Annotated in this window: 49 protein-coding genes (1 of these 49 running past the window's edge); 27 read left to right on the top strand and 22 right to left on the bottom strand. The window is 59.2% G+C overall.

What is annotated here, in order from left to right; translation table 11 throughout:
- Window positions 1-517: the 5' portion of a YebC/PmpR family DNA-binding transcriptional regulator gene (locus AD665_RS07030; protein ID WP_047703746.1), read on the bottom strand. The gene continues 188 nt to the left of window position 1, outside the view; only the first 517 of its 705 coding nucleotides appear in the window; it begins with the start codon at window positions 515-517; its stop codon lies off the left edge, out of view.
- 218 nt (window positions 518-735) lie between these two features.
- On the opposite strand from AD665_RS07030, the gene AD665_RS07025 reads away from it, so the two are divergent.
- Both AD665_RS07025 and AD665_RS07020 read left to right on the top strand, forming a co-directional pair.
- Window positions 736-2142, top strand: a complete 1407-nt coding sequence (locus tag AD665_RS07025) for a type VI secretion system Vgr family protein (RefSeq protein WP_024778316.1) — start codon at window positions 736-738, stop codon at window positions 2140-2142.
- Window positions 2143-2310: 168 nt separating this feature from the next.
- Window positions 2311-2859, top strand: a complete 549-nt coding sequence (locus AD665_RS07020) for a cytochrome b (protein ID WP_053191500.1) — start codon at window positions 2311-2313, stop codon at window positions 2857-2859.
- A 6-nt stretch (window positions 2860-2865) separates the two neighbouring features.
- Here the strand turns inward: AD665_RS07020 and AD665_RS07015 are convergent, their stop codons facing one another.
- Entirely contained in the window at window positions 2866-3774 is a 909-nt protein-coding gene (locus AD665_RS07015; protein WP_053191498.1) for a 1-aminocyclopropane-1-carboxylate deaminase/D-cysteine desulfhydrase, read from the bottom strand.
- A gap of 198 nt (window positions 3775-3972) precedes the next feature.
- Window positions 3973-6012 (bottom strand): oxidoreductase, encoded by a 2040-nt coding sequence (locus AD665_RS07010; RefSeq protein WP_024778313.1) that lies wholly within the window; start codon window positions 6010-6012, stop codon window positions 3973-3975.
- A 251-nt stretch (window positions 6013-6263) separates the two neighbouring features.
- Between AD665_RS07010 and AD665_RS07005 the strand changes: the two genes are divergently transcribed.
- The 3 genes from AD665_RS07005 (at window position 6264) to AD665_RS06995 (ending at window position 9856) form a co-directional block, all read left to right on the top strand.
- Complete coding sequence (locus AD665_RS07005; RefSeq protein WP_053191496.1) at window positions 6264-7481, top strand: DUF3422 domain-containing protein; 1218 nt, start codon at window positions 6264-6266, stop codon at window positions 7479-7481.
- A gap of 204 nt (window positions 7482-7685) precedes the next feature.
- Window positions 7686-8816, top strand: a complete 1131-nt coding sequence (locus tag AD665_RS07000; protein WP_024778311.1) for a carbon-nitrogen hydrolase family protein — start codon at window positions 7686-7688, stop codon at window positions 8814-8816.
- 2 nt (window positions 8817-8818) lie between these two features.
- Window positions 8819-9856 carry an AraC family transcriptional regulator gene (locus tag AD665_RS06995; protein ID WP_053191495.1) on the top strand — a complete coding sequence of 346 codons (1038 nt, stop codon included), beginning with the start codon at window positions 8819-8821 and terminating at the stop codon, window positions 9854-9856.
- A 284-nt stretch (window positions 9857-10140) separates the two neighbouring features.
- On the opposite strand, the gene AD665_RS06990 is transcribed toward AD665_RS06995, so the two are convergent.
- The 8 genes from AD665_RS06990 to ltrA all read right to left on the bottom strand — a co-directional run bounded on the left by AD665_RS06990 (window position 10141) and on the right by ltrA (window position 21723).
- Window positions 10141-10998 carry a DUF2242 domain-containing protein gene (locus tag AD665_RS06990; RefSeq protein ID WP_053191493.1) on the bottom strand — a complete coding sequence of 286 codons (858 nt, stop codon included), beginning with the start codon at window positions 10996-10998 and terminating at the stop codon, window positions 10141-10143.
- Window positions 10999-11222: 224 nt separating this feature from the next.
- Window positions 11223-13094, bottom strand: coding sequence for a SurA N-terminal domain-containing protein (locus AD665_RS06985; RefSeq protein WP_024778308.1), 1872 nt, complete (start codon window positions 13092-13094; stop codon window positions 11223-11225).
- 223 nt (window positions 13095-13317) lie between these two features.
- Window positions 13318-13590: an HU family DNA-binding protein gene (locus AD665_RS06980; protein WP_024778307.1), complete on the bottom strand. Its 273-nt coding sequence runs from the start codon at window positions 13588-13590 to the stop codon at window positions 13318-13320.
- A 148-nt stretch (window positions 13591-13738) separates the two neighbouring features.
- On the bottom strand, window positions 13739-16135 hold the full coding sequence (lon, locus tag AD665_RS06975) for an endopeptidase La (RefSeq protein WP_024778306.1): 2397 nt from the start codon (window positions 16133-16135) through the stop codon (window positions 13739-13741).
- A gap of 318 nt (window positions 16136-16453) precedes the next feature.
- Window positions 16454-17737 carry an ATP-dependent Clp protease ATP-binding subunit ClpX gene (clpX, locus tag AD665_RS06970; protein ID WP_024778305.1) on the bottom strand — a complete coding sequence of 428 codons (1284 nt, stop codon included), beginning with the start codon at window positions 17735-17737 and terminating at the stop codon, window positions 16454-16456.
- A gap of 107 nt (window positions 17738-17844) precedes the next feature.
- Complete coding sequence (gene clpP / locus AD665_RS06965; protein ID WP_003183177.1) at window positions 17845-18486, bottom strand: ATP-dependent Clp endopeptidase proteolytic subunit ClpP; 642 nt, start codon at window positions 18484-18486, stop codon at window positions 17845-17847.
- Between the two features lie 92 nt (window positions 18487-18578).
- Entirely contained in the window at window positions 18579-19889 is a 1311-nt protein-coding gene (tig, locus tag AD665_RS06960) for a trigger factor (RefSeq protein WP_024778304.1), read from the bottom strand.
- Between the two features lie 124 nt (window positions 19890-20013).
- Window positions 20014-21723 carry a group II intron reverse transcriptase/maturase gene (ltrA, locus tag AD665_RS06955; RefSeq protein ID WP_053191491.1) on the bottom strand — a complete coding sequence of 570 codons (1710 nt, stop codon included), beginning with the start codon at window positions 21721-21723 and terminating at the stop codon, window positions 20014-20016.
- A 1119-nt stretch (window positions 21724-22842) separates the two neighbouring features.
- Here ltrA and AD665_RS06950 point away from each other — a divergent pair.
- From AD665_RS06950 to AD665_RS06940, 3 genes are read left to right on the top strand one after another with little or no spacing between them, the layout of a single operon-like run.
- Window positions 22843-23868 (top strand): aminoglycoside phosphotransferase family protein, encoded by a 1026-nt coding sequence (locus AD665_RS06950; protein WP_024777416.1) that lies wholly within the window; start codon window positions 22843-22845, stop codon window positions 23866-23868.
- Window positions 23865-24536, top strand: a complete 672-nt coding sequence (gene murU, locus AD665_RS06945; RefSeq protein WP_053191489.1) for an N-acetylmuramate alpha-1-phosphate uridylyltransferase MurU — start codon at window positions 23865-23867, stop codon at window positions 24534-24536. Before AD665_RS06950 ends, murU begins: the two co-directional genes overlap by 4 nt.
- Before the next feature lies 1 nt (window position 24537).
- Window positions 24538-25305 (top strand): TerB family tellurite resistance protein, encoded by a 768-nt coding sequence (locus tag AD665_RS06940; RefSeq protein ID WP_024777418.1) that lies wholly within the window; start codon window positions 24538-24540, stop codon window positions 25303-25305.
- A 102-nt stretch (window positions 25306-25407) separates the two neighbouring features.
- Here AD665_RS06940 and AD665_RS06935 read toward each other — a convergent pair whose 3' ends face one another.
- Window positions 25408-26403: an alpha/beta hydrolase family protein gene (locus tag AD665_RS06935; protein ID WP_024777419.1), complete on the bottom strand. Its 996-nt coding sequence runs from the start codon at window positions 26401-26403 to the stop codon at window positions 25408-25410.
- 74 nt (window positions 26404-26477) lie between these two features.
- On the opposite strand from AD665_RS06935, the gene AD665_RS06930 reads away from it, so the two are divergent.
- From AD665_RS06930 to trpE, 10 genes are all read left to right on the top strand, one after another.
- Complete coding sequence (locus AD665_RS06930; protein ID WP_053191487.1) at window positions 26478-28874, top strand: PAS domain-containing sensor histidine kinase; 2397 nt, start codon at window positions 26478-26480, stop codon at window positions 28872-28874.
- 115 nt (window positions 28875-28989) lie between these two features.
- Window positions 28990-29619: a response regulator gene (locus AD665_RS06925; RefSeq protein ID WP_024777421.1), complete on the top strand. Its 630-nt coding sequence runs from the start codon at window positions 28990-28992 to the stop codon at window positions 29617-29619.
- Window positions 29620-29953: 334 nt separating this feature from the next.
- The gene (locus AD665_RS06920; RefSeq protein WP_024777422.1) at window positions 29954-31078 is read left to right on the top strand and encodes an ABC transporter ATP-binding protein; all 1125 of its coding nucleotides are present in this window, start codon (window positions 29954-29956) and stop codon (window positions 31076-31078) included.
- Window positions 31079-31131: 53 nt separating this feature from the next.
- Window positions 31132-32175 (top strand): ABC transporter substrate-binding protein, encoded by a 1044-nt coding sequence (locus tag AD665_RS06915; protein ID WP_024777423.1) that lies wholly within the window; start codon window positions 31132-31134, stop codon window positions 32173-32175.
- A gap of 191 nt (window positions 32176-32366) precedes the next feature.
- On the top strand, window positions 32367-33614 hold the full coding sequence (locus tag AD665_RS06910) for an ABC transporter permease (RefSeq protein ID WP_024777424.1): 1248 nt from the start codon (window positions 32367-32369) through the stop codon (window positions 33612-33614).
- 12 nt (window positions 33615-33626) lie between these two features.
- Window positions 33627-34451 carry an ABC transporter permease gene (locus AD665_RS06905; RefSeq protein WP_024777425.1) on the top strand — a complete coding sequence of 275 codons (825 nt, stop codon included), beginning with the start codon at window positions 33627-33629 and terminating at the stop codon, window positions 34449-34451.
- Window positions 34452-34636: 185 nt separating this feature from the next.
- Window positions 34637-35785, top strand: coding sequence for an iron-containing alcohol dehydrogenase (locus tag AD665_RS06900; protein ID WP_053191486.1), 1149 nt, complete (start codon window positions 34637-34639; stop codon window positions 35783-35785).
- Between the two features lie 78 nt (window positions 35786-35863).
- Entirely contained in the window at window positions 35864-36538 is a 675-nt protein-coding gene (rpe, locus tag AD665_RS06895; RefSeq protein WP_024777427.1) for a ribulose-phosphate 3-epimerase, read from the top strand.
- Window positions 36535-37353: a phosphoglycolate phosphatase gene (locus tag AD665_RS06890; protein WP_024777428.1), complete on the top strand. Its 819-nt coding sequence runs from the start codon at window positions 36535-36537 to the stop codon at window positions 37351-37353. Before rpe ends, AD665_RS06890 begins: the two co-directional genes overlap by 4 nt.
- Before the next feature lie 71 nt (window positions 37354-37424).
- On the top strand, window positions 37425-38906 hold the full coding sequence (gene trpE / locus AD665_RS06885; RefSeq protein ID WP_024777429.1) for an anthranilate synthase component I: 1482 nt from the start codon (window positions 37425-37427) through the stop codon (window positions 38904-38906).
- 131 nt (window positions 38907-39037) lie between these two features.
- Here the strand turns inward: trpE and estP are convergent, their stop codons facing one another.
- The gene (estP, locus tag AD665_RS06880) at window positions 39038-40936 is read right to left on the bottom strand and encodes an esterase EstP (protein ID WP_053191670.1); all 1899 of its coding nucleotides are present in this window, start codon (window positions 40934-40936) and stop codon (window positions 39038-39040) included.
- Window positions 40937-41338: 402 nt separating this feature from the next.
- Here estP and AD665_RS06875 point away from each other — a divergent pair, with 402 nt between their 5' ends.
- The 4 genes from AD665_RS06875 to AD665_RS06860 are packed head-to-tail and all read left to right on the top strand — an operon-like array spanning window position 41339 to window position 44524.
- Window positions 41339-41932 (top strand): aminodeoxychorismate/anthranilate synthase component II, encoded by a 594-nt coding sequence (locus tag AD665_RS06875; protein WP_024777431.1) that lies wholly within the window; start codon window positions 41339-41341, stop codon window positions 41930-41932.
- Between the two features lie 9 nt (window positions 41933-41941).
- Window positions 41942-42991, top strand: a complete 1050-nt coding sequence (gene trpD / locus AD665_RS06870) for an anthranilate phosphoribosyltransferase (protein WP_024777432.1) — start codon at window positions 41942-41944, stop codon at window positions 42989-42991.
- Window positions 42988-43824, top strand: a complete 837-nt coding sequence (gene trpC / locus AD665_RS06865) for an indole-3-glycerol phosphate synthase TrpC (RefSeq protein ID WP_024777433.1) — start codon at window positions 42988-42990, stop codon at window positions 43822-43824. The genes trpD and trpC overlap by 4 nt, the downstream gene beginning before the upstream one ends.
- 4 nt (window positions 43825-43828) lie before the next feature.
- Window positions 43829-44524, top strand: a complete 696-nt coding sequence (locus AD665_RS06860) for a lipoate--protein ligase family protein (protein WP_024777434.1) — start codon at window positions 43829-43831, stop codon at window positions 44522-44524.
- On the opposite strand, the gene crp is transcribed toward AD665_RS06860, so the two are convergent.
- A complete protein-coding gene (gene crp, locus AD665_RS06855; RefSeq protein WP_024777435.1) occupies window positions 44521-45165 on the bottom strand; it encodes a cAMP-activated global transcriptional regulator CRP in 645 nt (214 codons plus the stop codon). The two genes, AD665_RS06860 and crp, sit on opposite strands and share 4 nt — an antisense overlap.
- 237 nt (window positions 45166-45402) lie before the next feature.
- On the opposite strand from crp, the gene AD665_RS06850 reads away from it, so the two are divergent.
- Complete coding sequence (locus AD665_RS06850; protein ID WP_024777436.1) at window positions 45403-45825, top strand: OsmC family protein; 423 nt, start codon at window positions 45403-45405, stop codon at window positions 45823-45825.
- A 239-nt stretch (window positions 45826-46064) separates the two neighbouring features.
- Window positions 46065-46859: an adenosylmethionine decarboxylase gene (gene speD / locus AD665_RS06845; RefSeq protein ID WP_024777437.1), complete on the top strand. Its 795-nt coding sequence runs from the start codon at window positions 46065-46067 to the stop codon at window positions 46857-46859.
- An 87-nt stretch (window positions 46860-46946) separates the two neighbouring features.
- On the opposite strand, the gene coq7 is transcribed toward speD, so the two are convergent.
- The 6 genes from coq7 to hemJ form a co-directional block, all read right to left on the bottom strand.
- Window positions 46947-47594: a 2-polyprenyl-3-methyl-6-methoxy-1,4-benzoquinone monooxygenase gene (gene coq7, locus AD665_RS06840; protein WP_024777438.1), complete on the bottom strand. Its 648-nt coding sequence runs from the start codon at window positions 47592-47594 to the stop codon at window positions 46947-46949.
- A 73-nt stretch (window positions 47595-47667) separates the two neighbouring features.
- Window positions 47668-48006, bottom strand: a complete 339-nt coding sequence (locus AD665_RS06835; protein WP_024777439.1) for a histidine triad nucleotide-binding protein — start codon at window positions 48004-48006, stop codon at window positions 47668-47670.
- Window positions 48007-48086: 80 nt separating this feature from the next.
- Window positions 48087-48875: an SDR family NAD(P)-dependent oxidoreductase gene (locus AD665_RS06830; RefSeq protein ID WP_024777440.1), complete on the bottom strand. Its 789-nt coding sequence runs from the start codon at window positions 48873-48875 to the stop codon at window positions 48087-48089.
- Window positions 48876-48937: 62 nt separating this feature from the next.
- The gene (locus AD665_RS06825) at window positions 48938-49894 is read right to left on the bottom strand and encodes a DUF805 domain-containing protein (protein WP_053191484.1); all 957 of its coding nucleotides are present in this window, start codon (window positions 49892-49894) and stop codon (window positions 48938-48940) included.
- Window positions 49895-49944: 50 nt separating this feature from the next.
- Complete coding sequence (locus AD665_RS06820) at window positions 49945-50913, bottom strand: NAD(P)H-dependent flavin oxidoreductase (protein WP_024777442.1); 969 nt, start codon at window positions 50911-50913, stop codon at window positions 49945-49947.
- A gap of 32 nt (window positions 50914-50945) precedes the next feature.
- A complete protein-coding gene (gene hemJ, locus AD665_RS06815; protein ID WP_024777443.1) occupies window positions 50946-51377 on the bottom strand; it encodes a protoporphyrinogen oxidase HemJ in 432 nt (143 codons plus the stop codon).
- A 133-nt stretch (window positions 51378-51510) separates the two neighbouring features.
- Here hemJ and argC point away from each other — a divergent pair, with 133 nt between their 5' ends.
- The gene (gene argC / locus AD665_RS06810; protein WP_024777444.1) at window positions 51511-52545 is read left to right on the top strand and encodes an N-acetyl-gamma-glutamyl-phosphate reductase; all 1035 of its coding nucleotides are present in this window, start codon (window positions 51511-51513) and stop codon (window positions 52543-52545) included.
- Between the two features lie 155 nt (window positions 52546-52700).
- On the top strand, window positions 52701-53051 hold the full coding sequence (gene erpA / locus AD665_RS06805; RefSeq protein ID WP_003177727.1) for an iron-sulfur cluster insertion protein ErpA: 351 nt from the start codon (window positions 52701-52703) through the stop codon (window positions 53049-53051).
- Window positions 53052-53133: 82 nt separating this feature from the next.
- On the opposite strand, the gene AD665_RS06800 is transcribed toward erpA, so the two are convergent.
- Both AD665_RS06800 and AD665_RS06795 read right to left on the bottom strand, forming a co-directional pair.
- Entirely contained in the window at window positions 53134-54225 is a 1092-nt protein-coding gene (locus AD665_RS06800; protein ID WP_053191482.1) for an anhydro-N-acetylmuramic acid kinase, read from the bottom strand.
- 3 nt (window positions 54226-54228) lie between these two features.
- Window positions 54229-55638, bottom strand: coding sequence for a peptidoglycan DD-metalloendopeptidase family protein (locus tag AD665_RS06795; RefSeq protein WP_053191480.1), 1410 nt, complete (start codon window positions 55636-55638; stop codon window positions 54229-54231).
- A 210-nt stretch (window positions 55639-55848) separates the two neighbouring features.
- Here AD665_RS06795 and tyrS point away from each other — a divergent pair, with 210 nt between their 5' ends.
- Window positions 55849-57048 (top strand): tyrosine--tRNA ligase, encoded by a 1200-nt coding sequence (tyrS, locus tag AD665_RS06790; RefSeq protein WP_053191478.1) that lies wholly within the window; start codon window positions 55849-55851, stop codon window positions 57046-57048.
- Window positions 57049-57671 lie beyond the last annotated feature (623 nt).

Raw genomic sequence — 57671 nt, 5'->3', positions numbered from 1 at the left:
CGGCCGCATCAGTAATGAACAGCGTCGCACCCTCTTCGCCCGGTTCGAAATCCTGGGCGCCGGCCTCGATGGCGGCCATTTCCGGATCGGCGTCCGGGCTGTCCGGGGCGGCTTCGATCATGCCGACATGGTTGAAGTCCCAGGCCACCGACCCCGAAGCGCCCAACTGGCCCTTGCGGAACGCGACGCGGATTTCGGCCACGGTTCGGTTGATGTTGTCGGTCACGCATTCAACGATCAGCGGCACCTGGTGCGGCGCAAACCCTTCGTAGGTCACACGGTGGTACTGCACGGTTTCGCCGAGCTGGCCAGAACCTTTCTTGATCGCGCGCTCCAGGGTCTCGCGGGGCATCGAGGCCTTCTTCGCCTGCTCGACCACCAACCGCAGGTGTGCATTGGTCGCCACATCGGCACCGTTGCGCGCGGCAATGGTGATTTCCTTCACCAGCTTGCCGAAGATCTTGCCCTTGGCGTTGGCAGCCGCCTCTTTGTGTTTGACCTTCCACTGTGCGCCCATCATTCACTCTCTTGTCTGACGCGCCAAGACATCTGCCGGCCGGCGCTGTGGCGCAAGTTTATACGGCCTAAACCGGCTGATCGACCAAAAAATGCGCCCCGGCGAATCGACATTTTCACAACGTGCTGTAGGCAGTTTCCGAAATAGCGATTCGGGAGCACCGTTTCGCCCCGCGGTTTCGTACCCTCGCGGCTTCTTCTCTTCAAGTAAGCACCGCGATGCGCAACGACACGGAAAGCCCCTTCAGCCTGACACTCACGCAAAGCGACTTGCGCCTGCAAGTGCTGCGGTTCAGCGGTAGGGAGGCCCTCAACCAACCGTACCGCTTCGACCTCGAACTGATCGGCCTCACGCCGCCGATCAATCCCGACACGCTGCTGGGGCAACCAGCGTTCCTGCGCCTGGACGGTGATTCCGGCGTACATGGCATTGTCCAAAGTGTCAGCCTGAATGCCCATGCACCAAACCGCACCGGCTATCGCCTGGCACTGGTTCCCCATCTCCAGCGTCTGGAGCATGGCCCGAGACGACGGGTTTTCCATCAGCTCAGCGTCGTACAGATCCTGCAACGGCTGCTGGATGACAATGCGCTGCCCGCTCACAGCTACCGTTTCGAACTGCCCCACGGACAGTACCCATCCCGCCCGTTCTGTATCCAGTACGAGGAAAGCGACCTGGAGTTGCTGCAGCGGCTGTGCGAGCAAGAAGGCATTCATTACCACTTCGAACACTCGCCATCCGGCCATGTCCTGGTATTTGCCGAAGATCCCAAGAGTTTCCCGGCGCGGGCGGTCGAGCTGGCACTGCGCAAGCAAGCCGATGAACAACCGGCACTTGAGCGGCTGTACCAGCGTCACCACCCGACATTGCCTGCCCTGCCCGCCCGCTTCGCCGAGCGGGCAATGGCGCCCGCAGAAACCAGCGCAGCGAATCATGGGCTCAACGGCACCGATCACGAAGCGATGCGAGGCAATCCAGCGTTGGCTCACACCTATCAGATCGGGCGCCGGAACCTGGAACGCCTGCGCTGCCGGCAGCGGGAAATCCACGGCCACAGCAGTCAACCGGCCCTGCGCAGCGGCCACATAGTGCAGATCAGCGATCACCCGGTATCGACGTTCAACGATCAATGGCTGGTCATCGAGGTCCAGCATCGCGGGCGGCAGTTCTCGATCCTTGAAGCGAATCAGTCGCCCGTGTCGTCTGCCCGGGACTATCGAAACAGGTTCTCGGCCATCCCATGGTCCACCGTGTTCAGGCCCGCCCTCAAGCATCCCAGGCCCAGTATTCCCGGCTACCACGTGGCGCATGTACTCGGTCCCACCGGGCAGCCGGCGGTGCCCGATGAGCGAGGTCAGGTCCTTGTCAGTTTGTGGGGCCCGGATGACGAAGGCATTCCCCTGCCCATGTCGCGATCGAGCCCCCACGACAACCTGCCCCTGATGACAGGCAGTGAAGTGTTGGTCAGTTTTCTCGACGGCGATCCCGACCGGCCGGTGCTGTGCCCGGGCGGCATCGATAGCGGCGGCGGGCGCATCATGGCGCAGCCAAAACCGGCACCGGGCAACACCGACGTCAGGCTGCTGTTCGACTGGCTGCTGAACCCTCCCGACACAACGCCGTGACGCATCACCAAATACCTTGATGGGCAGCCCGGCTCGCCAGCGGACGCAAACCGGGTTCCCATGGACAAAACCTGATCTGACTCATGCAAACCCAGCGAAACGGGCTTACAGTAACCCCCCAACGCTGCTCAAGACGGCGCTTTACCCTGATGTCTGGAGATACCCCGCATGCCCTGGAAAAATTCCGAAAGCCGCTACAGTACCGTCACGGTCACCTTGCATTGGTTGATGCTGGTGCTGCTGGCTGTGGTTTATGCCTGCATTGAACTTCGCGGGATCTTCCCCAAGGGCAGCGGCGGCCGAACCCTGATCAAAGAAGCGCATTTCATGCTCGGCCTGACGGTGTTCCTGCTGGTCTGGCTGCGTCTGTTCGCCCGCAGCATCGGCAAGGCGCCGGCCATCTTCCCGGCTTCGCCTGCCTGGCAAACCATCCTTGCACGCCTGATGCACTGGGCGCTGTACCTGTTCATGATCGCCATGCCGCTGCTGGGCTGGCTGATCACCAGCGCCGAAGGGCATCAGGTGATGTTCTACGGTTTCGATCTGCCGCTGCTCATCGATCAGGACAAGGATTTCGCCAAACGGCTGGAAGGCTGGCATGTACTGGGCGGCACTATCGGCTACTGGCTGATCGGCCTGCATGCCCTGGCGGGGCTCTATCACCACTACGTCGTGCGCGATAACACGCTGCTGCGGATGATGCCAAAGCGCGGCTGATGAAGGTCACGCCACCCCCCGGCGGCCTTGCAAACCGCCGGTGTGGACGAAGATCAAGCGCGTGCCTTGGGCAAACCGGCCAGCCTCGACGTGCGACTTGAGCAGCATCAACGCCTTGCCGGTGTAGAGCGGCTCCAGTTCGATGGCACCAGTGGCGTCGATGAAGGCGTTCAGTTGCGCGTCGGCCCGGGCGAAACCGCCACGGCTGCCGTCGAGCAATTCATAACGTGGATCGGCAATGCCTGCCTCTCGCACGACGCCATCGACCTGCTGCGCCACACCATGGTCCTCGGGCACCGCGAGCACACCATGGACCGGATGCGCGCCCGCTTCGGCCAACACCAGCCCCGCCAACGACGTTCCAGTCCCGCAAGCCAGCCACCAGCCGTGATAATCCGTCCAACCCAATGCCTCCAGTTGTTCACGGGCGCTGGTCACCCAGGCCTTGCAGCCCTGCGCGCCCGGCAAACCAGAGCCGCCCTCGGGCACCGGGTGCAGGTGGGGGTACCGCGCCTGCCAGGGTGTCCAGAAATCCGCGGCGTGCCGCTCACGATATCCGCCATACCCCAACCAGTGCAGATGCATGCCGAATGCTTGCAGATCGAGCACCGTCGGCGTTTCCCGGGGATGGCCACGCAGCAGCCCGACCGTTGGAAAGCCAAAGCGCTTGCCTGCGGCGGCCAGTGCATGCAGATGGTTGGAATAGGCACCGCCCAGGCTCATGATCCCCTCGGCACCGGCCTCGTGTGCGGCGCGCACATGGTGAACCAGCTTGAACCACTTGTTGCCGCTGATCAGGGGATCGATCCGGTCCAGGCGCAACACCGCCACTTCGACACCGGCGCGGGTGAGCCAGTCCAGATGAAGGGGTTCGAGTTTAGGGTTGGGGTGCCAGTCAAGGGCAGAAAGAAGCATTGCAAGCAGGCCTGGCGCGAAGAGGCCCGCATTCTAACAGGCGGTCACGGATTACCGCAGATTCAGCCTCACCACATCCCCCTGTGGGAGCGAGCCTGCTCGCGATAGCGGTGGTCCAGTCGACAGAAATGTCGGATGTGCCGCCGTCATCGCGAGCAAGCCCGCTCCCACAGGGGATCTGCGGCAACCCCGGGTGCCTTACAACTGCGCCGCCAACCGCGAACCCTGGTTGATGGCCCGCTTGGCGTCCAGCTCCGCCGCTACGTCGGCACCGCCGATGAGATGGACGCTCTGCCCCGCCGCTTCCAGGCCTTCCTGCAATTCACGCAGCGGATCCTGGCCGGCGCAGATCACGATGTTGTCCACGGCCAGCACCTGCGGCTCGCCGCTGTCACCGATACGGATGTGCAGGCCTTCGTCGTCGATCTTCAGGTACTGAACACCGTTGAGCATCTGCACTTGCTTGTTCTTCAGTCCCGTGCGGTGAATCCAGCCGGTGGTCTTGCCCAGGCCGTCACCGACCTTGGAGGTCTTGCGCTGCAACAGGAATACTTGCCGCGCCGGCGCATGGGGCTCGGCCTTGATCCCGGCCACGCCGCCGCGTGCCTCGAGTCGGGTGTCGATCCCCCACTCCTTCCAGAACGCCTCGCGGTCCTGACTGGTGGCTACGCCCTGGTGCACCAGGAACTCCGACACATCAAAACCGATTCCCCCGGCCCCGATCACCGCCACGCTGCGGCCCACCGGCTTGCGCTGCAGAAGCACGTCCAGGTAGCTCAACACCTTGGCATGTTCCACCCCGGGAATCGCCGGCAACCGAGGCGCGATCCCCGTGGCGAGGATAATCTCGTCGTAACCGCCAGCCACCAGTTGTTCCACATCTACACGGGTGTCGAGACACAGCTCGACATGAGTGGTCTGCAATTTGCGCTTGAAATAACGCAGGGTTTCGAAGAACTCCTCTTTGCCCGGCACTCGTTTAGCGACGTTGAACTGGCCACCGATCTCGCCGGCCGAATCGAACAGCGTCACCTGGTGCCCGCGCTCGGCCGCCACCGTGGCCGCGGACAACCCGGCCGGACCGGCGCCAACCACGGCAATTTTCTTCACCTGAGTAACTGGCAGATAGTTGAGTTCGGTTTCATGGCACGCCCGCGGGTTCACCAGGCAACTGGTGAGCTTGCCGCCGAAGGTATGGTCGAGGCAGGCCTGGTTGCAGCCAATGCAGGTATTGATTTCATCCGCCCGGCCAGCGGCAGCCTTGTTGACGAAATCCGGATCCGCCAGGAACGGTCGCGCCATGGAAACCATATCGGCGTCACCGTCAGCGAGGATCTGCTCAGCCACTTCCGGCGTATTGATACGATTGGTGGTGATCAGGGGAATACTTACCGAACCGCGCAGCTTGGCCGTGACCTTGCTGAACGCCGCCCGGGGAACCTTGGTGGCAATGGTGGGAATGCGTGCCTCATGCCAGCCGATACCGGTGTTGATGATCGTCGCGCCGGCCTGTTCGATGGCCTTGGCCAACTGGACGATTTCCTCCCAGGAGCTGCCGCCCTCCACCAGGTCGAGCATCGACAGGCGAAAAATGATGATGAAGTCCGGTCCTACCGCCTCGCGCACCCGTCGTACGATTTCCACCGGCAAGCGCATGCGGTTCTCATAGCTGCCGCCCCAACGGTCGGTACGGTGGTTGGTGTGGGCCGCCAGGAACTGGTTAATGAAATACCCTTCCGAGCCCATGATCTCGACGCCATCGTATTCAGCTTGCCGGGCCAGCATCGAGCACGTGACGAAGTCACTGATCTGTTTCTCGATCCCTTCCTCATCCAGTTCCTTGGGCTTGAACGGATTGATCGGTGCCTGGATCGCGCTCGGCGCTACTTGCTTGGGGCTGTAGGCGTAGCGTCCGGCATGGAGAATCTGCATGCAGATCTTGCCACCGGCCTCGTGAACGGCCCGGGTAACGATCCGGTGCTTGAGCGCTTCTTCCTCGGTGGTCAACTTGGCGGCACCGGAGTACACGCCGCCCTCGTCATTCGGTCCGATCCCGCCCGTCACCATCAGGCCCACACCGCCACGGGCACGCTCGGCAAAATATGCCGCCATGCGCTCGAAACCACCGGGCTTTTCCTCGAGGCCCGTGTGCATCGACCCCATCAGGGTACGGTTGCGCAACGTGGTAAAACCCAGGTCCAACGGGGCCAGCAGATGCGGGTAATGAGGGGCGGTCATTGGTAACTCCACAACGGGCGATCACGGAAAGTGTGGAAGCTCTGCGGCTTCCATCAGTCATGCCCCACAGCCTAAGAGCCGGAACAACCGTGCTCAATGACCGAAACTGACAAGTTATTGATCCAAATGTGCAGCGATCCAGTACCAATGGATGAGCGAACCCAAGTGACTCCCAGTGGGATGGGCCAGTCCTATGCTCAGTGGCCCAAGCGGCTGAACAGAAAACAATTCAAACCACACAGGCCGCTCGCATGCATCCCCAGCGAAAGATCCTGCACAACGAACTGCACGCCCGTCCGTCGCTGTATTTCGACGAACCGGCCCATGTTTTCCATCTGGCGTTCCTGGGCGATAGCGTCCAATGCACGGCCCTGCTCGAGCGGCTTTGCCCCGATAGCGTGGTGGATCAGGCAGCCCAGGGTATCACCCGGATCGACGGACACCCGCTCAAGTGGGAACGTCACGCAGAGTTCTTCACCCTGACCCTGGTGGTGCCCGCCAGCAGTCACCAATTGCAGTGGACGACGCTACCTGAATGCCTGGCGCAAGGTATCGAAGGTCACACTCGGCAAATCATCAATTCGGTTCAGGTGGTGGTGCGCTCGGAAGACGGCCTCAACCTGTCCGAATACGGCTTCAAGGATCCCTGCGGCTCAAGCGTGGGGGGTGGCGATGCCGTGGTCTGGAGCGATTTTCGCCTCACCGAGGACGGCACCAACCGCTTCCTGTTTATCAATCGACGGCTCAACGCCTATCGCCAGGGACGCATGATCCGGCGCCTGCTCGAGATCGAAACCTATCGCATGATGGCGTCCTTGTCGCTCAGTGTCGCAAAGGCGCTGGACCCTCAGTTGAACGAGTTCGACCGCAGCCTGGTGACACTCTCCGAACGCAACGCCAATGCCAGCGGCGTGCATGCCAAGGCCTTGCTGGAGGATATCGCGCAACTGTCTCGCCGGATCGTCGGCAGCTCAGTGAAAAATCGCCATCGTTTCAGCGCGACCCGGGCCTACGCACAACTGGTATTCGAGCGCCTGGGTGAGTTGCGTGAAAGCCATCTGGGCGACTGCCAGAGGCTGGGCGTGTTTATCGAGCGACGCTTCAAGCCGACCGTGCGCTATTGCGCGGCGACCGAGCAACGCCTGGAACAACTGGCCATGAGCGTTGCCAACCTGGGCGACCTGCTCCAGGCGCGGGTGCAAGTGGAGATGGAAGACCAGAATGCAGAGATTCTGCGCAGTCTCAATGCGCGGGCCGATGCACAGATAAAGATCCAGCGTGCGGTAGAGGGGCTGTCGATCATCGCCATCACCTACTATCTGATCAACCTGTTCAAACTGGTCTATAGCGGGTTGCATACGCTGGGGGCGGATCTATCGGCGCGCGAAGCACTGCTGGGGATGACACCACCGGTACTGCTGATCATGTTGTTGATCATGCTGCGGATCAGAAAGGCCAAGAGTCACTGAACAACCGATCAGTGTTGAAGCCTGTCCATTTCTCCTGTGGGAACGAGCCTGCTCGCGATAACGGTGTGTCAGCCACCATTGAGCTTGCTGAACCGGCGTCATCGCGAGCAGGCTCGTTCCCACACAGGGACTTCTCTTTTGCTAATTTCAGGTTTTCCCGTACCCTGCCCCGTAAGAACCGTACACGGCCGCTGACTGCTCTCCATGCGTAAACTTCTGTACCTGCTGTTTTCACTGGCCCTGATCGCCGCCCTGATGAGCTATGCACTGTGGACGACGGATCGTCCGACGGGGCACTACCTCTCTGACCTGCGCATCAACCTGGCGGTCGACCAGGGTGTCCCTGCCGATCGAGGCAACCTGCTGGGCATCCAGCCTGAACTGTTCCCCACCGACTACCAGAACCCCGGACACCTGCGCCGCAAACTGGCAGCCTACCTGCAGACCGCCCACGACCTGGGTTTGCTTAGCGACAAGACCATCGTGGTCTTGCCCGAGCACATCGGCACCTGGTTGATGATCAGCGGAGAAAAGGACGAGCTGTACCAGGCCGGCACACTGAAGGAAGCCATGAACTGGCTGGCGATCAGCAACCCGCTGGCGTTCATCCGAGGATTGATCAGTGCCCAAGGCGATAACCGCCTGGACGATGCCTACTTGCGCATGAAAGCCGACACCATGGCACGTGATTACCAGGCCATGTTCGGCGGGCTGGCCCGGGAGTTCGGCGTGACCCTGGTGGCCGGCTCCATCATATTGCCCGAACCCAGTGTCAGCGAAGGTGAACTGAAGATCGGCCGAGGTGCGCTGTATAACAGCAGCCTGGTGTTTGGCAGCGACGGCCTACCGCTCGGGCAGCCCCAACGTCAACAGCATCCGGTATTCGAGCAACGGGATGTGCTGGAGGCCGACCGCCAGCAAGCCCTGCGCGTCGTCGATACCCCCGCCGGACGCTTGGGCGTGCTGATCGGCAGCGACAGTTGGTATCCGCGCTATTACCGACAACTCAACGATCAGGGCGCGCAACTGATCGCGGTGCCCGCCTTTATCAGTGGGCGTGACACCTGGAACAAACCCTGGAACGGCTATAAAGGCCTGTCCACACCGAGCGAGGTGAGTCTCAAGCCCGGTGAGATGAGCGAAGGCCAGGCCTGGCACCGCCTGACGCTGACCAGTCAGTTACCCATCAGCCAGGCCAAGGGCGGTGTCAGCGTGTTTCTGCGTGGCCAGTTCTGGGACAACGGCAGCGCCGGTCAGAGTTTCATCAGCCACGACGGCCAGCACTTCTCCGACGGCGAAGCCCGTGGCGCCCTCCTGCTGAACTTGTGGTTGTGAACATGAAGCCGCCATCGATGCGCCTGGGCGACCTGTCCGTGGGCTTCGTCCACAGCCTGGCCGATGCGGTAGCCAGCCATGGCCAGGATCCCCAACCCCTACTCGAACAGTATGGCCTCGACACCGCGCGCCTGGCCGAGCCCCGGGCCCGATTATCGATTCCACGCTATATGCGCCTCGGTCACGCTGCGATCCAGCAGACCCAGGATGCGGCCCTGGGCCTGCGCATGGGTCAGCTCAGCCGCTTGAGCCAGGCCGGTCTCGCTGGCGTTACTGCGGCCCAGGCCCCGACGGTACGCGAAGCGGCACGCTGCTTGATCCGCTTCGAGCCGTTGTATGGCTCCAACTACCGTGGCCAATCGAGTTTTCACGAGGACGCCCGGGGTGCCTGGCTACGGTTCTATTCCATCAGCCCCTATAACGCCTATAACCGCTTCGTCGTGGACTCGATCATTGCCGGTTGGCTCCAGCAGTTATCCAGCGTAAGCGGCACCCCGCTACGGGCCGAGCGCATCGAGATCGAATTCGAGGCTCCGGCTTACCTGGACGCCTACCGTACACTTGGCGATTGCCCGATCCTGTTCGGCGCCGGCCAGAACCAGCTGCGCCTGGGCCTGGAAGACCTTGCCCGACGCAACCCGCAGCATTGCCCCAGCACCTGGCGGCATCTGGTTTTGCTGTGTGAGGGGGAACTGGAACAACTCACCCGCACCCGCAGCCTGCGCGAACGCATCACTCAACTGCTGGGGCCGTTGCTCAACGGTGGCCGGGAACCCGACCTGGAAGAAGTGGCAGCGCGCCTGAAGCTGCCGACCTGGACACTGCGCCGGAAACTGTCAGAAGAAGGCACGCAATTTCGCGCGATCCTCAATGACACGCGTCGCGACCTCGCCATGACCTACATTCGTGATACCGAACTGGCGTTCGGCGAAATCGCCTACTTGCTGGGCTTCGCCTCAGCCGAGGCATTCCAGCGCGCTTTCAAACGCTGGAATGGCCAGACGCCGGGAGAGTTTCGCCGCAGCCAGAGGGCGAGTTGAAGTTCAAGTTTCATGCAGCTCGCCGCTTGCGGCCCCCTTATAACTCCGTCGCATCCTCGGCGGGTTCCAGCGGGTCCAGCTCGTAGGCCTGGTATTCCAGCAGCTCTTCCTGATAATCATCCATTTTGAATCCTTCCCATATCAATGCCTGATGGCCTTGGTGTCAGAATAAAGCTGCTTTATGAACAAAACATGAAGCAAAGGCTTCATGTTTTAAACGTAGCACAGCGATGGGAAATCAACCTATGCAGGTGTGACAAGGAATGACTGCCTTGTCATGGTATTCAGGATGAAGGAAGCGGCTGGATTGCCTCGGTCGGCGGCGGCAAATCACTGGGAGGGGGTGGCGTGACGACTTCCAGCGTCGATTCCGGGCCTATGTATGGCGCAGGTTCGCTGGGTGCAATCGGCGCAGGTTCTGGAGGCGGGGCGACAGGCTGCGACGCTGCAGGTGCGGCTTCGGCTGGGACAGCTTGCTCTACCGGCGCAACAGGCGTCGGCGCTGGCGCTGGCGTCGGAACCGGAGCCGGTGTCAACGCAGCTGGTTCGGCCTTGGGCTCCGGTACCCCCAGTTCAGTATCGGGCTTTGCAGCAACCGACGCGCCTTTCTTCGCTTCCGCAGGCAGGAACATCTCCACCAGGGCAAAGAAACGCTCGTAGAACTTGGTCGCCGATACGGTTTCGCTGGCCACCTTGACCATCGAGTCATCCGAGGAACCGATCGGCATCGATACCGACCCCAACACACCCACGCCCAGGCTGGCGGAGTTGTTGATTTTCTTCAGCGCATAACGGTCCTGCAACGCGTTGGCAAACATGGTCGCATGATGTCCAGCACCACCGTCCTCGGCACAGACCAGGTTGAAGCTGATCTCCATGTGGGTATCACCGGTCTGCTGGAAACTCTTGTGACCACTGACCAGCTTAGGGTCGCTGCTGGTGATGATGTAGCCCTGGCTGAGCAAGGCCCGGCGCCCCGCTTCGCAGGTCACCGTGTCGCTCACCGGATAGGTGCGGGAGAACGTACCGGAATCATCGAAGTTCTCATGCTCGTAAATAGCAGCCTTCTTCGACGAGCAACCGGCTGCGGCAACCAGCATCAGCGCCAGTCCGACGGTGCGCAGGTGAAATGATCTGAACATTGAACATCCTGAAGAAAACGGTCCGGGGGCGTATTGTGCAACAGAACGCCCATCGACAGCGTGGGTATTCGTGTCTCAAAGGGGTTACAAGTCTACTGGGGGTTGTTGACGGGAAAAAGACGTAAATCCAGTGGGCCGATGAACATCTTGTCATCTGGCAATGGGTGGATACAAAAAGACCCCGGCTTTTTCGGCCGAGGTCTTTTGAGCAAGCCATCAGGGCATCAGTAACGCTTGATGTCCGCCTCGCTTTCCAGCTGCTTGCGATAAGCCGCAAAGTCCTGCTGGCCAACACGGGATGCGAGATAGCGACGATATTCGGCCTTCTCCGCATCAGTGGGTGCCGCAGCTTCATTCACGCCGCGCAGTTGCACCAGCATCAGATTGCCGTCAGGCAAGGTCACACTGGCAAACGTCGGCTTGTCCTTGGACTCGGGCTTTGGCATGCGGAACAACGCCTGCAGCACCGTCGGTTCGATACCTTCCTGGCTGCGGGTTGCCGCCTCGATGACCTTCCAGTTCTGACCGTCGACAGGCTTGGCCAGCGGGGTCTTTCCTTCGCGCAAGCTGGCGATCAGCTCATCGGCCCGGGTCTTCGCGGCCTCACTGGCGCGCTCCTTGGCCAACTGAGTACGGATGGCAGCTTCCACGCTTTCCAGCGGCAGTTGCTCAGGCTTGCGATGCTCCTTGGCACGCAGCACCACGACGGTTTCCGGATCCAACTCGATCGCGCTGCTGTTGGCACCCTCATCAAGCACTTCCGGGCTGAACGCGGCAGTGACGATAGCGCGGTTGGCCGCAATCCCTTCCCCACCTTCGCGCCCAAACGGCGCCGACGTGTGGACGGTGAGTTTCAGGTCCTGGGCCGGCTGCGCCAAATCGGAAGCCTCGAACGAAGCATCTTCCAATTGCTTGGCCGCCTCGACGAAACGCTGCTCGACCTGCTGGGTTTTCAGCTCGTGGGTCAGCTTGCCCTTGAGGCTGGCAAAGGTCGGGACCTCAGGCGCTTCGACACCCAACAGCTTGATCAGGTGAAAACCGAAACTGGTGCGCACCGGTGCCGAAACCTGATCCTTGCTCAACGCGTACAGCGCCTTTTCGAACGCCGGATCGTAGACACCTGGACCGGCGTAACCGAGATCACCGCCATTGTTGGCCGAGCCCGGATCCTGGGAGAACTCCTTCGCCAGGGCCTCAAACGATTCGCCCTTGGCCAGGCGAGCCTGGATTTCCTCGATCTTCGCCTTGGCCTGGGCTTCGGTGACCTTGTCGTTCACCTCGATCAGGATGTGGGCCGCCCGACGCTGTTCGGACAGGTTGGCGATTTCTTTCTGATACGCCGCTTGCAGGTCTTCATCCTTGACGCTGACCTGATCGAAGAAATCGGCTTTCTTCAGCTCAAGGTAATCGATCACCACCTGATCGGGGGTCATGAATTCCTTGGCGTGCTTGTCGTAGTAAGCCTTGACCTCGTCATCGGTCAGCTTCACCGCCGACGGATCAGCCTTGAGGGTCAAGGTGGCAAAGTCACGGGTCTGCTTTTCCAGACGAGCGAACGCCAGTACCTGGGCATCAGTGACGAAACCACTGCCGGCCAGGCCAGCACGCAGTTGGCCAATCAGCATTTCCTGGGCCAGCATCTGGCGGAATTGCAGGCGACCGTAACCCAGCTGGCGAATCACCTGGTCAAAACGTTCCGGGCTGAACTTGCCATCGACCTGGAACTCAGGCGTCTGCAGGATCACCTGGTCCAACGCGGCTTCGGAAAAAGCGAACTTCGCATCGTGCGCGCCTTGCAGCAGCAACTTGCGATCGATCAGGCCCTTGAGCGCCGAATCGCGGAGCATCTTTTCGTCCAGCAGTGAGGCGTCGAAGTCCTTGCCCAGCTGTTGCATGAGCTGGCGGCGTTGCATGTCGACCGCCTGACTCAGCTCGTTCTGGCTGATGTTCTCGCCGTTGACCTTGGCCGCGTCATTGCTGTGGGTGGTGGCTCTGAAAATGGCATCGAAACCGGTCAACGCCATCAACGCGACGATAACCCCGATGATGGTCTTGGCAATCCAGCCTTGTGAATTGTCCCTGATATTCTGCAGCATGCGTCCCCCAGAAACGGTTGAACTTCAAATTAGGCAACCGTGGAGCGTGGGTAGAATCCGGATAGAAGAAAGGCGCATCCGAGGATGCGCCTTCTCGTAACTGGCGGAGCGGACCGGGCTCGACCCCGCGAGCCCTGGCACGACAGACCGGTTGGAACCGATCCCACTACCGCTCCGCTTGCCAAGCCAGGCATGACCCCGACCCGGATAAACTCAATGAAACTTAGTTAACGGCGTCTTTCAGTGCTTTACCAGCCTTGAAGCCTGGCTTCTTGGCAGCAGCGATCTGCAGTGCCTGGCCAGTTTGCGGGTTGCGGCCGGTACGAGCTGGACGATCGGTAACGGAGAAGGTACCGAAACCAACCAGAACAACGGAGTCGCCAGCCTTGAGAGCGCCAGTGACGGATTCGATTACAGCGTCCAGCGCGCGGCCAGCAGCAGCTTTCGGGATATCAGCGGATGCAGCGATAGCATCAATCAGTTCCGACTTGTTCACTCTAAGTCCCCTTATATCTATTTGAGATGATTCTAAGTTTTTTTGGTGAAAGCAAAAACGAGTGCTGAATGGCCTACAGACACTTAAGAGCCGCTTTATAACAAGGGCTCTAAAAAACTGTCAAGGAAGCCCCCCAGGCAAATGCGTATTAATGCGTGCTAATTCTTTCCTTAGAGTCAGACTCTCGCTTCTCATCTTTCGCGACAATCTCCGGAGCCACATCCGGCAAGGGCTCCGGCGCGTATTGCAGCGCAATTTGCAGGACCTCGTCAATCCATTTAACGGGTTTGATCTGAAGATCCTGCTTGATATTGTCAGGAATTTCTTTCAGATCGCGCACATTTTCCTCGGGAATGATCACGATCTTGATCCCGCCACGGTGTGCCGCCAGCAATTTTTCCTTCAAACCACCAATTGCCAGTACCTGCCCGCGCAGAGTAATTTCACCGGTCATGGCCACGTCGGCGCGCACCGGAATGCCGGTCAGTGCCGATACCAGGGCCGTGCACATGCCTACACCGGCGCTAGGGCCGTCTTTGGGCGTAGCCCCTTCAGGCATATGGATATGCGTGTCGCGCTTCTCATGGAAGTCCAGGGGAATGCCCAGGCTCCGGGCACGGCTGCGAACGACCGTCTGCGCTGCCGTGATCGACTCGACCATCACATCACCCAGGGAACCGGTCTTGATCAGTTGCCCTTTGCCCGGTACCACGGCAGCTTCGATGGTCAGCAACTCACCACCAACCTGAGTCCACGCCAGGCCGGTCACCTGACCGATCTGATCCTGCTGCTCGGCGAGGCCGTAGCGGAATTTGCGCACGCCCAGGAAATGCTCCAGCAGGTCCGAAGTGACCTTGACCGCAAAGCGTTTTTCCAGCGCATGTTCCTTCACCGCCTTGCGGCAGACCTTGGCAATCTGTCGCTCCAGGCCCCGCACACCGGCTTCGCGGGTGTAGTAACGGATGATGTCGCGAATCGCCTCCTCGTCGAATTCCAGTTCGCCTTTTTTCAAGCCGTTGGCCTGGATCTGCTTCGGCGAAAGGTATTTGACGGCGATATTGATCTTCTCGTCCTCGGTGTAGCCCGGCAGACGAATCACTTCCATACGATCCAGCAACGCCGGCGGGATGTTCATGGAGTTGGAAGTGCACAGGAACATCACGTCCGACAAGTCATAGTCGACTTCAAGATAATGATCGTTGAAGTTGTGGTTCTGCTCCGGATCAAGCACTTCGAGCAATGCGGAGGCAGGATCGCCACGCATATCGCTACCCATCTTGTCGATTTCGTCCAGAAGGAACAGCGGATTGCGCACGCCGACCTTTGTCATCTTTTGAATCAATCTTCCTGGCATCGAACCGATGTAGGTACGGCGATGACCACGAATTTCCGCTTCGTCGCGCACGCCACCAAGGGCCATTCGTACGAACTTGCGATTGGTGGCGTGGGCAATCGACTCCGCCAGGGAGGTTTTACCAACCCCCGGAGGACCGACCAGACACAACACCGGACCGCGGATTTTCTTCACGCGCTTTTGCACGGCGAGGTATTCGAGGATACGTTCCTTGACCTCCTCCAGGCCGTAATGGTCGGCGTCGAGAATGTCCTCGGCACGAGCCAGGTCCAGGCGCACCTTGCTCTGGGCTTTCCACGGTACCTGCACCAACCAGTCGATGTAGGAGCGCACCACGGTAGCTTCGGCGGACATCGGCGACATCTGTTTGAGCTTGTTCAGCTCAGCCTGGGCCTTGGCGAGGGCATCCTTGGGCAAACCAGCGGCGTCGATGCGCTTTTTCAGCTCTTCGACTTCGTTATGGCCTTCATCACCGTCGCCCAACTCTTTCTGAATGGCCTTCATCTGCTCATTCAGGTAGTACTCGCGCTGGCTACGCTCCATTTGTTTCTTCACGCGACCACGAATGCGCTTTTCGACCTGCAACAGATCGATCTCGCCATCGAGCAATGCCAGCACGTGTTCGACACGGGCGGACAATTCGATGATCTCGAGGATTTCCTGCTTCTGTTCGATCTTGAGCGCCATGTGGGCGGCCATCGTATCGACCAGCCGACCAGGCTCATCGATGCTGTTAAGCGAAGAGAGCACCTCAGCCGGTACTTTCTTGCCCAACTGGACATACTGTTCGAACTGGGACAACAGGCTGCGGACGAACACCTCCGACTCACGCTCGGGCACGTCGGCTTCGTCGATCAGTGATACTTCGGCGCGACAATGGCCGTTCACTTCGCTGAAGCGCTCGACCGCCCCGCGCTGCTCGCCTTCGACAAGGACCTTGACGGTGCCGTCGGGCAGCTTGAGCAATTGCAGAACCGTTGCAATGGTACCTACGCGATAGAGCGCATCTTCACCAGGATCATCGTCAGCAGGATTTCTCTGGGCCACCAGCAGAATCTGCTTGTCACCCGCCATCGCGGCCTCGAGGGCTTCGATGGACTTTTCGCGCCCCACGAACAGCGGGATAACCATGTGCGGATATACCACGACATCGCGCAATGGCAAGAGAGGCAATTCGATGGTTGTCTTCATGATTTCGCCTCAACGGCGGCCACAAGGCCGGAAACAGATGGAAGTAAGCTTGAAACCAAGATGGGGGCAGCCTTGAAAAAAAACAAGCGCTAAGGCTGATGTCAGTCAATTAAGGATCAAACGGCGCAGAACCTGCGGGAACAAAGCTTGCTCGCGATCGGGATCTGTGAGTCAACCACGATATCGGCTGGTCCGCCGCTATCGCGAGCACGTTTTGCTTGCACGGCCTGGTGGCCTGGCATTGAGCCCTGAGACGCTCCAAAAGGACGCCAAAAGCAAAAGGGGCCCGAAGGCCCCTCCTTTGTTCCAGCAGGACACTTAAGCGTCCGGTGCAGCCTTGGCAGCCGGCTCACTGTTTTCGTAGATATACAGCGGCTTGGACTTGCCTTCTATGACGCTTTCGTCGATCACGACCTTGCTCACCTCGGACTGCGAGGGGATTTCATACATCGTATCGAGCAATACACCTTCGAGAATCGAGCGCAACCCACGGGCACCGGTCTTACGCTCCAGGGCACGCTTGGCCACCGATTTCAACGCGTCGGAACGGAACTCCAGGTCTACACCTTCCATTTCGAACAGCTTTGCATACTGCTTGGTCAGGGCGTTCTTCGGCTCGGTCAGGATCTGCATCAGCGCAGCTTCATCCAGCTCGTCCAGCGTCGCCAGAACCGGCAAACGACCGACGAACTCAGGGATCAGGCCAAACTTGACCAGGTCGTCAGGCTCGACTTCACGCAGGGACTCGCCAACCTTCTTGCCCTCTTCCTTGCTGCGCACTTCGGCATTGAAGCCGATGCCGCCACGAGTGGAGCGGTTCTGAATAACCTTTTCCAGCCCGGAGAATGCACCGCCGCAAATGAACAGGATGTTACGGGTGTCGACCTGCAGGAATTCCTGCTGCGGATGCTTGCGACCACCCTGGGGCGGAACGGAAGCGACCGTGCCTTCGATCAACTTGAGCAAGGCCTGCTGTACCCCCTCACCGGATACATCCCGAGTGATGGACGGGTTGTCGGACTTGCGGGAAATCTTGTCGATTTCATCGATGTAGACAATGCCCATCTGGGCCTTTTCGACATCGTAGTCGCACTTCTGCAACAACTTCTGAATAATGTTCTCGACATCCTCCCCCACGTAACCCGCCTCGGTGAGGGTGGTTGCGTCGGCGATGGTGAACGGAACGTTCAGCAAACGGGCCAGGGTTTCGGCAAGCAGGGTCTTACCCGAGCCTGTCGGACCGATCAGCAGGATGTTGCTCTTGCCGAGTTCGACCTCGTCATTCTTTTTGTCACGCTGGTTCAGGCGTTTGTAGTGGTTGTAAACCGCTACGGCCAATACCTTTTTCGCACGCTCCTGACCAATTACATACTGGTCAAGGATGCCGCTGATTTCTTTAGGCGAAGGCAACTTATGCGCGCTGCTTTCGGCCTGGGCTTCCTGCACCTCCTCGCGGATGATGTCATTGCACAGGTCGACGCACTCGTCGCAAATGAAGACCGAGGGGCCGGCAATCAATTTGCGTACTTCATGTTGGCTTTTGCCACAGAAAGAGCAATAAAGCAGTTTGCCGTTGTCCTCGCCGTTGCGGGTGTCAGTCATTCGATCGATCCAAATCCGATAGGCTTGCAACACAAGATGAAGGCAATTGCGGGCTTTTTCAAGCCCGCAGGCGGCCGGTCATCCCAACCACCTGCATTTTGAGTGGCTCAGGCAGGCATTTGACGCTTGTTGATCACGGAGTCGATCAGGCCATATTCGGCTGCACGCTCGGCGCTCATGAAGTTGTCACGCTCGGTGTCACGCTCAATGGTCTCGAGGCTTTGACCGGTGTGATGAGCCAACAGCGAGTTCAAACGCGAACGAATGTGGAGGATTTCCTTGGCATGGATGTCGATATCCGACGCCTGGCCCTGGAAGCCGCCCAATGGCTGGTGAATCATCATGCGCGAGTTAGGCAGGCAATGACGCTTGCCCGCTGCACCACCGGCGAGCAGGAAAGCGCCCATGCTGCAGGCCTGGCCGATGCAAATGGTGGAAACGTCTGGCTTGATGAATTGCATGGTGTCGTAGATCGACATGCCTGCTGTCACCGAGCCGCCGGGTGAGTTGATATAAAGATGGATATCCTTGTCCGGGTTTTCCGCTTCAAGGAACAGCAGTTGCGCCGCGACCAGGTTGGCCATGTAGTCTTCAACGGGTCCGATCAGGAAGATGACGCGTTCCTTGAGCAGACGCGAGTAGATGTCATAGGCACGTTCGCCACGGGCGGACTGCTCGATAACCATCGGGACCAGGCCGCCTGCGGCCTGGATGTCAGAGCTCTGCTGATAAAAAGAATTGCGGGACATGTCTCGCAGTCACTCCCAAATAGTTATGTCTTGAATACGCATAAGCCAGCGCGAAGGCTGGCTTATGGTGTGTATTTCTTACCGCAGAACAATCAATCGGCTTGTGGAGCTTCCACCGGCTTGACCGCTTCTTCGTAAGAGACCGCTTTATCGGTCACGCTAGCTTTCTGCAGAACAGTATCCACAACTTGTTCTTCGAGCACAACCGAACGGACTTCGTTCAGTTGCTGGTCATTCTTGTAGTACCAGGACACGACTTGCTCAGGCTCCTGGTAGGCCGAAGCCATTTCCTGGATCAGCTCGCGAACGCGGGCTTCGTCAGGCTTGAGTTCGTATTGCTTGACCACTTCCGCAACGATCAGGCCCAGTACGACACGGCGCTTGGCTTGCTCTTCGAACAGCTCGGCCGGCAGTTGATCAGGCTTGATGTTGCCACCGAACTGCTGAACAGCCTGCACGCGCAGACGGTTCACTTCGTTGTCCAGCAGCGCTTTCGGCACTTCGATCGGGTTGGAAGCCAGCAGACCGTCCATGACCTGGTTCTTGACCTTGGACTTGATGGCCTGACGCAGCTCACGCTCCATGTTCTTGCGAACTTCGGCGCGGAAACCTTCCAGACCGGTTTCCTTGATACCGAACTGGGCGAAGAACTCTTCGTTCAGCTCAGGCAGCTTCGGCTCGGAAACACTGTTTACGGTCACGGTGAACTCGGCGGCTTTGCCAGCCAGGTCCAGGTTCTGGTAGTCCTCTGGGAAGGTCACGTTCAGAACGCGCTCTTCACCGGCTTTCGCGCCGACCAGGCCATCTTCGAAGCCTGGGATCATGCGACCGGAGCCCAGTACCAGCTGGGTGGCCTTGGCAGAACCGCCTGCGAACACTTCACCGTCGACCTTGCCGACGAAATCGATGTTCAGTTGATCTTCGTTCTGGGCAGCGCGATCGGTCACTTCGAAACGGGTGTTCTGCTTGCGCAGGATATCCAGCATCTTGTCCAGGTCGGCATCCGACACGTCAGCGCTCAGGCGCTCGACGGCAATGGACTCGAAACCGGCAACAGTGAACTCGGGGAACACTTCGAAAGTGGCAACGAACTCTAGATCCTTGCCTTTTTCCAGCACTTTAGGCTCGACCGATGGCGCGCCGGCCGGGTTCAGCTTCTGCTCGACCACAGCTTCGTAGAACGAAGACTGGATCACGTCGCCCACGGCTTCCTGGCGCGCATCAGCTTCGTAACGCTGACGGATCACGCTCATTGGCACCTTGCCTGGACGGAAACCTGGGATTTTGGCCTTTTGGGCAGTCTGCTGCAGACGCTTGTTGACCTGAGTCTCGATGCGCTCAGCCGGCACGGTGATGCTCATGCGGCGCTCAAGAGCAGTAGTATTTTCAACAGAAACTTGCATGGATATTCCTCGTTGCACAGACGTTGGCCGGGCGTTTTCCGACCCCAGAATGTCGGGTAGAGGTCGGCCATTTCTGGCCCACCTCCCCCTAAGAACCGTACGTGCGCCTTTCAACGCATACGGCTCAGGCCTGATCAAAGCCCCCGGTAAGGGAGGCCGGTTTGTTCACTGTCAATCCGCGGGCATGTAGCCGGTGGTGACAAAGGGGGTGCAATAGTACCCGGTTATTTAGGGAGTCTCCACCGCCATTTGTACGGTAAAGAATGTGGTGATCATGCCACCCTGTCTCCTTTGTAATCGGGAGTTTACACAACTGGCACTGTCCTTTTTGATCCTGGAAAAGGTTCAAGATCTGCTTGCGGTACTTCAGCTTTTTAAGCATCTGTTCCATCCGCAGCTTTTCGCCCATTTCCTCCATCGATGGATCGAAGGGGTTATAGCTGCCAACCACCTTCTTGTGCCGCTCTATCGGCGTACTCGCAAGCGAGTAAAGCTCGACAAACCTTTTAGCCCCTTTCTCATCAATCGTCTCGATGCTGAACACCCCTTTCCGACTCTTTATAGATAGGAAGTATTTCGCTCCAATCCATTCGAGTGCTTTTCGGGGATGCCGCCGCTTTGCCCAACGCCAAAGAGCATGGAAAATCTGGTGATCCATCCGGCTGTACGCTTTCTTGGCAACCACTGGCTGGTGGTACAGCGCCCAACCTCGTAGCATCGGGTTCAGCATTCGGATCAGATCCTCCTGCCTCACCGCTTTATTGGTGCAGATGACTTCCTTGACCTTGCTATAGAACGCTTTCACGTTTTTCTTGCTCGGCTTGATCAGGAGCTTCCCATCGTACTTGCGGAAACTCCATCCAAGAAAGTCAAAGCCTTGATCAATGTGGACGACATGGGTTTTCTCAGGCGACAGCTGCAGCCCTCTTACAGCGAGGAACTGCTCAACCCAAGGTTTGATCTGGTTTTCCAGCACCTCTTTCGAGCTTCCGGTGATCACAAAATCGTCCGCATAACGCACCACGTTGATCTTCAGCTTTTTGGCCTTCGTCACGCCCAGGTGTTGCTTGAGCTGTACTTCCAGTCCATCCAGCACCATGTTTGCCAAGGTGGGCGAGATGATTCCGCCCTGTGGCGTACCGGCGTCCGTTGCCTGTAGCTGGCCTTTATGAATCACGCCAGCTTTCAACCATTTCTGAAGCACCGCCTTGTCCATTGGAACGTTGGCAATGAGCCAGTCGTGATTGATGTTGTCAAAGCAGCTCTTGATGTCCGCTTCCAAAACCCATTGGGCCGAGACCTTTTTGGATAGGCACACGAACAGCTGTCCCATCGCATCCGCCGTGCAACGTTCGATCCTGAAGCCATAGCTGTTTGGATCTCCCTTGGTTTCAGCAATAGGAGCCAGGGCAAGCAAATACAGCGCTTGCATTGCCCTGTCCGTCATGGTCGGGATGCCCAGGGGGCGCTCCTTTCCGTTTGACTTCGGAATAAACACACGCCGTAAAGGCCGTGGCTTATATCCGTGCCGCTTCAACCCATTCGCCGCTTTCCATTTGGCATCGGGTGTATCCCAGAGCACTCGGTCGACTCCCGCCGTGCGCTTGCCCTGGTTTTCAGTAACTCGTCGTACGGCCAGGTACCTAGCCGAACGAGAGCGGGTCAACATCCGTTGCAAGGCTTTCACTCTGCGCCAATTGTTTTCCCGACAAGCCTTCGCAATCCGCACCTGCATCACCCGGACATTCCGCTGAACGCGACACCAATCGATGTCGTGCCATTGCTGCGGGACACCGGAAGGCGCAGACACGGCCATATGGCTGTGTACTAGCATGCTGCCTTCCTCTCAATTTGCCTGAGCTGAAGACGTACGCATCCCCTGACGGGAATGGACGCTCCCGCCAGGGCTGGATAAATGTGAAATCCAAACCTCGGACTTCTAAGATTTTGAGACAGGTTCACTCAGAGTTCATGCGACGAAAGACCACGCAGAAGTCTGCCCGGTTTCCCGTGGGGTAATGTTCCAACCCCTATCCGGTCCATTACAGTCCGGCTTTCGCTTTCTCTGCGATCCCATACCCGCACAGCCAACAGTTCACCTTACGGATCCCCTGCCCTAAGGCAGCTGTACGGGCTTACCACGTTCCCCGCCTGTCACACGACTGGGTTAGAGCCTGCCTTTTCACCGGAGGCGTTATAGCGACGTATTCCCACATCCCACAGGAATAACTGGCCTCGTACCTTTTGGTTAATGCCTGTCAGCAGCTTAGGCACGTCTATCCTTACGATGTTTATTAGCAGTTCACATATGTTGCCCATACCAGCCAGCCTAGCGCCTCAACCCGGTACTGCTCCGAGCATCTCTGCATTGCCTCGCAGCAAGTGCAGACCCGTTTGGGGGCTACGTTGTTGGAAAAGCTTCACACCTCATCGTTGCCAATGACGCATGTTTTCCTAGGCTGTCGTCGGTCGCACAACGAGTCCGCTGCCGTTCATTATTTGAAGCGGTTGGACAATGACAGACAGAGCTTTCGCTTGTGTCTCCGACTTGATAAGAGCGAGAGCTGACGGGGCTCCGCGCTCTATGAGATTGTTACCTCCTATTGCTGATACAGGAGGTAATCCCAGCGGGGATTACTTCCCGCGTGGGTTGAGCCCTTGGGGGGCTTATGGATAAGGTGCGCTTCGGAGTCGAAAATACGGTCCGTGATCGTTGATTTAAGCGCTAAACGATCTGGCATTTGCCACCGCCGCTGCGGCAAGTCCTTGAAGGCATTGGACTTCTGAGCAGTTTTGGTTCTCGGGATTGGGTGCCCGAGCTATTGGTTTCTTATGAAACCCTTCAAGATGACTTTACACCTCGAAGTTTGGAGACACGCCGCGCGTGTCGCACAAGATGCTGGATAATAAAGCATGACCCGCTTGACGGCTAGGGCCGTCGGAGACCCTTGCAATGCCCGACCACGATGTACGTTTGCAACACCTGAAAGTTTGGCTCGATGAGCAACTCCCGATCCTTTTTGCCGCACAAGGCTGGGGTGTCGTACCCCCGGCCACATTGACCGCGGCCAGCAGCGACGCGAGTTTCCGACGTTATTTCCGCTGGGAAGGCGAGGGCCGCAGCCTGATCGTGATGGATGCACCGCCGCCCCAGGAAAACTGCAAACCCTTCGTGGATATTGCGTTTTTGCTGGCGAAATCCGGAATTAATGTGCCGAAAATTTATGCAGAAGATCTCGAGCGTGGCTTTCTTTTGCTCAATGACCTGGGCAATCAGACCTATCTGGACGTGATCGACGGGAAAAATGCCGACGATTTGTTCCGTGATGCCCTGCAAGCGCTGCTGGCTTTCCAGCAGTTGCCAATGGTCGCGCCTTTACCCAGCTACGACGTTGCGTTGCTGCGCCGGGAGCTTGAGCTGTTCCCCGAGTGGTACGTCAAGCGCGAACTGGGCATCGAGCTCGATTCGGCACAGCAGCAGCTCTGGCAGGAGGCCAGCGACCTGCTGATTGATAGCGCCCTGGCCCAGCCCAAAGTCCTGGTGCATCGCGACTACATGCCGCGCAACCTGATGATCAGCGAACCGAACCCGGGTGTGCTGGATTTCCAGGACGCGGTCTACGGCCCGGTGACCTACGACGTGACGTGCCTGTTCAAGGACGCCTTTCTCAGTTGGCCTGAAGCGCGTGTGCGTGGCTGGCTGGAGGATTACTGGCGGCAAGCTGGCGCGCTGGGTATACCGGTCCAGCCGGATATCGAAGACTTCCTGCGGGCCAGCGACCTGATGGGCGTACAGCGCCATCTCAAGGTCATCGGGATTTTTGCGCGCATCTGTCACCGCGATGGCAAGCCGCGCTACCTGGGCGATGTGCCGCGCTTCTTTGCCTATATAGAAGCCGTCCTCGCACGTCGTCCTGAACTGGCGCAACTGCAGACCTTGTTGTCCAGCCTGCCTCGCCCGGCGGGAGCGACGGCATGAAGGCGATGATCCTGGCGGCGGGCAAGGGCGAGCGCATGCGCCCCCTGACTCTGACCACTCCCAAGCCGCTGATCCGTGTCGGCGGTATTCCATTGATCGAATACCATCTGCAGGCGCTGGCCGCGGCCGGCTTCAGCGATATCGTGATCAACCATGCCTGGCTCGGTCAGCAGATCGAGGATCATCTGGGGGATGGTTCGCGATTTGGCGTGCGGATTCGTTATTCGCCCGAAGGGGAGCCGCTGGAGACCGGCGGTGGGATCTTCCGGGCCTTGCCGCTGCTGGGTGATGAAGCGTTCGTGGTGGTCAATGGCGATATCTGGACCGATTACGATTTCAGTGCCCTGCGTGGCTCGTTTGAAGGGCTGGCGCACCTGGTGCTGGTGGATAATCCCGAGCATCACCCAGGTGGGGATTTCATCCTGTCCGACGGAAAGGTTCACGAAGGGGAGCCGGCTGCCGACAAACTGACCTATAGCGGCATTGCCGTCCTGCACCCAAGGTTGTTCGAGGGGTGCTCGGATGGCGCGTTCAAGCTCGCACCGCTGTTGCGCCGAGCCATGGCAGGGGGGCAGGTCAGTGGCGAGCGCCTGCAAGGGCACTGGGTCGATGTGGGAACCCATGAACGTTTGATGCAAGTCGAAACCTTGATAGAAGCGAGCCGTTGATATGTGGTGGCCAGGGACTCTGATAGGAGCCGGAGCGGGCTTTGCCATAGCCAGTATTCCGGGGGCCATGCTCGGTGCGTTGTTAGGGCAGGCGCTGGACCGGCGCCTGAACCTGCAAGGCTGGGCACAGGTACGTGAGCGCCTGGGCGGTCGCCCGGCGTTGCGCAACGACGAACTGCTGTTTGTCCTGTTGGGACGACTGGCGAAAATCGATGGTCGGGTGGTCGACGGTCATATCCAGCAGGCCCGCCAGGAAATGCGTGCGCTGGACCTGAGCGAGCCGGCACAACGCCGAGCCATTGCGGCATTCAACCGAGGCAAGTCTGGAAACGACCGCTTGCGCGGTTATCTGCGCCGTCTTGGCACTCAGCCCCATGCCGCTGAAGGCGTGCTGCGGGCCTGCTGGCGAATGGTCTGGGCTGACGGTCGCGCCGGCGCCAGCGAGCGTGAGTTGCTCGTCCAGTGGGGCAAGTGGCTGGGCTGGACACCCCAGCAGGTCCAGGCGCTGGCGATTGATTACGAACCACAGAAACCGTCGCTGCCCAACAGCGGCGTGACCTATCAGCAAGCGTTGCGTTTGCTGGGGGTTTCAGCCACCACCGAGCCGTCGCAGATCAAGCGGGCTTATCGTCGGCTGCTCAGTCGTCACCATCCGGACAAAATTGCCGGCAGTGGCGCAACACCCCTGCAAGTGCGCGAAGCCACGGACAAGACTCGGGAGTTGCATAACGCTTATCGGTTGATTCGGGAGCGGCGGGATTTTCGCTAGTTTCATCGAATAAATCGTGGCGAGGTTTTGGGCGGCGTCGCCGCCCGCTGGGATAGATTGCCTCACCACAAACAGGTGTCTGGCGAAAGAGCCGAATAAACCTCATTCACCCGGGTTTTGCGGGTTCAACCACCCTCGAACCCGACGAAACAGCTGCTCCTGCTGCGCCGCCGCATTGGGTAAGGCCTTGAGGGAAACCTGGCTGAAATTCGAGCCCTTCAGGCGTTTGCTCGCCTGCAAGCGCTCCAGTGCTGCGTTACGATCCAGCGCTTTATCCATGTAGAAGACGTCGGCGGTTGCCAGCTTCAAGGTTGGCGTCAGTTCGGCCAGGCCGGGCTTGGTGTTCACCGGGGACTGCGCGGCGACCATTACGAAGCGCTCTATCTGCGAAGGCTGTTTTTCGCTGAGGTAGCGCGCCGCCCAGTAGGCGCCGGTGCCATGGCCCAGCAGCACAATGCGACGCGAACTCTGTTGCTCGGCGTAGGCCAGTGCCGCGTCGATACGGGCGAAAATGCGTTCGGCACCGGCCCTGGCATTCTCCTCATCGGCTTCGGCGACGACCGGATCGACAGCGTCGGCCTCGCCACCCGCCACCTGCTCGATCGGAGCCGCCGTCGTGGCGTCCGGGGTAGCGGCAGCCGTGTCGGCTGGTTTGGTTTGCGGCGAGGCTTCCACTGCGCGCGGTGCGATAACATCGCTTTGCGGGTCCGGCAGCGTGATACTCAGGGTGTTCCATTCGACATCGGGCAGTTTTTTACGCAATGGTCCGACGACTTGAGGCCAGTCAGCCGTTTCACCAGCACCAGGGACTATGATGACCGCGCCCTTGGGGTCGCTGGTGTTGGCCGGTTTCCAGAGGGCCAGGAAGGTGTCGCTGCCGGTCTGGAGCTGTTGCTGTTCCTGGGGCGGGACTTTTCGCTCCAGCGCGGCCGCCTCTTCCTGGCTACGCTCGAGCAGGGGCTGGCGCTCGACCGGTTTTGTCTCGGAGGGTTGATCCGTCGCGGTAGGCGCCGGTTCGTCAGCCTGTACAGAAAACGCACTCGGCAGGATCAGCGACAGGCACAATGCTGGCATTGCCAGGCGGTGGACAAAGGGCATCGGATATTCCAGGGCCAGAAGTATTTCCGGCAGCCTAATGGGTTGGTCAGTATTTGTCAGTGCGTGAGACTTCAATGATGCGTTTTTGCTGCCTGTGGGTTATCGGCTGTTTATGGCTTCCCTTGATGACGTGGGCTGCGCCCGCGCCCTCTGCCCATGGGGTGCAATTGAGTGCTGAGCAGCGTCAATGGTTGGCAGAACATCCCCAACTGCGGGTTGGCCTGGTCCTGCAGGCGCCATATGCGCAGTACGATCGACGCTTGCAGCGCCTGTCCGGCACCAACGTCGAGTTGATGCAGTGGCTGGGCAAGGTACTGAATGTCGAGTTGACCTGGCGCAATTTCCAGGACGTGGCGCAACTGGAAGCCGCTCTGCGCGATGGTGAGGTGGATATCGCCCCGGGCCTGACCCAGACCCCGGCAGGACTCAGGCTTTGGCTGTTCTCCGACCCGTACATGCGCGTACCGCAGTTGATTGTCGGCGAGCAAAAGGGGGCTGAGGGTGTGGAGTTGGAAAAGCTCGACGCTCAGGTCCGGGTGGCGGTGCGCATGCCCAGCGCCACGGCGGACTACCTGCGTGGCACCTATCCGACGTTGAATCTGCAAGGCGTACCGATGGAGCGTGAGGCTCTGCAACTGCTGCTCAGTCAGCAGGCCCGGTACGCTGTGGTCGACGAGGCTCAACTGGGAAGGCTCATGATCGAGCCGGAGTTCGCCGAGCTGGTTGTGGTCGGCGACATCGGCTTGCCGCAACTGCTGCGGGTCGCTACGCGTCGGGACTGGCCGGAGTTGGCCGAGATAGTCGACAAGGGGCTCCAGGCGATTCCCGCCAGGGAACTGGAGCAACTGCACAGCCGCTGGCTCAAACCCAAGTATCCGCGCCTGACCGAAACCCCGGGTTTCTGGCAGAACCTGACGCTGTTGATGCTGGCCTTGCTATTGAGCAGCGTCGCCATCGTATTCTGGCAGCGTCGCCAGCAACGTGGTCTGGAGCGTCGTCTGCGCTCTGCACGCGACGACATCGCCCAGCGTGCCGCCAGCGAAGAAGCGCTGCGCCTCACCCAGTTTTCCATCGATCAAAGTACGGTAGGCATTCTCTGGGTCAACTGGGACAGCCATGTGCGCTATGCCAACCGCGCTGCCGAAGCCATGCTTGGCTACGGACCCGGTGCGATTATCGAACGCCCCTTGATCGACTTCGAGCCGGGGCTGCACATGGATCGCTGGTTGAACCTATGGAAGCGTGCTCGGGCTAGCGAGGACGGACCCCAGAGTTTCGAGACCGAGTGCGTAAGGGCTGATGGCAGTATCCTGCCGGCCGATGTTTCCCTGAGTTTTCTGCGTTTTCGTGATGCGGAATACCTGGTGGTCTACCTCAATGACGTGACCGAGCGTCGTCGTGCGCTGGCGGCGTTGCGCGAAAGCGAAGCGCGCCTGCAAGGCATCGCTGCCAACGTGCCGGGCCTGGTTTTTCGCCTGGAGCGGGCACCGGTGACCGGTCAGATCGATTTTGCCTATATCAGCGAAGGCAGCGAAAGCCTGGTGGGTTACTCCCCAACGACCCTGGCTCGCAGCGACACCGGCTTGCGCAGCCTGGTGCATCCGGACGACAAGGCCGATTATCACCGCACCCAGGATCAGGCTCTGGACAGCGACAGTGACTGGTCGTGGCAGGGTCGCATCCTGACCCGCGAAGGCCGGGAACGCTGGGCTGAGATCAAGGCGATTACCCGTCGTCTCGAGGATGGCGCCTACGTCTGGGACGGCATCGTCTGGGACATCACCGAAAGCAAGCGTATCGAGCTGGAACTGGCCAGCTCCCGGGAGCAATTGCGCGAATTGTCGGCGCACCTGGAAAGTGTACGGGAAGAGGAAAAGGCCCGTATCGCCCGGGAAGTCCATGACGAACTGGGTCAGATGTTGACGGTGCTGAAGCTGGAAACGTCCATGTGCGAATTGGCCTATGCGCAGCTGGACCCCGGTCTGCAGGAGCGACTCAACAGCATGAAGCGCCTGATCGCTCAGTTGTTCCAATTGGTGCGAGATGTGGCGACGGCGTTGCGTCCGCCTATCCTCGATGCAGGTATTGCCTCGGCCATCGAGTGGCAGGCCCGACGCTTCGAGGCGCGTACGCAGATTCCGTGCCTGGTGCAGGTGCCCGACAATCTGCCACCCCTGAGCGATGCCAAGGCGATCGGCCTGTTCCGTATTCTCCAGGAAGCGCTGACCAACGTGATGCGCCACGCCCAGGCGCATACCGTGGAACTGACGCTGGTTCGCCAGGGTGATGAATTGTGTCTGATCGTGAGTGATGACGGTGTAGGATTTATTGCCGATACAGGTCGGCCGACATCCTTTGGGCTGGTAGGGATGCGCGAGCGGGTGCTGATCATGGGTGGGCGATTGTCCCTGGAAAGTGAGCCGGGGGAGGGGACTACCCTGGCGGTGCGGGTGCCGTTGCATGAGGGCTGATGGGTGGGTTGCCTGGGCGGGCGCAATCGCGAGCAGGCTCGCTCCCACAGGGCTATATGGACATTAATGTGGGAGCGAGCCTGCTCGCGATTGGATTCTGAATCTGGAGAAGAACGTGATCCGTGTACTGGTAGCCGAAGACCACACCATCGTCCGTGAAGGCATCAAACAATTGATCGGCCTGGCGAAGGACCTGGTGGTGGCGGGAGAGGCGAGCAACGGCGAACAGTTGCTCGAAACCCTGCGACACGTGCCCTGCGAAGTGGTGCTGCTGGATATTTCCATGCCGGGGGTCAATGGTCTGGAGGCGATCCCCAGGATCCGTGCGCTGAACAATCCACCGGCGATCCTGGTGTTGTCGATGCATGACGAGGCGCAGATGGCGGCTCGGGCGCTGAAGGTGGGCGCGGCTGGCTACGCGACCAAAGACAGCGACCCTGCATTGCTGCTCATGGCGATTCGCAAAGTTGCGGCGGGCGGTCGTTACATCGACCCGGATCTGGCCGACCGCATGGTGTTCGAAGTCGGCCTGACCGATGCGCGCCCACTGCATGCGCTGCTATCCGAGCGCGAGTTCTCGGTCTTCGAGCGCCTTGCTCAAGGCGCCAACGTCAACGACATCGCCCAGCAACTGGCCCTGAGCAGTAAAACCATCAGCACTCACAAGGCACGGCTGATGCAGAAACTCAACATCACTTCCCTGGCGGAGCTGGTGAAGTACGCGATGGAGCACAAGCTGCTCTAGGCCCGCCACAGATTCCTTGTGTGCGAGCCTGCTCGCGATAGCGGTGGGTCAGCTTGCAACAATGCTGAATGTGCCGCCGCCATCGCGAGCAGGCTCGCTCCCACAGGGAACTCGAGTTGGCATGTCCATTTGCGACATGCCTCAGAGCACGCAATTTCAGCGTTTATCCCCAAAAGCCCGGCGCTTTTATCCAATCCCGCCGTCCTTGTAGGGCAATCCCTACCCCGACTCTTCCATCCGGCTGAGGCGATTCTCTCCTGCGCCCCGATTTGCGTGGGCACGAGGCTCCACTAGGCTTGAGTCACAAGCAGTCATCAATACAAAAGGTGCGGGTATGAGCCAGGTTGATTCAAGCGCGGGGGCCGGTGATGTGCTGGTCAGCTTTCGTGGTGTGCAAAAGAGCTACGATGGCGAGAACCTGATCGTCAAAGACCTCAACCTGGAGATTCGCAAAGGCGAGTTCCTGACCTTGCTCGGGCCATCCGGCTCCGGCAAGACCACCAGCCTGATGATGCTCGCGGGTTTTGAAACCCCGACCGCCGGTGAGATCCAGTTGGCCGGCCGTGCCATTAACCATGTGCCGCCCCACAAGCGCGACATCGGCATGGTGTTCCAGAACTACGCCCTGTTCCCCCACATGACCGTCGCCGAGAACCTGGCGTTCCCACTGACCGTGCGGGGCCTGAACAAGAGCGATGTCAGCGACCGCGTCAAACGGGTATTGAGCATGGTCCAGCTGGACACTTTCGCCCAGCGCTACCCGGCGCAGTTGTCCGGCGGCCAGCAGCAGCGTGTCGCCCTGGCCCGGGCGTTGGTATTCGAGCCGCAGTTGGTGTTGATGGACGAACCCCTCGGTGCACTGGACAAGCAACTGCGTGAGCACATGCAGATGGAAATCAAACACCTGCACCAGCGTCTCGGCGTGACCGTGGTCTATGTGACCCACGACCAGGGCGAGGCCTTGACCATGTCCGATCGCGTGGCGGTGTTCCATCAGGGTGAAATCCAGCAGATCGCCCCGCCGCGCACGCTCTACGAAGAGCCCAAAAATACGTTCGTCGCCAACTTCATCGGCGAAAACAACCGCCTCAGTGGTCGCCTGCACAGCCAAACCGGTGATCGCTGCCTGGTGGAGCTGGGCCGTGGGGAGAAGGTCGAGGCGCTGGCGGTCAACGTCGGCAAGCCTGGTGAGCCGGTGACCCTGTCGATCCGTCCGGAGCGGGTGAGCCTCAACGGCGCAAGCGAACAATGTGTCAACCGCTTCTCAGGGAGGGTGGCGGAATTCATCTATCTGGGCGACCACGTCCGGGTTCGCCTGGAAGTCTGCGGCAAGAACGACTTCTTCGTGAAACAACCGATTGCCGAGCTCGACCCCGAACTGGCCGTCGGAGACGTGGTTCCGCTTGGCTGGCAGGTTGAGCACGTGCGTGCGCTCGACCCACTTCTAGAGGCGAATTGATCGCCCCCCTGCTGTAATCAACACACCAACCCTGCACGTGGAGAGAACAATAAATGTTGAGATCCCTGAAGTTCACCGCCCTGACCCTGGGCATGATGGGTGCGGCAAGCGCGATGGCGGCGGGCCCGGACCTGACCGTGGTGTCTTTTGGCGGGGCGAACAAGGCGGCTCAGGTCAAAGCCTTTTACGCACCGTGGGAAGCGGCCGGCAACGGCAAGATCGTGGCTGGCGAGTACAACGGCGAAATGGCCAAGGTCAAGGCCATGGTCGACACCAAGAGCGTTTCCTGGGACTTGGTGGAAGTCGAGTCCCCTGAGTTGTCCCGTGGCTGTGACGAGGACATGTTCGAGCAGCTCGACCCTGCGCTGTTCGGCAAGGCCGAAGACTACGTCAAGGGCGCTATCCAGCCTTGTGGCGTAGGTTTCTTCGTGTGGTCGACCGTACTGGCTTACAACGCCGACAAACTGAAAACCGCGCCAACCAGCTGGGCGGATTTCTGGGATACCAAGAAATTCCCGGGTAAGCGTGGCCTGCGCAAGGGTGCCAAGTACACTCTGGAATTCGCCTTGATGGCCGACGGTGTCGCGCCAAAAGACGTCTACAAGGTGCTGGCCGGCAAGGATGGTCAGGACCGCGCATTCAAGAAACTTGACGAGCTCAAGCCGAATATTCAGTGGTGGGAAGCCGGCGCACAGCCGCCGCAATATCTGGCGTCCGGTGACGTGGTCATGAGCTCGGCCTACAACGGCCGGATCGCTGCGGTACAGAAAGAAAGCAACCTGAAAGTGGTGTGGAACGGCGGCATCTACGACTTTGACGCGTGGGCCATCCCACGTGGCCTGGACAAGACCCGTGCCGAAGCAGCGAAGAAGTTCATCGCCTACTCGGTGGCGCCACAGCAGCAGAAGACCTACTCGGAAAACATCGCCTACGGCCCGGCCAACACCCAGGCAGTACCGTTGCTGTCCAAGGATGTCTTGAAAGACATGCCGACCACCCCGGAAAACATCGCCAACCAGGTGCAGATCGATGTCAGCTTCTGGGCTGACAACGGTGAGCAACTGGAGCAGCGCTTCAACTCCTGGGCTGCGAAGTAACCGGCATCCGAGACTGGATGGAATCCATGTGGGAGCGGGCTTGCTCGCGAAGGCGTCATCACTTCCAACATTTATGTTGACTGATACACCGCTTTCGCGAGCAAGCCCGCTCCCACAGGTTCGGGTGTTTCAAAAGAACAGGGACGGCACACCGTCCTTGTAACGATAAAAAAAGATTTGCGGAGTTCGCCATGGCCATCGCCGTTCCACTGAACGCGGGCACCAGCCCCACCTTGAAGCAGCGGCTCAAGCGCGCCGAGCGGGTCAACCGCTGGAAGGCCCAGGCCTTGATTGCACCGCTGGTGCTGTTTCTGTTGCTGGTGTTCCTGGTGCCGATCGTGGCGCTGCTGTTCAAAAGCGTCAGCAACCCGGAAGTGGTCGGTACCATGCCGCGTACCGTGGCTGCGATTGCAGCATGGGATGGACGCGGATTACCTGGGGAACCGGTGTACAAGGCCGCCAGTGAAGACTTGGCTGAAGCTCGCAAGAATCAGACACTGGGCGACCTGTCCAAACGCCTGAACATGGAATCGGCCGGCTATCGCAGCCTGCTGACCAAGACCGCTCGTGCGCTGCCGTTTGCCAGCGAGCCGGCCTCCTATAAAGAGGCACTTGAAAACTTCGATGAGCGCTGGGGCGATCCCGCGTATTGGCAGGTGATCCGTCGCAACACCAGCAATATCACCCCCTATTACCTGCTGGCGTCCGTCGATCATCGTATCGACGACCTCGGCGAACTGGCCCCGGCCACGCCTGACCAGGCGATCTACCTCGACATTTTCGCACGCACTTTCTGGATGGGCCTGGTCATCACCGCAATCTGCCTGGTATTGGCTTATCCATTGGCCTATCTGTTGGCGAACCTGCCGTCGCGCCAGAGCAACCTGCTGATGATCCTGGTGCTGCTGCCGTTCTGGACGTCGATCCTGGTGCGGGTGGCGGCGTGGATCGTGCTGTTGCAGTCCGGTGGGCTGATCAACAGTGCCCTGTTGGCCATGGGGATCATCGACAAGCCCCTGGAGCTGGTCTTCAACCGTACCGGCGTCTACATCTCGATGGTCCACATTCTGCTGCCGTTCATGATCCTGCCGATCTACAGCGTGATGAAGGGCATCTCGCCCACCTATATGCGAGCGGCGATATCCCTGGGCTGTCATCCATTTGCCAGTTTCTGGCGGGTGTACTTCCCACAGACCTATGCCGGTGTCGGCGCCGGTTGCCTGTTGGTGTTCATCCTCGCCATCGGCTACTACATCACCCCGGCATTGCTGGGCAGCCCGAACGACCAGATGGTCAGCTACTTCGTCGCGTTCTACACGAACACCAGCATCAACTGGGGCATGGCCACCGCGCTCGGGGGGCTGCTGTTGCTGGCGACCATCGTGCTTTATCTGATTTACAGCTGGCTGGTGGGCGCCAGTCGTCTGCGCCTGAGCTAAGGGGAGATCGAAATGCTGAGTCCTTACATGTCTTCCATCGAACGGGTGTGGTTCTACTGCTTGCGCACGCTCTGCGGGTTGATCCTGCTGTTTCTGATCCTGCCGGTACTGGTGATTATCCCGCTGTCGTTCAACTCCGGCAGCTTCCTGGTGTATCCGCTGCAAGGCTTTTCGATGCACTGGTATCAGGATTTCTTCGCCTCGGCCGAGTGGATGCGAGCGCTGAAGAACAGCATCATCGTGGCCCCGGCGGCCACATTGCTGGCGATGGTCTTCGGTACGCTGGCGGCCATTGGCCTGACCCGTGGCGATTTCCCGGGCAAGGCGCTGGTCATGGCTCTGGTGATTTCACCCATGGTGGTTCCGGTGGTAATCATCGGCGTGGCCAGCTACCTGTTCTTCGCGCCGCTGGGGATGGGCAACAGCTTCATCTCGCTGATCGTGGTCCACGCAGTGCTTGGTGTACCGTTTGTCATCATTACCGTTTCGGCGACCTTGCAGGGGTTCAACTACAACCTGGTTCGGGCTGCTGCGAGCCTGGGCGCTTCGCCATTAACGGCGTTTCGTCGGGTGACCTTGCCCTTGATCGCCCCGGGTGTGATCTCCGGGGCGTTGTTCGCTTTCGCGACTTCGTTCGATGAAGTGGTGGTGACCCTGTTCCTCGCCGGCCCCGAGCAGGCAACCTTGCCACGGCAGATGTTCAGCGGCATCCGCGAAAACCTCAGTCCTACCATCGCGGCAGCGGCGACGCTGTTGATCGTCTTCTCGGTGATCCTGCTGCTGACCCTGGAGTGGTTGCGTGGGCGTAGCGAGAAGCTGCGTACCGCCCAAGCCTGACGAATGTGCGAGCCTGCTCGCGATAGCATCGGATCAGTTGCCTCAGTGCTGACTGACCCTCCGCTATCGCGAGCAGGCTCGCTCCCACATTGGGTTTGTGGTGCATTCAGGCGCTGAATGGCAGAACAACCCGCAATACCGAGCTATTCTTGTGCCAGCCCATACTCGAACAAGAGGCCGCGCACATGAGTCTTTCCTCATTCAAGATCGCCCATAAACTGATCACCGGTGCTGCTGCCATCGAGCAACTGGCGGCTGAACTGACACGGCTGGATGTGGATAACCCGCTGATCGTCACCGATGCCGCGTTGGTCAGGTCCGGCACCGTAGACCTGGCTCTGCAGCACCTGGGCGGGCGCGACTACGAGATTTTCGACCGGGTCATGCCGGACCCGGAAATCGCCATCGTCGAAGACTGCATGCAGGCCTACCGCGACGGCGGCCATGACGGCCTGATCGGCCTGGGCGGCGGCAGTGCCATCGATATCGCCAAGTGCGTGGGCGTCTACGCCGGTTATCACGGCGAGCTGCAAGACATGTTCGGTGTCGACCAGGTACCCCGCAAGGGCCCGCCGATGATTGCCATCCCCACCACGGCGGGCACCGGTTCGGAGGTCACCAACGTTGCGATCCTCTCCGACAAGGCTGCGCAGCTGAAAAAGGGCATCGTCAGCGATTATCTGTTGCCGGACGTGGCACTGGTCAGCCCGCAGATGACTCTTACCTGTCCTCCCGGCGTGACCGCAGCCAGCGGTGTCGATGCGCTGGCTCATGCCGTCGAGTCCTACCTGTCGCTCAATGCCTCGCCGATCACCGATGCCCTGGCCATCGGTGCGATCAGACTGATCAGCCGAGCACTGCCCAAGGCCTTTGCCAACCCTGCTCATCTGCAGGCCCGGGAGGACATGGCAACCGCCAGTCTGATGGCCGGCATGGCATTCGGCAACGCCGGGGTCGGGGCGGTGCATGCGCTGGCTTATCCGCTGGGGGGGCGCTTCCATGTGTCCCATGGCGTTGCCAACGCCATGCTGCTGCCCTACGTCATGCAGTGGAACAAAATGGCCTGCGTGGAACGGATGCGGGACATTGCCGAAGCAATGGGCATAAAGACCGACCACCTGAGTGATCTGGAAGCCGCCAACGAAGCCGTGGAGGCCATGGCCGCGTTATGTAGTGCCGTAGAGATCCCCAAGGGCCTGAGCGGCCTGGGTGTCACCGAAGGTGTGATCCCATCCATGGCCGTAGAGGCGGCAGGGATCGAGCGGTTGATGCGTAACAATCCACGCAAACTGAGCGTTGCGGATATCGAGAAGATCTACCGCGCAGCGTATTGATCGTCGGCCACGGTGGGCGCGCCAAATCTTGAGGTATACAATGCGCGCCATCGTGATTTCGTTCAAAACAGGTGCGTCATGCAGCCCTTCGCCATTGCTCCGTCGATTCTCTCCGCCGACTTCGCCCGCTTGGGCGAAGAAGTGGACAACGTCCTGGCCGCCGGGGCCGACATCGTGCATTTCGATGTCATGGACAACCACTACGTACCCAACCTGACCATCGGCCCGATGGTCTGCGCGGCACTGCGCAAATACGGCATCACGGCGCCGATCGACGCGCACCTGATGGTCAGCCCGGTGGATCGCATCGTTGGCGACTTCATCGAAGCCGGTGCCACCTACATCACTTTCCACCCCGAAGCCACGCTGCACGTCGATCGTTCCCTGCAGTTGATCCGTGAAGGCGGCTGCAAGGCTGGTCTGGTGTTCAACCCGGCGACACCGCTGGACGTACTCAAGTACGTGATGGACAAGGTCGACATGATCCTGTTGATGAGCGTCAACCCCGGTTTCGGCGGCCAGAAATTCATTCCGGCGACTCTCGACAAGCTGCGCGAAGCCCGAGCCCTGATCGATGCGTCGGGACGTGACATCCGCCTGGAAATCGACGGCGGCGTGAACGTGGGCAACATCCGCGAGATCGCTGCTGCCGGCGCCGACACTTTTGTGGCTGGCTCGGCGATCTTCAATGCGCCGGACTACAAGGAAGTCATCGAGAAGATGCGCGCCGAACTGGCTATGGCCCGCCCATGAGCGGTTTCGAGCAGTTGTTCCCCGGCTGCCTGCCGCGTCTGGTGATGTTCGACCTCGATGGCACCCTGGTCGACTCGGTCCCGGACCTTGCGGCAGCCGTGGATGACATGCTGCTCAAGCTTGGACGTCCGGCTGCCGGCCTCGACGCGGTGCGCCATTGGGTCGGCAACGGCGCGCCCATGCTGGTGCGCCGGGCCCTGGCCAACCACATCGACGCCCAAGGGGTCGATGACGCCGAGGCTGAGCGAGCGTTGGAGTTGTTCAACGAAGCCTATGAGGGCAATCACCCGCTGACGGTGGTCTACCCCGGCGTGCGCTCGACCCTCAAGTGGCTGCACAAGCAAGGCGTGGAAATGGCGCTGATCACCAACAAGCCGGAACGCTTCGTTGCGCCGTTGCTGGACCAGATGAAAATCGGCCGCTACTTCCGCTGGATCATCGGCGGCGATACCTTGCCGCAGAAGAAGCCCGACCCGGCTGCGCTGTTTTTTGTCATGAAGATGGCCAACATTCCGGCCTCCCAATCGTTATTTGTTGGCGACTCGCGCAGCGATGTGCTGGCGGCGAAAGCGGCAGGGGTCAAGTGCGTGGCACTGAGTTATGGCTACAACCATGGCCGGCCGATCGCTGAAGAGTTTCCCACGCTGGTGATCGACGACCTGCGTCTGTTAATTCCCGGTTGCCTGGACCCGGCCGCTGAGATAACGTTGCCCGACGCTGTTCAATCCTCTTCTGGAAACGCCATCGTGGTGGTCACTCGCAAACTCTGGATGAAAGTCATGAAGGCCCTGGCCCGCTGGCGTTGGCGCGCCTGACTTGATCCTGGCCGGTTATCCGGCGCGTTTGCATACCTGACTGTCAGCTCCTCTTGCCACGAGGCACCCTCATGATCCGCGAAGAATTCCTGCGCCTGGCCGCTGCCGGCTACAACCGTATCCCGCTCGCCTGCGAAACCCTGGCCGACTTCGACACACCGCTGTCGATCTACCTCAAGCTGGCCGACCAGCCCAATTCCTACCTGCTCGAGTCGGTGCAGGGCGGGGAAAAATGGGGCCGTTACTCCATCATCGGCCTGCCGTGCCGTACGGTGCTGCGAGTCCATGACCATCGCATCAGCGTGACCCACGACGGCGTCGAGATCGAAAGCCACGAGGTCGAAGACCCGCTGGCCTTCGTCGAAACCTTCAAGGCGCGCTACAACGTGCCGACCATCCCCGGCCTGCCGCGTTTCAACGGCGGTCTGGTGGGGTATTTCGGCTACGACTGCGTGCGCTATGTGGAAAAACGCCTGGGCACCTGTCCGAACCCGGATCCTCTGGGCGTGCCGGACATCCTGCTGATGGTTTCCGATGCGGTGGTAGTCTTCGACAACCTCGCCGGCAAGATGCATGCAATTGTCTTGGCGGATCCTTCTCAGGACGATGCCTACGAGCAAGGTCAGAAAAGCCTGCAGGCGCTGTTGGAAAAGCTTCGCCAGCCAATTACCCCGCGTCCGGGGTTGGACTTCGGCAAGCAAGCCGCCGCCGACCCGGTGTTCCGCTCCAGCTTCACCCAGGCCGATTACGAAAGAGCCGTCGATACCATCAAGGAGTACATCCTGGCGGGCGACTGCATGCAGGTGGTGCCTTCGCAACGGATGTCCATCGACTTCAAGGCCGCGCCCATCGATTTGTACCGGGCACTGCGTTGCTTCAACCCGACGCCTTACATGTACTTCTTCAACTTCGGTGATTTTCACGTCGTGGGCAGTTCGCCGGAGGTGTTGGTGCGGGTCGAGGACAACCTGATCACCGTGCGACCGATTGCCGGTACTCGCCCTCGCGGCGCCACGGAAGAAGCGGATCGGGCGCTGGAAGAGGACCTGTTGTCTGACGCCAAGGAAATCGCCGAGCACTTGATGCTGATTGACCTGGGACGCAACGATACCGGCCGGGTTTCGGAGGTCGGCTCGGTGAAGCTGACCGAGAAGATGGTCATCGAGCGATATTCCAACGTGATGCACATCGTGTCGAACGTCACCGGACAGTTGAAGGCCGGGCTGACGGCCATGGACGCCTTGCGGGCGATCCTGCCGGCGGGGACCTTGTCCGGTGCGCCAAAAATCCGCGCGATGGAAATCATCGATGAACTGGAACCGGTCAAGCGTGGTGTATACGGTGGTGCCGTGGGTTATTTCGCCTGGAACGGCAACATGGACACCGCCATTGCCATCCGGACAGCCGTGATCAAGAACGGCGAACTCCATGTGCAGGCCGGTGGCGGCATCGTTGCCGATTCGGTACCAGTGCTGGAATGGGAAGAAACCCTGAACAAGCGCCGGGCAATGTTCCGTGCCGTGGCGCTGGCCGAGCAGACTTCGCGCGACTGAGTTCGCCTGCATCTGTGAGCCACAATCACTGTGGGAGCGAGCCTGCTCGCGATTGACGGCGGCACTTTCAAGGACAATATGTCTGATGTGTCGCCACCGCGAGCATGCTCGTTCCCACAGGGTTCCGTCGATCAGAAGTCCAGGCTGACCCCGACATTCACCCCTTGCTGGGTGAAATCATCATCCTTGCGCAATGTATAGCCGCCCCGCAGCGCCAGATCGTTGGTCAGCTTATGGCTGATCCCCAGACTCAGGCGATTCAGGTGGCTCTGTGGCGTATAGCCTTCAAGCGTGAAGTCGTTGGCCGGCAGGCTGTTGAGGGCAATATTCACCTTCTGCGTGTCATCTTCATACCCACGTTCGTGGGCATATTCGCCAAACACCTGGGTCTGGCGGGTGAAGTTGTATTTGCCCTGTAAGCCAATGCCCAGGCGTTTCGAGTCACGGGTCTGATCATCGAATGTCAGGGCCGTGGAACGGTTGCTCTTCTCGGAATAACCGTCGACTTCCACCTTCGCGTAATCGGCACTGATGAACGGTGACAGGTGCCATTCACTGCCGGGCTGGGCAATGTCGTAGCCCACGCGACTGCTGAACGCCCAGAGACGACCGTCGGTATCGCCTTTTTCCTGTGCCTGGCTGGCGCCCAGGTCGAACTTGCGTTCCAGGTTGTCGTAGTCGAGCTTGCCGCCGGTCAGCGCAGCATCGGCCCACCAGCGATTCTGCTGGAACTGGGCAAAGGCGGTGGCCAGGTAGCTGTTGAGCGTGTAGTCCGAGTCGTTATGACCTGCTTCCATGTCCTGGCGATAGAAGCCGGCGGCCACCCCGACGCGCCAGGCTTCGCTGAGGCGGTAACTGCCTCCGATATTCAGGCTCTGGCCACTGCCATCGGCGCTGGCGCTGTTGCTCTGGCTGTCCAGGTCCAGATGCTGGCCGCCGCCCGCGACGATCGCTCGCCACTGGCCGACCGCCTGCCAGCTGTCCCGGTCCGATTGCCATTGGTTGCGCAGTTCATCCTGATGGGCGCGGAGCGTCGAATGAGCCATTTCGGGTAGCAATGTCAGCTCCCACGGCGCCGAGAGCAGGGAGTATGCGTAGTCGGCGATCAGCTTCTGTCCGGCTTCGGTAGGGTGGACCGAGTCGTTGTAGACCAGTTTGCTCGGGTCAGGTGTGGCGCTGTGGATGCCATAGGTGGTGTTTTCGGTGCAGCTGTTGCCGCTGAAGCAAGTAGCGATGAGATTCGTACCGCTGGCAAAGCCGAACCGTGCGGGATCAGCGAAGCTTTCCTGCAACAACAATGGAATGTTCAGAGGGATGACTTCGGCGTCGATACCTTGCAGTCGGGTGATCAACTGCTGGTTGAACTGATTGCTTAGCTGCGAGACGGCATTCTGCAAAGGGGTTCCGTTCAAGGCTGGCGTCAGGCCCAGGTCGGGCAGCAGCCAGACCATCAGGTATCGGGCGCCCGCTGTTTGCAGGGTCTGGACACTGTTGGCCAGGCGGTCCGCGGCGTCCTGCGCCTGCCGAGGGGTCAATACCAGGCCCTGGAGAAAGTCGTTGCCGCCACCGGAAATGTAATACAGCGCATTCGGGTCTGCGCGCAGCCCGTTGGCCAGGTAGCCGGCACGACTACGCTCGCCGGTATCGGAAACGGTGGTGAGCGAGTCGAGAATCTGATCGGTGCGATAGCCGCCTACGGCCCAGTTGTTGCCGTCCGCCAGTCCCGCGTTGGCACGGGCTGCCGAGGTGGAGGCGGCGGTTTCATCCGCGGAGTAGCCCAACCGTTCACCCAGCAGTTGGGTGGCATTGGCGGAATAGACTTCGCCGCTGCCATCCAGGTAGATCGGGCCGGTGCGGTTGGTAAAGCGCCGGGTCGCTCCGGCCGGGCCGTCGGGGTCGGTGAGCTGGCCGGCGTCGTTGAGGCTGTCGCCGAAGACGATGAAGCTGGAGTAGGGGGCTGCGCTTGTGTGGATGCTGGTCATCGCCAGCAAGCAAGCGGTGACAGGTATGAACAACGTTTGTTTGATCATGGGCAAAGTCCGTTTTGTCTTGTCGTTGTTGGAATAACGACAGCGCCAGACCTTTTGCGTTCGGCCATCCATCCGGAACGTTGTGATTGTTTGCAAGCCCTTCGGCTCGCTCATATTGCGCGCTCCGCCCAGCTAAGCTACTGTGCCCGGACGTATGAACGAGACTTCCCCCGTGTCGATTGTCAGCAAACTTCTGGATCAAATGATCAAGGCTCACGCCCGTTGGCGTTGGCGCGCCTGACCGTTCTCTGCCGGCCTTGCCGGACCTGTACCGATTTGCCTTCTTTGCCCGTTTGAAAGCCGTTTCGCTGGCGCACGATTTGCCCGGCCAAGCGCAGCACCGTGCGGGTTCTCTTCGAAGGCTGTATTTAAAGTCAGTGAATTCAATAGGTTGCTTACGCCATGTTGCTGATGATCGATAATTACGACTCCTTTACCTACAACGTTGTGCAGTACCTCGGCGAGTTGGGCTCCGAGGTGAAGGTCGTGCGCAACGACGAATTGACCATTGCCGAGATCGAAGCTCTCAAGCCTGAGCGCATTGTGGTGTCACCAGGGCCGTGCACGCCGACCGAGGCGGGTGTCTCCATCGAGGCCATCAAGTATTTCGCGGGCAAACTGCCCATCCTCGGCGTCTGCCTGGGCCATCAATCGATCGGCCAGGCCTTTGGCGGCGACGTGGTGCGGGCCCGGCAGGTCATGCACGGTAAGACCAGCCCGGTATTTCATGAAAACAAGGGCGTGTTCGAGGGCCTGAACCGTCCGCTCACCGTCACTCGCTATCACTCCCTGATCGTCAAGCGCGAAACCCTGCCGGACTGCCTGGAACTGACCGCCTGGACCCAACTGGAAGACGGTTCGGTGGATGAAATCATGGGGCTGCGCCACAAAACGTTGAACATTGAGGGTGTGCAGTTTCACCCTGAGTCCATTCTTACCGAACAGGGCCACGAACTGTTCGCCAACTTCCTCAAACAAACCGGCGGCACGCGCTAAGGACTTTCCATGGATATCAAGACAGCCCTGGGGCGTATCGTTGGTCATCTCGATCTGAGCACCGACGAGATGCGCGACGTGATGCGCGAAATCATGACCGGACAGTGCACGGATGCGCAGATTGGTGCATTCATGATGGCCATGCGCATGAAGAGCGAAAGCATCGACGAAATCGTCGGCGCGGTCTCGGTGATGCGCGAGTTGGCGGACAAGGTCGAACTCAAGACCCTGGACGGCGTTGTGGACGTGGTGGGCACCGGCGGTGATGGTGCCAATATCTTCAACGTGTCAACTGCCTCGGCCTTCGTCGTCGCGGCCGCCGGTTGCACCGTCGCCAAGCACGGCAATCGAGCGGTTTCAGGCAAGAGCGGCAGTGCCGACTTGCTGGAAGCGGCCGGTATCTACCTGAACCTGACGCCGGTCCAGGTGGCGCGCTGCATCGATAACGTGGGCATCGGCTTCATGTTTGCCCAGACCCATCACAGCGCCATGAAGCATGCGGCCGCACCACGTCGCGACCTGGGCCTGCGTACCCTGTTCAACATGCTCGGCCCGCTTACGAATCCGGCCGGCGTGAAACATCAGGTGGTGGGCGTGTTCAGTCAGGCGTTGTGCCGGCCGTTGGTGGAAGTCTTGCAGCGCCTGGGCAGCAAGCACGTTCTGGTGGTCCATTCGAAGGATGGCCTGGACGAATTCAGCCTGGCGGCACCGACCTTCGTGGCTGAACTTAAAAATGACCAGATCAGCGAATACTGGGTCGAACCTGAGGACCTGGGTATGAAGAGTCAGAGTCTGCATGGCCTGGCCGTGGGTGGACCGGCCGAGTCGCTGGAGTTGATCCGTGATGCCCTGGGGCGTCGCAAGACCGAGAATGGCCAGAAGGCCGCGGAAATGATCGTGCTCAACGCCGGTGCTGCTTTGTACGCCGCCGACCACGCCAGCAGCCTCAAGCAAGGCGTGGAACTGGCCCATGACGCATTGCATACCGGCCTGGCTCGGGAGAAGCTTGAAGAGCTGGGCGCCTTTACTGCCGTATTCAAAGTGGAGAACGAAGGATGAGCGTGCCAACGGTTCTGGAAAAAATTCTGGCCCGCAAGGCTGAGGAAGTAGCCGAGCGCAGGGCCCGGGTCAGTCTGGCCGAGTTGGAAAGCCTGGCGCGTGCAGCGGATGCTCCCCGTGGCTTTGCCAACGCACTGATCAATCAGGCGAAGAAAAAACATCCGGCCGTGATTGCCGAAATCAAGAAGGCTTCACCCAGCAAGGGTGTGATCCGTGAGCATTTCGTACCAGCCGATATCGCCCGCAGCTACGAGAAGGGCGGTGCGACTTGCCTCTCGGTGCTCACTGATATCGATTTTTTTCAGGGTCACGATGACTATCTGAAGCAGGCGCGTGCAGCGTGCAGGTTGCCGGTGATTCGCAAGGACTTCATGGTCGATCCCTATCAGATCGTGGAAGCCAGAGCCTTGGGTGCCGACTGCGTGCTATTGATAGTCTCCGCGCTGGACGACGTGAAAATGGCCGAACTGGCCTCCGTCGCCAAGGATGTGGGGTTGGATGTGCTGGTGGAAGTGCATGATGGCGACGAACTGGAGCGGGCCCTGAAGACCCTCGACACCAAACTGGTCGGCGTGAACAACCGCAACCTGCACACCTTTGAAGTCAGCCTGGAAACTACGCTGGATCTGTTGCCGCGTATCCCCCGTGATCGCCTGGTCATCACCGAGAGTGGCATTCTCAATCGGGCCGATGTCGAGCTGATGGAAGTCAGCGATGTGTACTCGTTCCTGGTGGGGGAGGCGTTCATGCGGGCCGAAAATCCGGGTACGGAGTTGCAACGCCTGTTCTTCCCCGAGCGTGGCACTCCGGTGACGGGTTCGGCGCTGGATTGATCCGATGCCGTCGGTGATCTCTCTTTGCGTCGAAGCTGGACTGCAAGCCGAACAGGAGCTGTTGGCCAGTATCTGCGCGGGCGATGCCGAATTTGGCCTGCTGTTCTGGCGACCCAATGACCGTGCGTTGGTGATGCCGCGCCGTTTGAGTCGCCTGCCGGGGTTCGACCTCGCTTGCGAAGTTTCGGCTGCCAACGGCTGGCCTGTCCTGCTGCGCGAAACCGGTGGCGAGCCGGTGCCGCAATCGGCCGCGACGGTCAATATTGCGCTGGTCTATGCACCACCCCGTAGCGAAGGCGACCACGGTCGGATCGAAACCGCGTATCGCCGATTGTGCGATCCCATCTGCCAGTTGCTGGACGAGCTGGGCGGTGTGGCTTCGCTGGGCGAGGTGGACGGAGCGTTTTGCGACGGGCGATTCAACGTCAATCTCGACGGCCGGAAAATGGTCGGCACCGCTCAGCGCTGGCGTCAGAGCAAGGGGGGGCAACGCCCGGTAGGCCTGGTGCATGGGGCACTTTTGCTGGAAAACGAACGCGAGTCGATGGTCGCCGCAGTCAACCGCTTCAATGAAACCTGCGGTTTGGAGCAACGCGTGCGTGCCGAGAGTCACATCGCCCTGCACGAGAAATTCCCGGCCCCCCATGCGCTGGAGCGACTTGAGGGACTTTATCGTGATCTATTCCGCGCACTGGTCTAGCGCGTTCCGAACACCACCATGGTCTTGCCCTTGACGTTGACCAGGTTGCGTTCCTCCAGATCCTTGAGTACACGACCCACCATCTCCCTAGAGCAACCGACAATCCGACCGATTTCCTGCCGGGTGACCTTGATCTGCATGCCGTCGGGGTGCGTCATGGCATCGGGTTGCTTGCACAGTTCCAACAGGCAGCGGGCGACTCGACCGGTCACGTCGAAGAAGGCAAGGTCGCCTACCTTGCGGGTGGTATTGCGCAGGCGCTGTGCGATTTGTCCGCTAAGTACGTAAAGAATGTCAGGATCTTGCAGGGATAACTCCCTGAATTTGCTGTAGCTGATTTCCGCGACCTCACATTCGATCTTGCTCCGTACCCAGGCGCTGCGTTCCTGTTCCTTGCCGGCCTGTTCGAACAATCCCAGCTCACCGAAGAAGTCTCCGGAGTTGAGATACGCGATGATCATCTCCCGCCCGTCATCGTCCTCGATCAGGATGGTGACCGAGCCCTTGATGATAAAAAATAGCGTTTCGGAACGGTCGCCTGCGCAAATGATGTTGTGTTTGGCTGGATAGCGCCGACGCTGGCAATGCATCAAGAGTTTGTCGAGGTTCTTGATCTTGAATGTGGGAGTAATGGCAACCATGGTTGTGTCCCGAAATACTGCGCGGAGTGTTGGTCTGGTTTTTCTTATGGGCGCGAATGGCAAATCGCTACGAGCTGGCGATACGCCAGCTGTTGGGCGCAAGCTTAACAGAGGCACTCCCGATTGATTCGAGAATTTACCTGGATGGAGATGGCCCAGGCGACCTACGGCAAGGTCTGTCATGCCGGGGGGCTGTGCTAAGCTGGCGACCCTTTTTTAGACAGTGGAGTCTTGGCGATGAAGGCACGCATCCAATGGGCTGGCGAAGCCATGTTCCTCGGTGAGTCAGGCAGTGGTCATGTGGTCGTCATGGACGGCCCGCCGGAAGCCGGTGGTCGGAACCTGGGTGTCCGGCCGATGGAAATGCTCCTGCTGGGTGTAGGAGGTTGCAGTAACTTCGACGTCGTCAGCATTCTCAAGAAGTCGCGCCAGGCTGTCGAAAGCTGTGAGGCCTTCCTGGATGCGGAGCGCGCTACCGAGGACCCGAAAGTGTTCACCAAGATCCACATGCACTTCGTGGTAAAGGGCCGGGGCCTGAAGGAAGCCCAGGTAAAGCGTGCCATTGAGCTGTCGGCCGAGAAATACTGCTCGGCTTCGATCATGCTCGGCGCAGCGGGTGTTGAAATCACCCACGATTATGAAATCATCGAATTGGGTTGAATCGACATCCAACCATCATAAAAGCGGTGCAAGCTCTGGCGGTCAGAAGCCGACGTCTGCATAATGCGCCACTTTTTTCAGGGCAGTGGCCGGTCTCCTGACCGGTCGCTTGCCTGGACAGACAACCAAAATCGCCATCGCGAAGAGGTGTTAACCGTCCTACGCAGATGCGTCATTCGTATCTGACGGGCATGCTTGATCACGCGGCCGGGCCGCAATACACAGAGAGTTTTCAAACGGTGAAAAGCAAACTCAAGCTCCATGGTTTCAACAACCTGACAAAGACCTTGAGCTTCAACATCTATGACATCTGCTATGCGGAAACCCCGCAAGACCAGCAGGCCTACGTCGAGTACATCAATAAAGAGTACAACGCCAAGCGCCTCACGCAGATCCTCACGGAAGTTGTCGATATCATTGGTGCCAACATCCTGAACATCGCCAGTCAGGACTATGAACCCCAGGGCGCCAGCGTGACCATTCTGATCTCGGAAGAGCCGGTGACACCGACCGACAGCCAGATCGAAGAGTCCCCGGGTCCATTGCCCGAAATCATCCTGGCCCACCTCGACAAGAGCCACATCACGGTACATACCTACCCGGAAATACACCCGGTGGACGGTATTGCGACGTTCCGTGTGGACATCGATGTTTCGACCTGTGGCGTCATTTCACCGCTCAAGGCACTCAACTTCCTGATCCACCAGTTCGACTCGGATATCGTGACCGTGGATTACCGCGTGCGTGGTTTCACCCGCGACGTGGAAGGTCACAAGCACTTCATCGATCACGAGATCAATTCGATTCAGAACTACCTGTCCGAAGACACCCGCGACGCGTATCAGATGACCGACGTGAACGTGTATCAGGAAAACCTGTTCCACACCAAGATGCTGCTCAAGGATTTCGAGCTGGACAACTACCTGTTCGGCGATGCGACCAGCAACCTGTCTGCTGAACAGCGTGATCAGGTGGAAGAGCGTGTGAAGCATGAGATGCTGGAAATTTTCTACGCGCGCAACATGCCGCGCTGAATCTCGGGTATTGAAAAAGGCGACGGAAGTCGCCTTTTTTGTTCCTGAAGCATAGGGATAAATCACCTTGTCACGGGGACGCTTCCGTCAGATCCGATAAGTACTCTTGGTCATGACCTTCGCCAGCAGGCTCATGCCGAATTTCACTGGCGCTGGAAAGCGGAAACCACCGGCCTCCAGGGCACTTTCGGCATGATGCTCTTCATCCTCGCGCATCTGTTCCAGGATCGCCCGCGATTTTTCATCCTCCGCCGGCAATTGATCCAGGTGTTCATTCAGGTGTTTACACACTTGATGCTCGGTCGCCGCAACAAAGCCGAGGCTGACTTTATCGCTGATCAGCCCGGCCACTGCGCCAATCCCGAATGACATCCCGTAGAACAGTGGATTCAGTACGCTGGTGTGGCTGCCCAGCTGGCGAATGCGTTGTTCGCACCAGACCAGATGGTCGACTTCTTCCTCGGCGGCGTGCTCCATCGCTTCGCGTACCTTCGGCAGCTTTGCGGTCAGCGCCTGGCCCTGATAGAGCGCCTGGGCACAGACTTCGCCGGTATGGTTTATACGCATCAGCCCAGCAACATGGCGGGTTTGCTCGTCACTCAGTTGCGTATCCGGCTGTACGATGGCCGGTGATGGGCGATACGGTTGACCACTGAAGGGCAACAGCGTGCGCATGGCGGCATCGGCTTGCAACAGCAGGCGGTCAATCGGCGAGTAGTGACGTTGGGTAGTCATGCTTACCTCCGGAAAAATCATGGCAGCCAGTTTAACCCAATCGGCCGCTCAGGATTTGCGTTGGGTCAGGGTATCAACCCGGTGGCCAGTTCATCTGGCGCTGCCCGAGTACGTGCATATGAATGTGATAGACGGTCTGCCCACCCAGTTCATTGCAGTTCATCACCACCCGGAAGCCGTCCTCGCAGCCCTGTTCTCTGGCGAGGCGCTGGGCTGTGAACAGGATATGCCCGGCCAGTGCTTTGTCTTCCTCGGTCAGGTCGTTGAGGGTGCGAATCGGCTTTTTCGGAATGACCAGGAAATGTACTGGCGCCTGTGGGGCGATGTCGTGGAATGCCAGGACCTGGTCATCCTCGTAGAGGATATTCGCGGGGATTTCCCGGTTGATGATCTTGGTAAACAAAGTATCCACAGCTGTTTCTCCCTTTGGTTGTGGAAGTCGAGTGTACTGAAGGTTCGGCGGTTGAGCCCGGGTTTCCATTCAAATTTCATTCAGCGTGGGCAGTACGCCTTGTTGATCAGGCCGGCGATGCTCCGCACCATCCATCGCGAGCCTAGCCGCGGCAGCGCGGCGAGCCAGCGGTTGCGGCGCCCGGGGATGATGATTGCCCGGTTTCTGTCGAGCGCGCGCACGGCATACAGCGCCACTTCTTCCGGGCTCATCAGCAGTTTACCGTCCTTGAGTTTCTGTTCGTCGAGATGTGCCTTGGCGAAGAAACCGGTTTGGGTCGGGCCTGGGCAAAGGACCGACACCTTGATAGCACATTTCTTCAGTTCGACTCGCAGGGCTTCGGAGAAGTGCAGCACAAAGGCCTTGCTGGCGTAGTAGGTGCTCATCCAGGGGCCCGGCTGGAAAGCTGCAATCGAGGCGACGTTCAGGATCTGACCGCCCCCATGCAGTGCCATGCTATTACCGACGGCGTGACAGAGGCGTGTCAGGGCGAGGATGTTGACTTCGATCAGGTCCTGTTCAGTCATCCAGTCCTGGCCCAGGAATGGGCCACAGGTACCAATCCCCGCGCAGTTGACCAGCAGATCGATCTGCCGCTCGCTTTCCTCCAGCTCCAGCAGGAAACCTGAAAGACGTAGCGGCTCTCCCAGGTCGCATGCCCGAAAAAGTACCTCCACGCCAAACCGCTGGGTCAATTCTATTGCAATACTTTCCAACCGATCACGCTGTCGGGCCACCAGCAGCAGATTGCGGCCGCGCCTGGCCAAGGCTTCGGCCATGGCCAGGCCAATGCCACCGGAGGCACCAGTGATCAGGGCGTAACGGGTCATGCAGTTCTCCATCGCAACGGCCCGTCGCCTGTGGACTTGACTGTCACTGGAACGAAGGGCGCTTACTGTTCCTCGGAGTCTACAGAAGGTGCCTCTGCCTCGGCAGGTTCTTCGGCAGGTTCGGCTGCATCTTCATCCATGGATTCGCTGCTCTCATAGCTGCTCAGCGAGCCGGTGCCGTAATCCTGTTCGATGGCACTGAAGACGCCAGCGACCGTGGCGAAGATGATCAGTACGATCATGACGAGCCAGAGCGACGCGAGCACCTTGACCCCGGTGTTGTTACGTGGGGGAGGAGGGCCATAGCGATTGGCGCCTTCATTGCCGGGAGCGAAAATAAGCACAAACGGAAAGACGCTGCCCACGAACGGGATGAGGTTCAGCAGCCACAGCCAGCCGGACCAGCCAAGATCATGCAGGCGCTGGACGTTGAACTGGATACTGACGAAGGCAAAACCGAGGAATACGACCGCTGCCAGCAAACCACCGACGATCATTGCAGCTATCGAACCCGAGGTGAAAATCCATGCTGCCCCAAGAGCAAAGGCCACGCCGACCACCAGCATCACGACCAGGGTCAGGGCCATGGTCCAGGCCAGGTATCGCAGGCGCCCGATACGTCCTTCGAAGCTGAACGGCTTGAGTGTGGCGTACTCGGCAACAGCGTCACCGACCTGGGCCCGGGGTGGCGCATAAGGGGAGATCGGCTCGATGAGCGATTCAGGGGCGCGCGCTGTCGTTGACTGTGACGATTGCTGCACTTCGTCGAGATTCAGCTGGAGGCTTGGCTCGGCTTCGATGCGTGCATCAATCCCGCTCTGGTTGAGGGCTTCCAGATACTTCTGCGCCTCGGTTTGGGACAGGTTGCTTTTCAGGGCCACCTTGTGTCCGCCGAACAGTCGCTCGATGGCGCTGATGTCGCTCCTGAACAGGTTGGCGAGGTTGAGTTTGGCTGTGGCCGCATCGACGCCCGGCAGTAGGGCTCCGTCGAATACGATGTTGAAACGGGTTTCGCTCATGCCGGGCATCCTTGTCATTGAAAGTTTAATGTTGCTTGATCAGGCCGATTTCAGCGGGGCCATCGGCCGCCAAGCTGTACCGCTCGGGCCTGGGCCTTACGGTATTCTTCATCCAGGCGTGCCACCAACTGGTCGACGTTTGGCAAATCACTTATTTCCCCAACGCCCTGACCTGCGGACCAGACGGTTTTCCAGGCTTTGGCTTCATCGTTCAATGGTTTGAGTTTCGAACCGGAAGCTGCGTCACTTTTGCCTTGCAGGGCGGTCAGGTCAAAACCTGCGTTTTCCAGGCTTTGGCGCATGAAACTCGCCGGCACACCGGACACGGCGGGAGTATGCACGATGTCCGCGGCTCGGGATGTGAGCAACATCTCTTTATAGGCGTCAGGCGCGTGACTTTCAGTCGTGCCGATAAAGCGTGTTCCCAGGTAGGCCAAATCAGCGCCGAGTATCTGCGCAGCCAGAATCTGATGGCCGTGGTTCAGACATCCCGCAAGCAGCACGGTCTTGTCGAAGAACTGGCGGATTTCGGCGACCAGCGAAAATGGGCTCCAGGTCCCAGCATGTCCGCCCGCACCGGCGGCAACGGCGATCAGCCCGTCAACACCGGCTTCGGCGGCTTTCTCGGCATGACGACGTGTGGTCACGTCGTGAAATACCAGGCCTCCGTAATTATGAACGGCGTCGACCAATTCCTTGATTGCGCCGAGGCTGGTGATAACGATCGGCACCTTGTGCTCGATGCAGATGGCGAGGTCAGCCTGGAGTCTCGGATTGCTTTGGTGGACGATCAGGTTGACCGCATAGGGCGCCGGGTTCGCCATGCTCGCCAGCCCCGCTTCGATTTCTTCCAGCCATATCTTGAAACCGCTGCTTTCGCGCTGGTTCAGTGCCGGGAAGCTGCCAACTATGCCATTACGACAGCAAGCCAGCACCAGCTGTGGATTGGAGATCAGAAACATCGGCGCCGCCACGACGGGCAGGCGCAAGCGTTGTTCAAGCAATGCGGGTAGCGACATTGAAAGTGCCCCGGATGAAGTGCGATTGGAGGTTAGAACGGCCGAACGACGACCAGGATGACGATAGCCAGTAATATCAATACCGGTACTTCATTGAACCAGCGATAGAAGACATGACTGCGGATGTTTTCGCCGCGAGCGAAGCGTTTTACCTGGGCGCCGCACATATGGTGATAACCGATCAGAACCACCACCAGGGTCAGCTTTGCATGCATCCAGCCACCCTGGCTGAAATAGGCGCCGGCGTTGAGGCTGAGCAGCCAGATACCAAACACCAGGGTGGCAATCATCGCGGGTCCCATGATGCCGCGATACAACTTGCGCTCCATGATGCTGAAGCGTTCCTTGCTCACGCTGTCCTCGCTTTGAGCGTGATAGACAAACAGGCGAGGCAGATAGAACAGGCCAGCGAACCAGCAGACCAGACTGACAATGTGAAGTGCTTTGAGCCACAGATAGAGCATTTTTGGTGATTCCCAGTTTACGGTAGTTCGATAGTAGTCATTCATGCGGCCACACGTCACCTTGGCGGTTGTCGGCAAGCCGCGCGGCCCCTATCATCGACGGCTTTCCAGTGGGTTTGTTGAGGGCAGGTTTATGGTCAAGGTCGGTATCGTCGGCGGCACGGGTTACACCGGTGTCGAACTGCTGCGTCTGTTGGCACAGCATCCGCAAGCTGAGGTGGTGGTCATTACCTCCCGATCCGAGGCTGGTCTGGCCGTTGCCGACATGTATCCGAACCTGCGAGGCCATTACGATGGCCTGGCGTTCAGCGTTCCGGACGTCAAGACTCTGGGCGCCTGCGATGTAGTGTTCTTCGCTACGCCTCATGGTGTCGCCCACGCTCTGGCGGGTGAACTGCTGGCCGCCGGGACCAAGGTCATCGACCTGTCGGCGGACTTCCGCCTGCAGGACGCAGATGAGTGGGCCAAATGGTACGGGCAGCCCCACGGTGCCCCTGATCTGCTGGACGAGGCGGTCTACGGACTGCCGGAAGTCAATCGCGAAAAAATCAGGCAGGCGAGGCTGATCGCGGTACCGGGTTGTTATCCGACCGCTACGCAATTGGGCTTCCTGCCGCTGCTTGAGGCCGGCCTTGCCGATGCCTCGCGTCTGATCGCCGATTGCAAATCAGGTGTCAGTGGCGCCGGTCGCGGTGCCAGCGTCGGTTCGTTGTATTCCGAGACATCGGAAAGCCTGAAAGCTTACGCCGTCAAAGGTCATCGTCATCTGCCGGAAATCCGCCAGGGCCTACGCCGGGCGGCGGGCAAGGACGTCGGCCTGACGTTCGTGCCACACCTGACGCCAATGATCCGCGGCATTCACTCTACGCTGTACGCAACCGTTGCCGATCGCTCCGTGGACTTGCAGGCACTGTTCGAGAAGCGTTATGCCGACGAACCGTTCGTCGACGTGATGCCGGCCGGCAGCCACCCGGAAACACGCAGTGTACGAGGTGCCAACGTCTGCCGGATTGCGGTGCATCGTCCACAGGATGGCGATCTGGTCGTGGTGTTATCGGTCATTGATAACCTGGTCAAGGGCGCGTCTGGTCAGGCAGTGCAGAATTTGAACATCCTGTTCGGCCTGGATGAGCGGCTGGGCTTGTCCCATGCGGGGATGCTGCCGTAGAAGCAGTTTCCAGCTATAAGCTGCGAGCCTCAGGCTTGCGGCTTAAAGCTCGAAGCTTGCCGCTGCTTTTTCAATAGTTGACCAATTTTCTAGGAGAAGCGGATAATGCCCGCCATCAGGCATTATGGCGGCGTCAGCGCCGGGAGATATTCAGCATGAGCGTCGAAACCTTCACTCCCACGGCTTTGCAATTCACTCACGGTGCCGCGCACAAGGTGAAGAGCCTCGTCGATGAAGAGGGAAATGATCGTTTGAAGCTGCGCGTCTTCGTGACGGGCGGCGGTTGTTCAGGTTTTCAGTACGGCTTCACATTCGATGAAGAGGTGGCTGAAGATGACACTATCGTCGAACGCGAAGGCGTCAGTCTGGTGGTTGATCCAATGAGCTTCCAGTATCTGGCCGGCGCTGAGGTGGACTACCAGGAAGGTCTCGAAGGCTCACGCTTCGTGATCAAGAACCCGAACGCTACTACCACCTGTGGTTGCGGTTCTTCGTTCTCGATCTGATCGCCCCTCGGTAGCTTCAACATGACGCCGCGGTGCCCAAGGCACTGCGGCGTTTTGCTATACGAAAATCAGCCAGGCGAAATCAGGTGGGGTAGATGGCGCCGAGTACGCGCAAGCCGCTTGCGCCTGTAACGCTTGGGCGATTTGCAGGAATGTTTTCCAGGCAGCAATGCGCGAGCCACGCGAAAGCCATGGCTTCAACCCAATCCGGATCTACGCCGTAAACAATCGTGCTGCTGACCTTGGTGCCTGGCAGGAGATCGGCCAGACGCTTCATCAGCGTGCGGTTGTGCACGCCGCCGCCGCAGACCAGTAATTCATCAGTATACGGTTGGGCACTTTGCAATGATTCGACGATGGTCAGCGCCGTCAACTCAAGCAATGTTGCCTGCACGTCTTCGGCAGCGAAAGCGGGCAAATGCGACAGATGCCGGGTCAACCAGGGCAGGTTGAACACTTCCCTCCCGGTACTTTTAGGGCCCTTGCTCAGAAAGAAAGGGTCGCTGAGCAGGGTCTTGAGCAATGTCGGCTCTACCTTGCCGCTCGCGGCCCACTGGCCGTCGCGATCAAAATGCTCGTTGCGCTGCTGGTGAATCCAGGCATCCAGTAATACGTTGCCCGGGCCACAATCGAAACCGGCCACGGATTTTTCAGGTTCTATCAGGCTGAGATTGCTGAAACCGCCGACATTCAACACGGCACGGTGGCCGGCCCGCCCGTCAAACAGCGCTTCGTGAAAGGCCGGGACCAGCGGCGCGCCCTGTCCGCCAGCAGCGACATCGCGGCTGCGGAAGTCACTGACGACGGTAATGCCGGTCAGTTCGCTCAGCAGTGCGGGGTTGCCGATCTGCACGGTAAAGCCCCGTGCGGGCTCGTGACGAATGGTCTGGCCATGGCTGCCAATCGCCCTGACATCCTCCGGCTTGAGCTTCTGGCTGTCCAGCAGTGCATGAATGCCTTGTGCCGCCAGTCGTACCCAGTTCTGCTGGGCAATGGCGGAGCGGGCGATCTCGTCGGGCCCGCTGCTGCACAAGCCAAGCAGCTCAGTGCGTAGCGCGTCGGGCATGGGGATGTAGTGCGTGGCGACCAATCTGATCGCCGGGGTCAATTCAAGCAGTGCGATATCCAGGCCATCCAGACTGGTTCCGGACATCACACCAATATAAAGCGCCATGGCTTAGCGTTTGCTCGAGGCCAGCAGCGTGGCTTTTTCTTGATCCATGCGAGCCATCAGGGGTTGGCTTTGAGCCATGAAGCGCGCGCGCTCGGACTTGGCGATCGGGTCGGCCATCGGCAATTTCTGGCCAAGTGGATCGACGTGAACGCCATTGACCTGGAACTCATAGTGCAGATGCGGTCCGGTGGACAGGCCGGTGGTACCGATATATCCGATCACTTGGCCTTGCTTGACGGTACTGCCTGTCTTCACGCCTTTGGCGAAGCCCTGCATGTGGCCGTACAAGGTGCGATAGGTATTGCCGTGCTGGATGATTACCGTGTTGCCATAACCGCCACGACGTCCCGCCAACAATACCTTGCCATCGCCCGCGGCCTTGATGGGCGTGCCACGGGGAGCGGCATAGTCGACGCCCTTGTGAGCGCGGATCTTGTTCAGGATCGGGTGTTTGCGGCCCGCGGAGAACTTTGAGCTGATGCGGGCGAAGTCAACCGGTGTACGGATGAATGCCTTGCGCATGCTGTTGCCGTCGGCGGTGTAGTAACTGCTGTTGCCTTGTTTGTTGATGTAGCGCACTGCCGTGTATGTCTTGCCACGGTTGGTGAACCGCGCGGACAGGATCGGGCCGTTGCCGACGCTCTTTCCGTTGACCATTTTCTGTTCGTAGATGACATCGAATTCGTCGCCCTGGCGTATATCCTGGGCGAAATCGATGTCGTAGCCAAAAACATTGGCCATGTCCATTGTCAGGCTGTGGGAAAGGCCGGCGCGTGCGGCCGATTGCGAGAGCGAGCTGTTGATCACGCCATGAGCGTACGCCGAGCGCACGATAGGTTTGGCGATCGTGCGGTTGAACACATAACCCTTGTCATCTTTGGTCAGGGTAATGGTTTCCAGGTCACTCAGCCGGGTGCGCAGGCTGGTCAACTGTCCTTCCGGGCTGAGCTCGAATTCGAGCTTCTGGCCGTGTCTCAACTGAGCGAATTCCCTGGCTTGTTTGTCACTGGCCAGAACTTCGTGGACCGATGCGGCGGGCAGGCCAACCTTTTCGAAAAGGGTAGAGAGCGTGTCGCCTTTGGCTACGATCACCTCATGGTGTCCCGGCTTCTCTTCCACAGCTGGAGGCTGCCCCTGGGCGGCCTCGGATGTGACTTCGGAACCATCGTCTATCTGCGCGAAAGGAGAGGAGGCCGATTCGTTTGTGGCTTGAGCGGTTTCGACAGCGTCTTGTTCTTGTGTCAGTTGTTCAGCAGGACTTTCCAGTTCAAGGCTCAGAGTCGTCTTTTTGGCTTCAACATCGCTGGAAGGAAACACCAGGAGCGCCAGGCTAAGGAGGGCTGCGATGCCACTTGCGGCAAGCAGATGGGTCTTTGGGTAAAGCGGCGGCGCTTTAGACGGTTCGGTGGTCATAGGTAATTTGGCTTTTGAAAATATGAATTGGAAAAGATGAATGACATGATGAAGATGAAATAACTGTATAAAATATAACCAAAACCCCTTTGAAGCAAGCCCGCCCGCGCTCTGCTTGCGGATTGGTGTCCGCGCGCTGGGCAAACCTTGTATTTGGTGCGCGATCTTGTATGGTTGGGGCCCTTTGAATCTGAGCCTTGCGGGTCTGTTATGAAGTCGGTTGAAGAGCAGCTAGCGCTGATCAAACGTGGTGCGGAAGAACTGTTGGTCGAGTCCGAGCTGGTGGAGAAGCTCAAGCGCGGGCAACCGCTGCGTATCAAGGCTGGTTTCGATCCGACGGCGCCCGATCTGCACTTGGGCCATACCGTGCTTATTAACAAGCTGCGCCAGTTCCAGGATCTGGGGCATCAGGTTATCTTTCTCATCGGTGACTTCACCGGGATGATTGGTGATCCGAGCGGGAAGAGTGCAACGCGTCCGCCGCTGACTCGCGAACAGGTGCTCGATAACGCCGAGACCTATAAGACTCAGGTGTTCAAGATTCTCGATCCGGCCAAGACCGAAGTGGCTTTCAACTCCACTTGGATGGACAAGATGGGGCCGGCGGACTTCATTCGCCTGACGTCCCAGTACACTGTGGCTCGCATGCTCGAGCGTGATGATTTCGATAAGCGCTATACAACCAATCAGCCAATCGCCATCCATGAGTTTCTCTACCCGCTTGTGCAGGGCTATGACTCGGTCGCATTGCGCGCAGACGTTGAGCTCGGCGGTACGGATCAGAAGTTCAACCTGCTGATGGGGCGTGAGCTGCAGCGTGGTTATGGTCAGGAAGCTCAGTGCATCCTGACCATGCCCCTGCTGGAAGGCCTGGATGGTGTGAAGAAGATGTCCAAGTCGTTGGGCAACTACGTTGGCATTCAAGAAGCGCCGGGAGTCATGTACAGCAAGCTGGTCTCCATTCCTGACGTGTTGATGTGGCGTTATTTCGAGCTCTTGAGCTTCCGCTCCATGGATGAGATCAATGCCTTCCGCGCAGATGTCGAGGCGGGAGCCAATCCGCGGGATATCAAAATCAAGCTGGCTGAAGAAATCGTTGCCCGCTTCCATGGCGAAGAGGCTGCGGCGAATGCTCACCGTGCGGCGGGTAATCGCATGAAGGATGGCGAGCTTCCGGATGACCTGCCGGAGATCGAGCTGTCTGCTTCCGAGTCTATGCCAATTGCAGCAGTCCTTAATAAGGCTGGATTGGTCAAGAATGCGGCAATGGCGCGAGACCTTCTGGGTTCGGGTGGGGTGCGTATAGATGGTGAGGTCGTGGATCGCACCTATATGTATGAGCTGGGTTCCACCCATGTATGCCAGGCGGGCAAGAAGGCTTTTGCGCGTATCACGCTGAAATCTGAGTAAGACTGTAAATAGGTGTTGACGGCAGATTCTGAGTCTCTATAATTCGCCCCACTTCCGGCGCAGTCGAAACGGAAAACTCCTTGAGTTTCAATGAGTTAGAAGGTTTCAGGCGAGGCAGGGCTTCAGTTCATCGAAGTCGCGGAAGGAGTTGACAGGGCAGGTTGTCTGGCTCGGTTGACGCTCGATCTTCTCGGTCGAAAGCGGTGAAAAAGAGGTGTTGACAGCAGCGACTAACGCTGTAGAATTCGCCTCCCGCTAACGAGAGATCGAAAGCGCAAGTGGTTGAAGTTGTTGAGGTTTTGAAAAGCAAAACTTTGAAAACTTCCAAAATAACCGCTTGACAGATACACGGGGCGCTGTAGAATGCGCGCCTCGGTTGAGACGAAAGGCTCAATCCACCGCTCTTTAACAACTGAATCAAGCAATTCGTGTGGGTGCTTGTGGAGTCAGACTGCTAGTCAACAGATTATCAGCATCACAAGTTACTCCGCGAGAAATCAAAGATGTAACCAACGATTGCTGAGCCAAGTTTAGGGTTTTCTCAAAACCCAAAGATGTTTGAACTGAAGAGTTTGATCATGGCTCAGATTGAACGCTGGCGGCAGGCCTAACACATGCAAGTC

The organism is Pseudomonas corrugata, assembly GCF_001269905.1.
GTDB classification, from domain to species: Bacteria; Pseudomonadota; Gammaproteobacteria; order Pseudomonadales; family Pseudomonadaceae; genus Aquipseudomonas; species Aquipseudomonas corrugata.
The sequence above is the reverse complement of the archived record's forward strand: the minus strand, read 5'-3'. Positions and strand labels throughout refer to the sequence as shown.

Bases quoted from the DNA above. Each gene is read 5' to 3' on its own strand.
- murU (WP_053191489.1), top strand. From the start codon at position 23,865: ATGAAGGCGATGATCCTGGCGGCGGGCAAGGGCGAGCGCATGCGCCCC.
- ltrA (WP_053191491.1), bottom strand. From the start codon at position 21,723: ATGCTAGTACACAGCCATATGGCCGTGTCTGCGCCTTCCGGTGTCCCG.
- AD665_RS07025 (WP_024778316.1), top strand. From the start codon at position 736: ATGCGCAACGACACGGAAAGCCCCTTCAGCCTGACACTCACGCAAAGC.
- AD665_RS07005 (WP_053191496.1), top strand. From the start codon at position 6,264: ATGCATCCCCAGCGAAAGATCCTGCACAACGAACTGCACGCCCGTCCG.
- AD665_RS06910 (WP_024777424.1), top strand. From the start codon at position 32,367: ATGGCCATCGCCGTTCCACTGAACGCGGGCACCAGCCCCACCTTGAAG.
- AD665_RS06850 (WP_024777436.1), top strand. From the start codon at position 45,403: ATGAAGGCACGCATCCAATGGGCTGGCGAAGCCATGTTCCTCGGTGAG.
- AD665_RS06990 (WP_053191493.1), bottom strand. From the start codon at position 10,998: ATGTTCAGATCATTTCACCTGCGCACCGTCGGACTGGCGCTGATGCTG.
- erpA (WP_003177727.1), top strand. From the start codon at position 52,701: ATGAGCGTCGAAACCTTCACTCCCACGGCTTTGCAATTCACTCACGGT.
- AD665_RS06940 (WP_024777418.1), top strand. From the start codon at position 24,538: ATGTGGTGGCCAGGGACTCTGATAGGAGCCGGAGCGGGCTTTGCCATA.
- AD665_RS06820 (WP_024777442.1), bottom strand. From the start codon at position 50,913: ATGTCGCTACCCGCATTGCTTGAACAACGCTTGCGCCTGCCCGTCGTG.
- AD665_RS06900 (WP_053191486.1), top strand. From the start codon at position 34,637: ATGAGTCTTTCCTCATTCAAGATCGCCCATAAACTGATCACCGGTGCT.
- clpX (WP_024778305.1), bottom strand. From the start codon at position 17,737: ATGACTGACACCCGCAACGGCGAGGACAACGGCAAACTGCTTTATTGC.
- AD665_RS06795 (WP_053191480.1), bottom strand. From the start codon at position 55,638: ATGACCACCGAACCGTCTAAAGCGCCGCCGCTTTACCCAAAGACCCAT.
- AD665_RS07015 (WP_053191498.1), bottom strand. From the start codon at position 3,774: ATGCTTCTTTCTGCCCTTGACTGGCACCCCAACCCTAAACTCGAACCC.
- AD665_RS06995 (WP_053191495.1), top strand. From the start codon at position 8,819: ATGAAGCCGCCATCGATGCGCCTGGGCGACCTGTCCGTGGGCTTCGTC.
- AD665_RS06935 (WP_024777419.1), bottom strand. From the start codon at position 26,403: ATGCCCTTTGTCCACCGCCTGGCAATGCCAGCATTGTGCCTGTCGCTG.
- AD665_RS07010 (WP_024778313.1), bottom strand. From the start codon at position 6,012: ATGACCGCCCCTCATTACCCGCATCTGCTGGCCCCGTTGGACCTGGGT.
- hemJ (WP_024777443.1), bottom strand. From the start codon at position 51,377: ATGCTCTATCTGTGGCTCAAAGCACTTCACATTGTCAGTCTGGTCTGC.
- trpD (WP_024777432.1), top strand. From the start codon at position 41,942: ATGGATATCAAGACAGCCCTGGGGCGTATCGTTGGTCATCTCGATCTG.
- tyrS (WP_053191478.1), top strand. From the start codon at position 55,849: ATGAAGTCGGTTGAAGAGCAGCTAGCGCTGATCAAACGTGGTGCGGAA.
- AD665_RS06905 (WP_024777425.1), top strand. From the start codon at position 33,627: ATGCTGAGTCCTTACATGTCTTCCATCGAACGGGTGTGGTTCTACTGC.
- trpE (WP_024777429.1), top strand. From the start codon at position 37,425: ATGATCCGCGAAGAATTCCTGCGCCTGGCCGCTGCCGGCTACAACCGT.
- tig (WP_024778304.1), bottom strand. From the start codon at position 19,889: ATGCAAGTTTCTGTTGAAAATACTACTGCTCTTGAGCGCCGCATGAGC.
- AD665_RS06860 (WP_024777434.1), top strand. From the start codon at position 43,829: ATGCCGTCGGTGATCTCTCTTTGCGTCGAAGCTGGACTGCAAGCCGAA.
- estP (WP_053191670.1), bottom strand. From the start codon at position 40,936: ATGATCAAACAAACGTTGTTCATACCTGTCACCGCTTGCTTGCTGGCG.
- AD665_RS06930 (WP_053191487.1), top strand. From the start codon at position 26,478: ATGATGCGTTTTTGCTGCCTGTGGGTTATCGGCTGTTTATGGCTTCCC.
- lon (WP_024778306.1), bottom strand. From the start codon at position 16,135: ATGAAGACAACCATCGAATTGCCTCTCTTGCCATTGCGCGATGTCGTG.
- AD665_RS06985 (WP_024778308.1), bottom strand. From the start codon at position 13,094: ATGCTGCAGAATATCAGGGACAATTCACAAGGCTGGATTGCCAAGACC.
- AD665_RS06950 (WP_024777416.1), top strand. From the start codon at position 22,843: ATGCCCGACCACGATGTACGTTTGCAACACCTGAAAGTTTGGCTCGAT.
- clpP (WP_003183177.1), bottom strand. From the start codon at position 18,486: ATGTCCCGCAATTCTTTTTATCAGCAGAGCTCTGACATCCAGGCCGCA.
- AD665_RS06830 (WP_024777440.1), bottom strand. From the start codon at position 48,875: ATGACCCGTTACGCCCTGATCACTGGTGCCTCCGGTGGCATTGGCCTG.
- AD665_RS06920 (WP_024777422.1), top strand. From the start codon at position 29,954: ATGAGCCAGGTTGATTCAAGCGCGGGGGCCGGTGATGTGCTGGTCAGC.
- coq7 (WP_024777438.1), bottom strand. From the start codon at position 47,594: ATGACTACCCAACGTCACTACTCGCCGATTGACCGCCTGCTGTTGCAA.
- AD665_RS06875 (WP_024777431.1), top strand. From the start codon at position 41,339: ATGTTGCTGATGATCGATAATTACGACTCCTTTACCTACAACGTTGTG.
- AD665_RS06915 (WP_024777423.1), top strand. From the start codon at position 31,132: ATGTTGAGATCCCTGAAGTTCACCGCCCTGACCCTGGGCATGATGGGT.
- argC (WP_024777444.1), top strand. From the start codon at position 51,511: ATGGTCAAGGTCGGTATCGTCGGCGGCACGGGTTACACCGGTGTCGAA.
- crp (WP_024777435.1), bottom strand. From the start codon at position 45,165: ATGGTTGCCATTACTCCCACATTCAAGATCAAGAACCTCGACAAACTC.
- AD665_RS06800 (WP_053191482.1), bottom strand. From the start codon at position 54,225: ATGGCGCTTTATATTGGTGTGATGTCCGGAACCAGTCTGGATGGCCTG.
- AD665_RS07000 (WP_024778311.1), top strand. From the start codon at position 7,686: ATGCGTAAACTTCTGTACCTGCTGTTTTCACTGGCCCTGATCGCCGCC.
- rpe (WP_024777427.1), top strand. From the start codon at position 35,864: ATGCAGCCCTTCGCCATTGCTCCGTCGATTCTCTCCGCCGACTTCGCC.
- trpC (WP_024777433.1), top strand. From the start codon at position 42,988: ATGAGCGTGCCAACGGTTCTGGAAAAAATTCTGGCCCGCAAGGCTGAG.
- AD665_RS06890 (WP_024777428.1), top strand. From the start codon at position 36,535: ATGAGCGGTTTCGAGCAGTTGTTCCCCGGCTGCCTGCCGCGTCTGGTG.
- AD665_RS07020 (WP_053191500.1), top strand. From the start codon at position 2,311: ATGCCCTGGAAAAATTCCGAAAGCCGCTACAGTACCGTCACGGTCACC.
- AD665_RS06825 (WP_053191484.1), bottom strand. From the start codon at position 49,894: ATGAGCGAAACCCGTTTCAACATCGTATTCGACGGAGCCCTACTGCCG.